Origin of the sequence: Lentzea terrae (assembly GCF_003265345.1) — a bacterium.
In the GTDB taxonomy this organism is placed as follows: domain Bacteria; phylum Actinomycetota; class Actinomycetes; order Mycobacteriales; family Pseudonocardiaceae; genus Lentzea; species Lentzea terrae.
Genome location: NZ_QFWW01000026.1, coordinates 168,573 through 223,706, shown reverse-complemented (window position 1 = coordinate 223,706; position 55,134 = coordinate 168,573). Strand labels below are relative to the sequence as shown.

Annotated in this window: 63 protein-coding genes and 1 tRNA gene (2 of these 64 running past the window's edge); 25 read left to right on the top strand and 39 right to left on the bottom strand. The window is 68.3% G+C overall.

Translation table 11 applies throughout. The features are described from left to right. Positions 1–1,631: the 5' portion of a methionine--tRNA ligase gene (metG, locus tag DI276_RS32665; protein ID WP_112271397.1), read on the bottom strand. It extends 163 nt beyond the left edge of the window; 1,631 of the gene's 1,794 nt are visible here — the first part of the coding sequence; its start codon is at positions 1,629–1,631; its stop codon lies off the left edge, out of view. Positions 1,632–1,685: 54 nt separating this feature from the next. Between metG and DI276_RS32660 the strand changes: the two genes are divergently transcribed. From DI276_RS32660 to DI276_RS32650, 3 genes are read left to right on the top strand one after another with little or no spacing between them, the layout of a single operon-like run. After that, positions 1,686–2,240, top strand: a complete 555-nt coding sequence (locus tag DI276_RS32660; protein ID WP_112270541.1) for a PadR family transcriptional regulator — start codon at positions 1,686–1,688, stop codon at positions 2,238–2,240. Positions 2,241–2,298: 58 nt separating this feature from the next. Then, positions 2,299–3,231 carry an ATP-binding cassette domain-containing protein gene (locus DI276_RS32655; protein ID WP_112270539.1) on the top strand — a complete coding sequence of 311 codons (933 nt, stop codon included), beginning with the start codon at positions 2,299–2,301 and terminating at the stop codon, positions 3,229–3,231. Next, entirely contained in the window at positions 3,221–3,934 is a 714-nt protein-coding gene (locus tag DI276_RS32650; RefSeq protein ID WP_112270537.1) for an ABC transporter permease, read from the top strand. Before DI276_RS32655 ends, DI276_RS32650 begins: the two co-directional genes overlap by 11 nt. On the opposite strand, the gene rsmI is transcribed toward DI276_RS32650, so the two are convergent. Then, positions 3,926–4,771 (bottom strand): 16S rRNA (cytidine(1402)-2'-O)-methyltransferase, encoded by an 846-nt coding sequence (rsmI, locus tag DI276_RS32645; protein WP_112270534.1) that lies wholly within the window; start codon positions 4,769–4,771, stop codon positions 3,926–3,928. The two genes, DI276_RS32650 and rsmI, sit on opposite strands and share 9 nt — an antisense overlap. A gap of 24 nt (positions 4,772–4,795) precedes the next feature. Between rsmI and DI276_RS32640 the strand changes: the two genes are divergently transcribed. Then, positions 4,796–6,334: a dolichyl-phosphate-mannose--protein mannosyltransferase gene (locus DI276_RS32640; RefSeq protein WP_232837070.1), complete on the top strand. Its 1,539-nt coding sequence runs from the start codon at positions 4,796–4,798 to the stop codon at positions 6,332–6,334. On the opposite strand, the gene DI276_RS32635 is transcribed toward DI276_RS32640, so the two are convergent. Both DI276_RS32635 and DI276_RS32630 read right to left on the bottom strand, forming a co-directional pair. Next, complete coding sequence (locus DI276_RS32635) at positions 6,321–6,980, bottom strand: hypothetical protein (protein WP_112270532.1); 660 nt, start codon at positions 6,978–6,980, stop codon at positions 6,321–6,323. The two genes, DI276_RS32640 and DI276_RS32635, sit on opposite strands and share 14 nt — an antisense overlap. Then, positions 6,970–7,491, bottom strand: coding sequence for an RNA polymerase sigma factor (locus DI276_RS32630; protein WP_198681045.1), 522 nt, complete (start codon positions 7,489–7,491; stop codon positions 6,970–6,972). The genes DI276_RS32635 and DI276_RS32630 overlap by 11 nt, the downstream gene beginning before the upstream one ends. 64 nt (positions 7,492–7,555) lie before the next feature. On the opposite strand from DI276_RS32630, the gene DI276_RS32625 reads away from it, so the two are divergent. Further along, positions 7,556–8,152 (top strand): hypothetical protein, encoded by a 597-nt coding sequence (locus DI276_RS32625; RefSeq protein ID WP_157985083.1) that lies wholly within the window; start codon positions 7,556–7,558, stop codon positions 8,150–8,152. A gap of 269 nt (positions 8,153–8,421) precedes the next feature. Next, positions 8,422–10,539 (top strand): acyltransferase family protein, encoded by a 2,118-nt coding sequence (locus DI276_RS32620; RefSeq protein ID WP_112270526.1) that lies wholly within the window; start codon positions 8,422–8,424, stop codon positions 10,537–10,539. Between the two features lie 16 nt (positions 10,540–10,555). On the opposite strand, the gene DI276_RS32615 is transcribed toward DI276_RS32620, so the two are convergent. Further along, the gene (locus tag DI276_RS32615) at positions 10,556–12,547 is read right to left on the bottom strand and encodes a serine/threonine-protein kinase (RefSeq protein WP_232837069.1); all 1,992 of its coding nucleotides are present in this window, start codon (positions 12,545–12,547) and stop codon (positions 10,556–10,558) included. Positions 12,548–12,792: 245 nt separating this feature from the next. On the opposite strand from DI276_RS32615, the gene DI276_RS32610 reads away from it, so the two are divergent. From DI276_RS32610 to DI276_RS32595, 4 genes are all read left to right on the top strand, one after another. Then, a complete protein-coding gene (locus DI276_RS32610) occupies positions 12,793–13,452 on the top strand; it encodes a Crp/Fnr family transcriptional regulator (RefSeq protein WP_198681044.1) in 660 nt (219 codons plus the stop codon). Positions 13,453–13,536: 84 nt separating this feature from the next. Further along, positions 13,537–14,268: a hypothetical protein gene (locus tag DI276_RS32605; RefSeq protein WP_112270522.1), complete on the top strand. Its 732-nt coding sequence runs from the start codon at positions 13,537–13,539 to the stop codon at positions 14,266–14,268. After that, positions 14,265–16,292 (top strand): hypothetical protein, encoded by a 2,028-nt coding sequence (locus DI276_RS32600; RefSeq protein WP_112270520.1) that lies wholly within the window; start codon positions 14,265–14,267, stop codon positions 16,290–16,292. Before DI276_RS32605 ends, DI276_RS32600 begins: the two co-directional genes overlap by 4 nt. A 79-nt stretch (positions 16,293–16,371) precedes the next feature. After that, positions 16,372–18,003: a restriction endonuclease gene (locus tag DI276_RS32595; protein WP_232837068.1), complete on the top strand. Its 1,632-nt coding sequence runs from the start codon at positions 16,372–16,374 to the stop codon at positions 18,001–18,003. Here the strand turns inward: DI276_RS32595 and DI276_RS32590 are convergent. The 12 genes from DI276_RS32590 to DI276_RS32535 all read right to left on the bottom strand — a co-directional run bounded on the left by DI276_RS32590 (position 17,991) and on the right by DI276_RS32535 (position 25,397). Then, positions 17,991–18,440, bottom strand: coding sequence for a hypothetical protein (locus DI276_RS32590; protein WP_112270518.1), 450 nt, complete (start codon positions 18,438–18,440; stop codon positions 17,991–17,993). The genes DI276_RS32595 and DI276_RS32590 overlap by 13 nt on opposite strands. A gap of 147 nt (positions 18,441–18,587) precedes the next feature. Next, positions 18,588–18,806, bottom strand: coding sequence for a hypothetical protein (locus tag DI276_RS32585; RefSeq protein WP_112270516.1), 219 nt, complete (start codon positions 18,804–18,806; stop codon positions 18,588–18,590). Positions 18,807–18,913: 107 nt separating this feature from the next. Next, on the bottom strand, positions 18,914–19,246 hold the full coding sequence (locus tag DI276_RS32580) for a DUF4383 domain-containing protein (RefSeq protein ID WP_112270514.1): 333 nt from the start codon (positions 19,244–19,246) through the stop codon (positions 18,914–18,916). Next, positions 19,243–19,590, bottom strand: coding sequence for a hypothetical protein (locus DI276_RS32575; RefSeq protein ID WP_112270512.1), 348 nt, complete (start codon positions 19,588–19,590; stop codon positions 19,243–19,245). The genes DI276_RS32580 and DI276_RS32575 overlap by 4 nt, the downstream gene beginning before the upstream one ends. Before the next feature lie 75 nt (positions 19,591–19,665). Then, on the bottom strand, positions 19,666–20,040 hold the full coding sequence (locus DI276_RS32570; protein WP_112270510.1) for a cupin domain-containing protein: 375 nt from the start codon (positions 20,038–20,040) through the stop codon (positions 19,666–19,668). Between the two features lie 84 nt (positions 20,041–20,124). Continuing rightward, positions 20,125–20,859: a hypothetical protein gene (locus tag DI276_RS32565; RefSeq protein WP_157985082.1), complete on the bottom strand. Its 735-nt coding sequence runs from the start codon at positions 20,857–20,859 to the stop codon at positions 20,125–20,127. Between the two features lie 142 nt (positions 20,860–21,001). Next, on the bottom strand, positions 21,002–21,478 hold the full coding sequence (locus DI276_RS32560; protein WP_157985081.1) for a hypothetical protein: 477 nt from the start codon (positions 21,476–21,478) through the stop codon (positions 21,002–21,004). Positions 21,479–21,624: 146 nt separating this feature from the next. Then, a tRNA-Ala gene (locus DI276_RS32555) sits at positions 21,625–21,697 on the bottom strand. A 59-nt stretch (positions 21,698–21,756) separates the two neighbouring features. Then, positions 21,757–22,467 carry a divisome protein SepX/GlpR gene (gene sepX, locus DI276_RS32550; protein ID WP_112270504.1) on the bottom strand — a complete coding sequence of 237 codons (711 nt, stop codon included), beginning with the start codon at positions 22,465–22,467 and terminating at the stop codon, positions 21,757–21,759. A gap of 155 nt (positions 22,468–22,622) precedes the next feature. Continuing rightward, positions 22,623–23,276, bottom strand: a complete 654-nt coding sequence (locus tag DI276_RS32545) for a GNAT family N-acetyltransferase (RefSeq protein ID WP_112270501.1) — start codon at positions 23,274–23,276, stop codon at positions 22,623–22,625. Beyond that, entirely contained in the window at positions 23,273–24,496 is a 1,224-nt protein-coding gene (glp, locus tag DI276_RS32540) for a molybdotransferase-like divisome protein Glp (protein ID WP_112270498.1), read from the bottom strand. Before glp ends, DI276_RS32545 begins: the two co-directional genes overlap by 4 nt. Before the next feature lie 16 nt (positions 24,497–24,512). Then, positions 24,513–25,397 carry a UTP--glucose-1-phosphate uridylyltransferase gene (locus DI276_RS32535; RefSeq protein WP_112270496.1) on the bottom strand — a complete coding sequence of 295 codons (885 nt, stop codon included), beginning with the start codon at positions 25,395–25,397 and terminating at the stop codon, positions 24,513–24,515. 39 nt (positions 25,398–25,436) lie between these two features. Between DI276_RS32535 and DI276_RS32530 the strand changes: the two genes are divergently transcribed. The 4 genes from DI276_RS32530 to mscL all read left to right on the top strand — a co-directional run bounded on the left by DI276_RS32530 (position 25,437) and on the right by mscL (position 27,467). Beyond that, positions 25,437–26,003, top strand: a complete 567-nt coding sequence (locus DI276_RS32530) for a 5-formyltetrahydrofolate cyclo-ligase (protein ID WP_112270494.1) — start codon at positions 25,437–25,439, stop codon at positions 26,001–26,003. A gap of 94 nt (positions 26,004–26,097) precedes the next feature. Beyond that, positions 26,098–26,394, top strand: a complete 297-nt coding sequence (locus DI276_RS32525; RefSeq protein WP_112270492.1) for an FmdB family zinc ribbon protein — start codon at positions 26,098–26,100, stop codon at positions 26,392–26,394. A gap of 72 nt (positions 26,395–26,466) precedes the next feature. Further along, positions 26,467–27,021, top strand: coding sequence for an SAF domain-containing protein (locus tag DI276_RS53115; RefSeq protein WP_157985080.1), 555 nt, complete (start codon positions 26,467–26,469; stop codon positions 27,019–27,021). Next, entirely contained in the window at positions 27,021–27,467 is a 447-nt protein-coding gene (gene mscL, locus DI276_RS32515; protein WP_112270488.1) for a large-conductance mechanosensitive channel protein MscL, read from the top strand. The genes DI276_RS53115 and mscL overlap by 1 nt, the downstream gene beginning before the upstream one ends. Positions 27,468–27,603: 136 nt before the next feature. On the opposite strand, the gene DI276_RS32510 is transcribed toward mscL, so the two are convergent. From DI276_RS32510 to DI276_RS32475, 8 genes are all read right to left on the bottom strand, one after another. Continuing rightward, positions 27,604–27,786 (bottom strand): hypothetical protein, encoded by a 183-nt coding sequence (locus tag DI276_RS32510; RefSeq protein WP_112271388.1) that lies wholly within the window; start codon positions 27,784–27,786, stop codon positions 27,604–27,606. Beyond that, positions 27,773–28,273 (bottom strand): MogA/MoaB family molybdenum cofactor biosynthesis protein, encoded by a 501-nt coding sequence (locus tag DI276_RS32505; RefSeq protein ID WP_045311897.1) that lies wholly within the window; start codon positions 28,271–28,273, stop codon positions 27,773–27,775. The genes DI276_RS32510 and DI276_RS32505 overlap by 14 nt, the downstream gene beginning before the upstream one ends. 5 nt (positions 28,274–28,278) lie before the next feature. Beyond that, positions 28,279–29,178: a sensor histidine kinase gene (locus tag DI276_RS32500; protein ID WP_112270486.1), complete on the bottom strand. Its 900-nt coding sequence runs from the start codon at positions 29,176–29,178 to the stop codon at positions 28,279–28,281. Further along, on the bottom strand, positions 29,163–29,849 hold the full coding sequence (locus DI276_RS32495; protein ID WP_112270484.1) for a response regulator transcription factor: 687 nt from the start codon (positions 29,847–29,849) through the stop codon (positions 29,163–29,165). The genes DI276_RS32500 and DI276_RS32495 overlap by 16 nt, the downstream gene beginning before the upstream one ends. A 171-nt stretch (positions 29,850–30,020) precedes the next feature. Beyond that, positions 30,021–31,526 carry a S1C family serine protease gene (locus tag DI276_RS32490; protein ID WP_112270482.1) on the bottom strand — a complete coding sequence of 502 codons (1,506 nt, stop codon included), beginning with the start codon at positions 31,524–31,526 and terminating at the stop codon, positions 30,021–30,023. A gap of 66 nt (positions 31,527–31,592) precedes the next feature. Further along, positions 31,593–32,675, bottom strand: a complete 1,083-nt coding sequence (gene galT, locus DI276_RS32485; RefSeq protein ID WP_112270480.1) for a galactose-1-phosphate uridylyltransferase — start codon at positions 32,673–32,675, stop codon at positions 31,593–31,595. After that, complete coding sequence (locus DI276_RS32480) at positions 32,672–33,469, bottom strand: DeoR/GlpR family DNA-binding transcription regulator (protein WP_112270477.1); 798 nt, start codon at positions 33,467–33,469, stop codon at positions 32,672–32,674. The genes galT and DI276_RS32480 overlap by 4 nt, the downstream gene beginning before the upstream one ends. Position 33,470: 1 nt before the next feature. After that, positions 33,471–35,453 carry a beta-galactosidase gene (locus DI276_RS32475; RefSeq protein WP_198681043.1) on the bottom strand — a complete coding sequence of 661 codons (1,983 nt, stop codon included), beginning with the start codon at positions 35,451–35,453 and terminating at the stop codon, positions 33,471–33,473. A gap of 240 nt (positions 35,454–35,693) precedes the next feature. Here DI276_RS32475 and DI276_RS32470 point away from each other — a divergent pair, with 240 nt between their 5' ends. From DI276_RS32470 to DI276_RS32460, 3 genes are read left to right on the top strand one after another with little or no spacing between them, the layout of a single operon-like run. Continuing rightward, complete coding sequence (locus tag DI276_RS32470) at positions 35,694–37,001, top strand: ABC transporter substrate-binding protein (protein WP_112270473.1); 1,308 nt, start codon at positions 35,694–35,696, stop codon at positions 36,999–37,001. Next, positions 36,998–37,954, top strand: coding sequence for a carbohydrate ABC transporter permease (locus DI276_RS32465; protein WP_232837067.1), 957 nt, complete (start codon positions 36,998–37,000; stop codon positions 37,952–37,954). The genes DI276_RS32470 and DI276_RS32465 overlap by 4 nt, the downstream gene beginning before the upstream one ends. Positions 37,955–37,959: 5 nt before the next feature. After that, positions 37,960–38,856 (top strand): carbohydrate ABC transporter permease, encoded by an 897-nt coding sequence (locus DI276_RS32460; RefSeq protein ID WP_112271385.1) that lies wholly within the window; start codon positions 37,960–37,962, stop codon positions 38,854–38,856. Between the two features lie 67 nt (positions 38,857–38,923). Here DI276_RS32460 and lepB read toward each other — a convergent pair whose 3' ends face one another. The 9 genes from lepB to DI276_RS32415 form a co-directional block, all read right to left on the bottom strand. Next, positions 38,924–39,754 carry a signal peptidase I gene (gene lepB / locus DI276_RS32455; protein ID WP_157985079.1) on the bottom strand — a complete coding sequence of 277 codons (831 nt, stop codon included), beginning with the start codon at positions 39,752–39,754 and terminating at the stop codon, positions 38,924–38,926. A 10-nt stretch (positions 39,755–39,764) separates the two neighbouring features. Beyond that, on the bottom strand, positions 39,765–41,153 hold the full coding sequence (locus tag DI276_RS32450; RefSeq protein WP_408610599.1) for a sensor histidine kinase: 1,389 nt from the start codon (positions 41,151–41,153) through the stop codon (positions 39,765–39,767). Beyond that, the gene (locus DI276_RS32445; RefSeq protein ID WP_112270469.1) at positions 41,150–41,845 is read right to left on the bottom strand and encodes a response regulator transcription factor; all 696 of its coding nucleotides are present in this window, start codon (positions 41,843–41,845) and stop codon (positions 41,150–41,152) included. The genes DI276_RS32450 and DI276_RS32445 overlap by 4 nt, the downstream gene beginning before the upstream one ends. A 69-nt stretch (positions 41,846–41,914) precedes the next feature. Beyond that, positions 41,915–42,526 carry a trimeric intracellular cation channel family protein gene (locus DI276_RS32440; protein WP_112270467.1) on the bottom strand — a complete coding sequence of 204 codons (612 nt, stop codon included), beginning with the start codon at positions 42,524–42,526 and terminating at the stop codon, positions 41,915–41,917. Between the two features lie 19 nt (positions 42,527–42,545). Further along, entirely contained in the window at positions 42,546–43,523 is a 978-nt protein-coding gene (locus tag DI276_RS32435) for a nucleotidyltransferase domain-containing protein (RefSeq protein WP_232837066.1), read from the bottom strand. A 37-nt stretch (positions 43,524–43,560) separates the two neighbouring features. After that, positions 43,561–44,346 carry a methyltransferase domain-containing protein gene (locus DI276_RS32430; RefSeq protein ID WP_112270465.1) on the bottom strand — a complete coding sequence of 262 codons (786 nt, stop codon included), beginning with the start codon at positions 44,344–44,346 and terminating at the stop codon, positions 43,561–43,563. Further along, entirely contained in the window at positions 44,346–45,506 is a 1,161-nt protein-coding gene (locus DI276_RS32425) for a GNAT family N-acetyltransferase (RefSeq protein WP_112270463.1), read from the bottom strand. Before DI276_RS32425 ends, DI276_RS32430 begins: the two co-directional genes overlap by 1 nt. A gap of 10 nt (positions 45,507–45,516) precedes the next feature. Continuing rightward, complete coding sequence (locus DI276_RS32420; RefSeq protein WP_112270461.1) at positions 45,517–46,332, bottom strand: 3-hydroxyacyl-CoA dehydrogenase family protein; 816 nt, start codon at positions 46,330–46,332, stop codon at positions 45,517–45,519. Further along, positions 46,329–46,652 (bottom strand): EthD family reductase, encoded by a 324-nt coding sequence (locus DI276_RS32415; RefSeq protein ID WP_112270459.1) that lies wholly within the window; start codon positions 46,650–46,652, stop codon positions 46,329–46,331. The genes DI276_RS32420 and DI276_RS32415 overlap by 4 nt, the downstream gene beginning before the upstream one ends. Positions 46,653–46,726: 74 nt before the next feature. Between DI276_RS32415 and DI276_RS32410 the strand changes: the two genes are divergently transcribed. After that, positions 46,727–47,374, top strand: a complete 648-nt coding sequence (locus tag DI276_RS32410; RefSeq protein WP_112270457.1) for a histidine phosphatase family protein — start codon at positions 46,727–46,729, stop codon at positions 47,372–47,374. Here the strand turns inward: DI276_RS32410 and rpmF are convergent. From rpmF to DI276_RS32395, 3 genes are read right to left on the bottom strand one after another with little or no spacing between them, the layout of a single operon-like run. After that, on the bottom strand, positions 47,371–47,532 hold the full coding sequence (rpmF, locus tag DI276_RS32405; protein WP_071812574.1) for a 50S ribosomal protein L32: 162 nt from the start codon (positions 47,530–47,532) through the stop codon (positions 47,371–47,373). The genes DI276_RS32410 and rpmF overlap by 4 nt on opposite strands. After that, positions 47,532–47,783: a type B 50S ribosomal protein L31 gene (locus DI276_RS32400; protein WP_086666239.1), complete on the bottom strand. Its 252-nt coding sequence runs from the start codon at positions 47,781–47,783 to the stop codon at positions 47,532–47,534. The genes rpmF and DI276_RS32400 overlap by 1 nt, the downstream gene beginning before the upstream one ends. Beyond that, a complete protein-coding gene (locus DI276_RS32395) occupies positions 47,780–48,664 on the bottom strand; it encodes a GTP-binding protein (protein ID WP_157985078.1) in 885 nt (294 codons plus the stop codon). The genes DI276_RS32400 and DI276_RS32395 overlap by 4 nt, the downstream gene beginning before the upstream one ends. A gap of 56 nt (positions 48,665–48,720) precedes the next feature. Here DI276_RS32395 and rpmB point away from each other — a divergent pair, with 56 nt between their 5' ends. From rpmB to rpsR, 4 genes are read left to right on the top strand one after another with little or no spacing between them, the layout of a single operon-like run. Beyond that, positions 48,721–48,957 carry a 50S ribosomal protein L28 gene (gene rpmB, locus DI276_RS32390; protein ID WP_112270453.1) on the top strand — a complete coding sequence of 79 codons (237 nt, stop codon included), beginning with the start codon at positions 48,721–48,723 and terminating at the stop codon, positions 48,955–48,957. After that, positions 48,957–49,124 carry a 50S ribosomal protein L33 gene (gene rpmG / locus DI276_RS32385; protein WP_086666242.1) on the top strand — a complete coding sequence of 56 codons (168 nt, stop codon included), beginning with the start codon at positions 48,957–48,959 and terminating at the stop codon, positions 49,122–49,124. Before rpmB ends, rpmG begins: the two co-directional genes overlap by 1 nt. Position 49,125: 1 nt before the next feature. Beyond that, positions 49,126–49,419, top strand: coding sequence for a 30S ribosomal protein S14 (rpsN, locus tag DI276_RS32380; RefSeq protein ID WP_112270451.1), 294 nt, complete (start codon positions 49,126–49,128; stop codon positions 49,417–49,419). Then, positions 49,419–49,649, top strand: a complete 231-nt coding sequence (gene rpsR / locus DI276_RS32375; protein ID WP_112270449.1) for a 30S ribosomal protein S18 — start codon at positions 49,419–49,421, stop codon at positions 49,647–49,649. Before rpsN ends, rpsR begins: the two co-directional genes overlap by 1 nt. Here the strand turns inward: rpsR and DI276_RS32370 are convergent. Next, complete coding sequence (locus DI276_RS32370; protein WP_157985077.1) at positions 49,597–49,953, bottom strand: hypothetical protein; 357 nt, start codon at positions 49,951–49,953, stop codon at positions 49,597–49,599. The two genes, rpsR and DI276_RS32370, sit on opposite strands and share 53 nt — an antisense overlap. Before the next feature lie 84 nt (positions 49,954–50,037). On the opposite strand from DI276_RS32370, the gene bluB reads away from it, so the two are divergent. Together bluB and DI276_RS32360 are read left to right on the top strand one after the other, a co-directional pair. After that, on the top strand, positions 50,038–50,670 hold the full coding sequence (bluB, locus tag DI276_RS32365; RefSeq protein ID WP_112270445.1) for a 5,6-dimethylbenzimidazole synthase: 633 nt from the start codon (positions 50,038–50,040) through the stop codon (positions 50,668–50,670). A gap of 44 nt (positions 50,671–50,714) precedes the next feature. Next, entirely contained in the window at positions 50,715–52,214 is a 1,500-nt protein-coding gene (locus DI276_RS32360) for a tetratricopeptide repeat-containing diguanylate cyclase (protein ID WP_112270443.1), read from the top strand. On the opposite strand, the gene DI276_RS32355 is transcribed toward DI276_RS32360, so the two are convergent. Continuing rightward, complete coding sequence (locus tag DI276_RS32355; protein ID WP_112270441.1) at positions 52,211–52,858, bottom strand: response regulator; 648 nt, start codon at positions 52,856–52,858, stop codon at positions 52,211–52,213. The genes DI276_RS32360 and DI276_RS32355 overlap by 4 nt on opposite strands. Positions 52,859–53,297: 439 nt before the next feature. On the opposite strand from DI276_RS32355, the gene DI276_RS32350 reads away from it, so the two are divergent. Continuing rightward, a protein-coding gene (locus DI276_RS32350; RefSeq protein WP_112270439.1) for a penicillin acylase family protein crosses the window boundary here: on the top strand, positions 53,298–55,134 show its 5' portion. 1,361 nt of this gene lie beyond the right edge of the window; 1,837 of the gene's 3,198 nt are visible here — the first part of the coding sequence; the start codon lies at positions 53,298–53,300; the stop codon falls past the right edge of the window.

Sequence of the window (55,134 nt, the reverse complement as noted above, 5' to 3'; positions counted from 1 at the left end):
GAGCGCTCGGGCACGTCCAGGTCCGTGACCTCGGTCATCGCCGGCTGAGCCGCCCACACGCCCGTGCCACCCAACGCCTCGTGCACCTTCTGCGCCGAGTGCGGCAGGAACGGCGTCATCAGCGTGTTCGCGTCCTGCACGACCTGCAGCGCGGTGTGCAGCACCGAGTCGCGACGGTCCGGGTCGTCCTTGAGCTTCCACGGCTCCTGGTCCGACAGGTACTTGTTCGCCGCCGAGATAACCCGCATGGCCTCGCCGGACGCCTGCTTGAACCGCGAGCGGCGCAGGTGCGCGCCGACCGTGTCGAACGCCGCACGCGACTGCCGGAGCAGCTCGTGGTCGGCATCCGTCAGAGCAGTCGCCTTCGGGATGGCGCCGACGTTCTTGTGCGCCATCGAGACCGAGCGGTTGACCAGGTTGCCCCACTCGTTCGCCAGCTCGAAGTTCGTCCGGCGGACGAACTCCTCCCAGGTGAAGTCGGTGTCCTGGTTCTCGGGACCCGCGACGGAGATGAAGTACCGCAGAGCGTCCGGCCCGAACTCCTTCAGGAAGTCGCCGACGTAGATCACGGTGCCGCGCGACGTGGAGAACTTCGAGCCGCTCATCGTCAGGTACTCGGACGACACGACCTCGGTCGGCAGGTTCAGCGTGCCGAACCGGCCGGGCTCGCCGCCCTTGTCGCCCGCGCCGTTCTGCCCGAGCAGCAGCGACGGCCAGATCAGCGAGTGGAAGACGATGTTGTCCTTGCCCATGAAGTAGTAGCCCTGGGCGTCACCCGTCCAGAACTCCTGCCAGGCATCGGCGTCACCGGACCGCCGCGCCCACTCCACGGAAGCGGAGAGATACCCGATCACCGCGTCGAACCACACGTAGAACCGCTTCATCGGCTGGTCGCTCCACCCGTCGAGCGGGATCGGCACCCCCCAGTCGAGGTCGCGGGTGATCGCGCGCGGCCGCAGGTCCTTGATCAGGTTCTGCGAGAACTTGAGCACGTTCGGCCGCCACTCGGACCTCGTGCCCATCCACGAGCCGAGCGAGGAGATGAACGCGGGCAGGTCGAGGAACAGGTGCTCGGTCTCGACGAACTTCGGCGTCTCCCCGTTGATCCGCGAGCGCGGGTTCTTCAGGTCGATCGGGTCGAGCTGGTTGCCGCAGTTGTCGCACTGGTCACCGCGCGCGCCGTCGTACCCGCAGATCGGGCAGGTGCCCTCGATGAAGCGGTCGGGCAGCGTCCGGCCGGTCGACGGGCTGATCGCGCCCATCTCGACCTTGGGGATGACGTAGCCGTTCTTCCACAGCGCGGAGAACAGGTCCTGCACCACCTGGTAGTGGTTGCCGGTGGTGGTGCGGGTGAAGAGGTCGTAGGAGAGGCCGAGGCCCTGGAGGTCTTCCGCGATCACACGGTTGTACTTGTCGGCGAGCTCACGTGCGGTGAGCCCTTCCTTCTCGGCCTGCACCTGGATCGGCGTGCCGTGCTCGTCCGTGCCGCTGACCATGAGCACCCGGTTCCCCGACATGCGCATGTAGCGGGAGAACACGTCGGAGGGGACACCGAAACCGGAGACATGACCGATGTGCCGGGGGCCGTTGGCGTAAGGCCAGGCCACCGCGGTCAGTACGGAGGCACTCATGCACATAGCCTACGGAGGCGGTGCCAGCCGCTTTTCACGGCATGGGAGGTCGGTTTGTCCGCGACCAGGATGCTGGTGCTCGGCGTGGTCAAACTCGTCGGCGAGGCACACGGCTACGTGGTGCGCCGCGAGCTGAAGTCGTGGTCGGCGGACAGCTGGGCGAACGTGCAGCCGGGCTCGATCTACCACGCGCTGAAGTCGCTGGCCAAGGACGGTCTGCTGGAGCCGGTCGGGACGCAGGAGTCCGACGAGGGCCCCGCCAGGACCACGTACAAGATCACTGCGGCCGGTGAGCACGAGCTGCAGGACCTGCTCGCCCACGCACTGGCCGACGCCTCCGCCGGCAACGACGAGGTCTCCGCCGGCGTGGCGATGCTCAACCTCGTCCCGCGCAAGCAGGCCGTCGTGCTGCTGAAGAACCGGCTGGCGGGCCTCGAAGGGCAGCTCGCGCCGACCCGGCACGGCATCACCTCGATGCCGGAGATGGGCAAGCCCGCGCACGTCAGCGAGCTCTTTCGACTGTGGCTCGTCCACCTCGAAGGCCAGGTGCGCTGGACTCAGGACCTGATCGACCGCCTAGAGGCCGGTGCGTACGAGCTGAGGGACTAGTCAAACTTGATTAGTTCTCGCTAGCCTCTAGTCAAAGTTGACTAGAGGGGATCCAGTCATGATCAAGGCACGCGGCCTCGCGCGCCGGTTCACGACGAAGTCCGGCCCGGTGGACGCGGTTCGCGGGGTCGACATCGACGTTGCCGAGGGGGAGCTCGTCGGGTTTCTCGGCCCGAACGGCGCCGGCAAGTCCACGACGTTGCGCATGCTCACGACGCTGCTGCAGCCGACCGCGGGCGAGGCGATCATCGCGGGACACGACCTGCTGACCGACCCGGCCGGCGTACGCCGCAACATCGGATACGTCGGGCAGAAAAACGGTGGCGGTGCCGACCAACGGGTCGGTGACGAGCTGGAGTTCCAGGCCCGCTTCTACGGCCAGTCGAAACACGAGGCCCGGAGGAAGGCCGGTGAGCTGCTCGAACGGTTCGACTTGCTGGGCATGGAGAAGCGCGCGGTCAGCACGCTGTCCGGCGGCCAGCAGCGCCGGCTCGACATCGCGATGGGGCTGCTGCACGACCCGCGGCTGCTGTTCCTCGACGAACCGTCGACCGCGCTCGACCCGCAGAGCCGCCGCAACCTGTGGGACCACATCAAGCAGCTCAGGGCCGACGGCGTCACGGTCTTCCTGACCACGCACTACCTGGACGAGGCCGACTTCCTGAGCGACCGGCTGCTGGTGATCGACCACGGCTCGATCGTCGGCGAGGGCTCGCCGGACGAGCTGAAGAACCGCGTCTCCGGCGACCTGGTCGTGCTCGGCACACCGCAGGCCACCACAGTCGCCACGAAATTCGAAAACGCGGTCGTGGACGGCGAGCAGGTCAGCTTCCGCATCCCGAACGGCGACCGCGCGCTGCCCCAGCTGCTCAAAGACCTCGACCACATCGACGTCGAGCTGCACTCGGTGCAGGTCCACCGGCCGACGCTGGACGACGTCTTCCTGACCATGACCGGCCGCTCACTCCGAGAGGACGCCAATGCTGCGTGACACCTGGCTCGTCTTCGCCCGCGTGATGCTGCCGGTGGTGCGCAACCCCGTCGCGGTGATCTTCGGGCTCGCTCAGCCGTTGCTCTACCTCGGCCTCTTCGGGCCGTTGCTCGGCGACACCGGCTGGCAGTGGTTCGTGCCGGGTCTGCTGGTGCAGATGGCGCTCTTCGGCACCGCCTACGCGGGCTTCTCGCTGCTGCCGGAGGTGCGCACGGGCGTGCTGGAACGGCTGCGGGTCACCCCGGTCAGCCGGGTCGCGCTGCTCGTCGGCAGGGTCGGCAAGGACGTGGTGCTGCTCGTCGTGCAGAGCCTGCTGATCGTGCTCGCCGCGATGCTGTTCGGGTTCCGGGCCGCTCCTGGCGAGATCCTGCTCGGGCTCGGGCTGGTGGCACTGCTGGGCGTCGCCATCGGGTCCGCGTCGTACGCGATCGCGTTGAAGGTGAAGCTGGAGTACGTCTTCGCGTCCGTGCTGTCGGCGACGATCGTGCCGGTGATGCTGCTGTCGGGCGTGCTGCTGCCGATGTCGAACGGCCCGCAGTGGCTCTACTGGTTGTCTCGGGTGAACCCGTTGGCGCACGTCGTCGACGCCGAGCGGTCGATCTTCGCGACCGGCTCGGTGCTCCTCGGCCTGATCTCGGTGTCCGTGCTGGTGCTGGCCGGCGTTTACTACGGCGTCCGCACGTTCAACCGCGAGTCAGCTTGATTTGATTGCGGCGTCGTACAGGGCTTTCTTGCTGATGCCGGCCGCCTCCGCCACCTCGGCGGCGGCCGACTTCAGCCGTTCCCCGTCCGCGACGCGTTGTTTGACCTCGGCGACCAAAGTCTCCAGATCAGGCTTCTCCTCGACAGGAGCAGGGCCGAGCACCACGGTGATCTCGCCGCGTGCGCCTTCCACGGCCCACTCGGCGAGCTCGGCCAACGACCCCCGCACGACCTCTTCGTACTTCTTGGTCAGCTCGCGGCACACGGCGGCGCTGCGGTCCGGTCCAAGCACCTCGACCGCGTCCGCGAGGGTCGCGGCGAGCCGATGGGGTGCCTCGAAGAAGACGACCGTGCGTTGTTCCGTGGCGAGCGGCGCGAACCAACGCTTCCGCTCACCGGACTTGCGCGGCGGGAAGCCGTCGAACGCGAACCGGTCGCTCGGCAGACCGGACACGGCGAGCGCGGTCGTCACGGCGGACGGTCCCGGCAGGCACGTGACCGTGAGGTCCTGCTCGACACACGCGGCCACCAGCCGATAACCGGGATCCGACACGGACGGCATTCCGGCGTCGGTCACGAGCAGCACGGTCTCGCCGTTGTGCAGCGACTCGAGCAGCCCCGGCAGGCGCGCGGTCTCCACCTGGTCGTAGAAGCTGATCACCCGTCCGGATGGCTTGACCTGCAACGCTGCCGCGAGACTGTGCAGCCGCCGGGTGTCCTCCGCGGCGATCACGTCGGCCGTCTCCAACGCCTCGATGAGGCGCGCGGACGCGTCGCGGATGTCCCCGAGAGGAGTGGCTGCCAGGACAAGACGGCCTGAACCGGATACAGGACTCACATCGTTCACCCTACGATCGGCGACGTGACAGTCCTCGTGCAGCCAGGAGAGGCGCCCGTCGTCGTCGAGGAGCCGCCCACGGATCGTGCGGCCGCACTCGACCCGCCTCCGTCCGGAGACCGCATGCGCGGGTGGCTCGTCACGATCGTCGTGACGCTGGTCGGCGCCTTCGTCCGGTTCTGGAACCTCGGGTATCCGACCGACAAGGGCACGCCGATCTTCGACGAGAAGCACTACGTGCCGCAGTCGGCTCAGGTGCTGCGCAACGGCGGCTATGAGGACAACCCCGGCTACGAGCTGATCGTCCACCCGCCGCTCGCCAAGCAGCTCATGGCGATCGGTCAGGACCTCTTCGGCTACGACGGCATCGGCTGGCGGTTCGCCTCCGCGCTCGCGGGTGCGATCACGATCCTGCTGATCGTCCGGATCGCCCGCCGCCTGACCCGCTCGGACCTGCTGGGCGCGCTGGCCGGCGTGCTGCTCATCGCGGACGGCGTCTCGCACGTCCAGTCGCGGATGGGCATGCTCGACATCTTCCTGGCGCTGTTCGTCGTCGGCGCGTTCGGCTGTCTGGTCGTGGACCGCGAACAGGTCCGTGCGCGGCTAGCCGTGGCCGTGCGCGAGGGGTTCGTCAACAACTCCGCGTTCGGTCCGTGGCTGGGCTTCCGCTGGTGGCGCTTCGGTGCGGGCGTGTGCCTCGGTCTGGCGTGCGGCGTCAAGTGGTCGGGCCTCTGGTACATCATCGCGTTCGGGCTGCTGACGGTCGTCTGGAGCGCGCTGGCGCGGCGGGCGGCCGGGGTCGAGGAGCCGTGGCTCGGCGCGCTCGCGAAGGACGTGCTGCCGTCGCTCGGCGGCCTGGTCGCGATCCCGGTGCTGGTCTACGTCGCGACGTGGTTCCCGTGGATGGCCAGCGAGACCGGCATCGACCGGCACGTGGTCGGCGGCAAGGTCCAGGACGTCGGGTACATCCCGGACGTCCTGCAGTCGCTGTGGTTCAACGCCAAGAACGTCTACAAGTTCCACGTCGAGCTGGTCACGTCGTCGACCAACCGGCACCCGTGGGAGTCGAAGCCGTGGACGTGGCCGATGGGCCTGCGTCCGATGCTCTACTACTACGAGAACTCCGTGACGGGTTGCGGTGCGGCGTCGTGCCTCGGCGCGATCATGCTGATCGGCACGCCCGCGATGTGGTGGCTCGCGTTCCCGGTGATCGGCTGGGCGATCTTCCGCTCCATCGGCCGGATGGACTGGCGCTACGCCGGCGTGCTCGTGGCCTACATGGCCGGGCTGCTGCCCTGGTTCCTGAACCTCGACCGGCAGATGTACTTCTTCTACGTCACGCCGATGGCGCCGTTCCTGGTGCTGCTGATCGTGCTGGCGCTGGGCGAGATCCTGGGGCGTCGCGCCGCAGGATCCGAACGACGCGGCACCGGACTGCTCGTCGTGGCGCTCTACGTCGGTCTCGTGGTGGCGAACTTCGTGTGGCTGTGGCCGATCCTGAACGGCAACCCGATCACACCGGAGATGTGGCAGCAGCAGTTGTGGCTGCCTAGCTGGCGCTGATCTCCAGCGCTCGTTCCCTGGTCAGGTCGCCTTCGAGTCGCATGGTGACCTGACCTCGTTGCCAGAGCAGGGTTTGCCCGGCACCGTGTGGTTGTTGATGCCGCCACTGGCCGGTGCGGTCGATGTAGAAGATCGGGTGCGGGAACGGGATCCAGACCTTGTCGCCGATCTGCTCGACGCCCTGGGCGTGGATGAGCTTGCCGAGCGCCGAGCTGATGGTGCCGTCGAACTGGTCGAGCCGCAGGTCGCCGTAGTGCAGCGTGACGAACCGTCCTTCGTGGACGGTGATCTTGTCCGGCCGGCCGAGCTGCTGCGGCAGGTGGATCTCGAACGGCATCTGCTTCCTGGCGTCGTCGAGCGAGACTTCCTGGCTGGGCAACGGAGGCGCGATCGTCGGTGGCGGCTCGCTGCGGAACTCGACACCGGCGAACTCCAGCAGCTGCTGCACACCCGCTCGCACGGCCGGAGACACGGCGAAGGCGATCGCGAACGCCGTCACGGCCGCGACCAGCGCGGCGAGCCAACGGTTTCTGCGGCGCGGGGCGTTGATCCGCGTCAGCACGCTCGCGGTGAGGTCCGGCGGTTCCGGCACGTGGAGCTGCCGGCCGAGATCGCGGAGGGCGGCCTCGATGGCGTCATCGCTCATGGGCCACCTCCTCCAGCATCGGGCGCAGCTTGGCGAGCGCGCGGGACAGTCGTGACTTCACGGTGCCCTTGGCCAGGTTCAACGTCTGCGCGGTCTCGGCCTCGGTCAGGTCGAGCAGGTACCGGCAGGTGACGACCTGACGGTCGTGGTCGGGCAGGCTCTGGACGGCCTGCAGGAGCTTGGTGCGGGTGTCGTCCACGAGCGTGCCCGGGTCGTCGTGGTCGACGGTCTCCGTGATGGTGGCCATCTTGAGCTCCATCAGGTTGCGGCGCCGTCTGCCGCGATGGAGGTTCTTGGTCTCGTTGGCGACGATCTTCAACAGCCACGGCTTGAAGTCGGCGTCTTTCCTGAAGGTGTCGAGCTTGCGGTACGCCTTCACGAACGCCTCCTGCACCACGTCACCGGCGTCCGCACCCGCCCCGAGCAGGTACGCCGTCCGGTGCGCGAGCGCGGTGTACCGGGCGACCAGCTCGCCGTAGGCCGCCTGGTCGCCTGCGATCGCCCGTGCCACCGCGTCGTCCGTGATGCCCTTCCTACACCGGGAACCGCGCCTTGGTTCCCGGTGTATTCGCGTCATGAGGATTCTCGCCTTGATATGTGCGTTCCTGCTGATCAGCGCACCTTCAGCGCATGCGGGCGGCTGGGCGGTCACGTACCTGGACCCGGTGCCGTCGGTCGAGCCGTCCGTCACCCACACCGTCGGGTACTGGGTGCTGCAGCACGGCACCCACCCGTTCACCGGCGACGGCGATCTCGGCAAGACGGGGCTGAGGTTCAAGTCCGGCGCGGACGAACGCATCTTCGTCGGCGTCCCGCTCGGACAGCCCGCGCACTACGCCGTGACGTTCACCCTGCCTGCCGGCAGCTATCAGGTCTTCGGCGTGCAGGGGATGTTCCAGGACCACCCGCTCGGGTCGTTGACCGTGCCGGGCACGTTCCTGATCAAGCCGCCGGACCCGCAGATGGTGCAGGGCACCGTCGAGGGCCCGTGGCCGTGGGAGGAGATCGCGCCGCCGCTCAAGAAGCCCGCGGTCGCGCCTGCTGCCGCGGTGGTGCCGGAAGAGCCTGCTGCGGAGCCGGCGCCGGTGTGGCTCGTCGGGCTCGTGGTGCTGGGCGCGGCCGGGCTGTTCGTGGTGCTGCGCAGGCGGTTGCGGCCGGCTGCGCGAAGGTGAGTGGTGAGGCGATCGGCGGAAACCGCCCCACCACCCTTCGCAGGGCATCGCCTCCGATGCCGAAGCTTTCCGGGTGAACCATCGCGTAGGTCGTTGAACGGTGAACCACCGTTACGGCCCTGACCGCACGTTCACCCGGATCGCCTAGGCGTCCCCCACCAGGCCCGATGAGCTAGCATGCCCGCGCACACACCCGATCGAGGGGCCCGCGAAGGGTTATTTACTCGGCGTCACCGCTCGGGGTCTGACCTGGGGAGTTCACCGCGAGCATGAGCACCAACGTCGAGTCACGCCCGGAGCACGACAGACCGAGCTCGGATGACGGCGGCAAGCCGAAGGCTCCTGGTTTCCGCACCGACATCCAGGCCCTGCGCGCGATCGCCGTGCTGGCCGTCGTGGTGAACCACTTCTGGCCGAACGCGCTGACCGGTGGCTACGTCGGTGTCGACGTCTTCTTCGTCATCTCCGGGTTCCTGATCACCTCGCACCTCGACCGCGAGATCGTCCGCACCGGCCGGGTGCGGCTCGGCCGGTTCTACGCGCGCCGCGTCCGGCGGCTGCTGCCCGCGGCGGTCCTCGTGCTCGCCGTGAGCATCGTCGGCGCCTACTTCCTGCTGCCGTACCCGCGCTGGGCGGCGAACGCGTGGGAGTCCTTCGCCGCCGCCTCGTACTGGGAGAACTGGCGGCTCGCGGCCAAGTCGGTGAACTACTCGGCCCAGAACGAGGCCGCGAGCCTGGTCCAGCACTACTGGTCGCTGTCGGTCGAGGAGCAGTTCTACCTGTTCTGGCCGCTGCTGCTGATGGGCCTGTTCAAGGTCGGCAGGCGGCGCTGGGTGCTGGTGGGCGTCGGCGTGCTCGGCGCGTTGTCGCTGGGCCTGAGCGTCTACTACACGATCGTCTCGCCGAGCGCGGCATACTTCATAACCCCGGTCCGCGTCTGGGAGTTCGCGATCGGTGCGGGCGTGGCGTTGGCGAGCACGCGGCTCGTGCTGCCGCGGGTGGCCGCCGAACTGGCCGCGCTCGCCGGTCTCGCGATGATCATCACGACGGCGTTCGTCTACGACCACCACACGCCGTTCCCCGGCTACCTCGCGCTGGTCCCCGTCGTCGGCACCGCCTTCGTGATCCTCGCGGGCCTGCGTCCCGGCCGGCAGTGGCACACCGCCGTCACGGCGTCCCGGCCCGTGCAGTTCGTGGGCGACATCAGCTACTCGCTGTACCTGTGGCACTGGCCGGTCCTGCTGCTCGCGCCGTTCGCGCTGAGCGGCCTGCTGGACAAGGGCGAGCTCAGCACGCCGTGGCTGCTGGGTCTGCTCGCGCTGTCGCTGGTGCTGGCCTGGCTGTCGAAGGTGCTGATCGAGGACCGCGGCATGTCGTGGGGCCCGTTGACGCGCAGCAGCAAGCTGACGTTTGCGGCCATGACCGCCGGTGTCGTCGTCATCGCGGTCCTCGCGGCCGGGCTGCAGTGGACCTACCAGCGGCATGTCGTGCAGGCCGAGCGGGACGTGGCCGCCGGGCTGAACTCGCCGTGCCTCGGCGCCGGCGCCCTGGTCGGCGCCAACGGCTGCACCGAGCCGTTCGCCCCGGCCAGCTCCACCGCGATGGGCCCGGCGAACGAGTACGGCCGGCACGACCCGATCTGCCGGGGGAACGCGGAGTACAACGCCGACGACACGGTCACGACGGCGACCTGCGACTTCAGCGGCGGGAAGCCCTCAGCGAAGAAGGTGTGGCTGCTCGGCGACTCGCACGCGCAGCAGTGGCAGGAGGCCGTCTACGAGGTGGCCCGCGAACGCAAGTGGGTGCTCAAGACCAGCTACCTGGGTGCCTGCCCGTTCGCGGACGTCCGGATGGTGGAGTTCCGCGGCCAGCCGGTGGCGTCGAAGGATGTCAACCGCTGCGCGAACTGGACGCGGAAGATGACCGACATGATCGCCGCCGACCGGCCGTCGATGGTGCTGACGTCGTTCTTCTCGCGCCGGGAGAAGGTCGACGACAGGAGCGGCCGCAGCCAGACCGACCAGTACCGCGACGGACTGGAACCGCGCTGGCGGAAGTGGACCGACGCGGGCGCCCGCGTCGTCGTGCTCGCCGACCCGCCCTACAACGGCGAGATCCGCTCGCCCGACTGCGTGGCGCTCAACCCTTCGAACCCGCTGGCCTGCACGTCCCCGCGGGCAGAGGCGCAACCGCCGGAGCCGGTGGTCGAGGTCGCCCGCAGCTCGAAGAACCCCGGGGTGTCCGTGGTCGACCTGACCGACTACTTCTGCGACGAGCAGAAGTGCTACGCCGTCGTGGGCAAGGTGCCGGTCTACTACGACCCGGACCACCTCAACGGCGTGTACAGCCGGTCTCTGGCACCGATGCTCGCGAAGGCGCTCGGCTGAGCGCCTTCGCGGTCGCCTACATCGGCATGTGCTTGGTGGGCGGCGGAGTCGGCTTGCTGATGACCCGCGTGACCGGGCCTTCCTTGCTCATCCCCGCCTGGTCGAGGTACTGCGCCAGCTGACCCCGCACCTGCCCGAGCGTCGGACGACGGCCAGGTTCCGGGTCCATCGCCGCGAGCAGCAACCGGGCGTGGACGCTGTTCTGCGGGAGCTTGGTGACGGGTTCGCCCTGGGCGGCGGCCATCAGCGAGGAGATCGGGTTCTCGCGGGAGCCGCGCGGAGGGTGGCCGGTCAGGGCGTAGGAGACCGTCGCGGCCAGCTGCCAGGAGTCCGACGCCGGGGACGCCGTCTCGCCGCGGGCCGTTTCCGGGGCGAGGAAGTCCGGCGTGCCGACCATCATGCCGGTGGCCGTGAGGGTGCTGTCGCCCTTGGAGCGGGCGATGCCGAAGTCGATCAGGTGCGCGGTGCCCTGGCCGTCGACGATCACGTTGGACGGCTTCACGTCGCGGTGCAGCACGCCGCGTTCGTGGGCCGCGGCCAGCGCGTCGGCCATGTTCAGCCAGAGGCGGGCGGCGAGCTTGTCGTCGATCAGGCCGTTCTTCAGCACCGTCTCGGACAGCGACGCGCCCTCGATGTACTCCATGACCAGGGCGAGGCCGTCCGGGTCCTGGACGATGTCGAACACCCGCACGCAGTTGGGGTGCCGGACCGCGGCCAGCGCACGGGCCTCGCGGAGCATGCGCGCCTCGGTCTCGTTGTCCGGGGCGTGCGCGAGCTTCACCGCCACGGTGCGGTCGAGCTGCTCGTCGACGGCCAGCCAGACCGTGCCGAAGCCGCCGGAGCCGAGCTGGCGGACGCGGCGGAACCGGCCGTTGCCGGGGTTCCAGACCTTGCCCGACTTCTGCACCGGCGCGGGTGCGTCGGCGTTCGCGGCACCAGGACCGAACGGCAGCGGGCCCGGCGTGTCGGCGAGGACGGCAGGCTGGGACGGCTGTGGCTGCGGGGGCTTGGGCTGCTGGAGCACCTCGGCGACGCGGGTCGGCGGGTACTGCCCTGGAGGAGGCGGCGGAGGCTGGTTGACCGGGCGCATCGGCCGGTTCATCGGCGCCGGCTGGTACTTCGGCACCTGAGCCGGCTGGTACGGCGGCGGGTTCTGCCCCGGTGGCGGCTGGTGCTGCGCGGCCGTGATCGGCTTGGTCGGCGCCTTCTTCTGCGGCTGGCCCGCAGGCAGCTGGTTGTTCTGAGGCTGCGGCGTGCGCGCCACCGGCTGCGGTGGCGGCGGGTTCTGCGAGTTCCGGTCCTGAGACCGGTCGCGGCCGGGGCGGTTCAGCATGGCGGTAGTCAACCCGAAAATCCGCACGACGATTGAGCCGATTACCGCAATCGGCAGAAAGCCCAGGAGCACATGGCCCACAAGTGTCACGGGCTGTGCCGACGTGGCTGCGAGCAGCACCAGGAACGGCGGCCAGAACACCCGGCGCGGCCAGCTCGGCCCGAGCCGGAACGCCGAACCGGCCTGCAACATCACGAACAGCAGGCAGAGCAGCGCGAGCACGACCGTGATCGCGGCCGCGATCAGGAACACGACCGACTTACCGGGCTGCTGGATCACGCTGAGGATCGACGGCGTGCTGTCGACCAGGTAGTCGCCCTGCCGCAGCTGACCGAAGCAGGTGGCGTCGTCGAGCGAGCTGGAGCCGGAGATCGTCCGCCGCTGCAGCCCCTGCACGGTGCCGCGCATGATCAACCAGGGCAGCACCAGGCAGCTGGCGACGCCGAGCACGGCGAAGATCGCACCCGTCACCGCGCCGTAGGAGTTGCCGACGATCCGGCGCACCGCGATGGACAGCAGCGCCCCTACCGTGGGAAACAATCCGAGCACCGCGCCGAGCGCTGTGGTGGTCCACACCCAGTCACCGGGGCAGACACTCGCGCCCACGAAGCCGTGCAGCCACGTGAGCAAGGACTCCGCGAGCCCCACGACCCACACCACCCCTTCCGCGATCACCCCCAGCCTAGGCGCCCTGTCAGCCTACGGTGCGTGATTGGTCTGCGGTTGACGCCACAGCAACCCTTTCCTTGATCACCGCGTTGTACCTCCGTCCCCGCGGGCTCTGCCAGGGTGTACGCCCATGAGCACCCCTGCCCCGTTGGCCACTACAACGCTCCCGTGCCCGGTCCTGTTGACCGCCACCACCGTTGATGTCGGTCCGCGGCCGGGAACCGTCACGCTCGTGGGCACGGTCCGCACGAATGGATGACTTGTCGGCCGACCGGGGGCGCGCCGCGTTGCGCTCGGGTAGAAAGCCGCGCCCGTTCCGCCGAGGCCAGCACCTGATCACCGCCGGCACGCCCAGCGAGGAGGTGCTGCTGCTCGAGTCCGGCCTGGTCAAGGTGGTGCTGCCGACCGCAGACAGCCGTGAGCCGATCACCGGCCTCTACGGCCCCGGCGACCTGCTCGGCGAGATCGGCGTGACCAGCGGCGCTCCCCGCAGCGCACACGTGATCGCGTTGGTCGCCGGTACCGCGCTGCACGTGGCGGGCCGCCACTTCCTGGCCCTGCGCGACGACGACCCGGACGTCCGGCGGCTGGTCGACGAGACGTGGCGCAAACGGCAGCGCAAAGCCGACGAGAACCACCTGCGCCAGATGCGCACCGGTGCCGCGCGGGTGGCGATGTGCCTGCTGTCCTGGGCCCGCGAGTTCGGCGTCGAGGTCGGCTCCGGCCTCGAGCTGCGCGGGGTGAGCCAGCAGGACCTGGCCCACACCGTCGCGATGTCGGTGAAGACCGTCGAACCTGTCCTGCACGCGCTGCGCGACCGGGGCATGCTGGAGACGGGCCGGCTCTGGTACCGCCTGCCCGCGCCGGACCGTCTTGGCCAATTCATTGCCATTTCCGATGGCATGAACTGACCACTTGTTCCCCCTGATTTCCGGGTAACCGCACCGGCGCGAACCAGCAGACTCGCAGTCTTCCGTGGAATAAGGAGGCAGCGAGTGAACCCCGTTCCGCAGCACCGCGCGTTGCTCGGCGTCGACGTCATCGGCTCGGCACAGCTACCCGGCTACCTGATGAACGCCGTCCCCGCCACGATCTCCGAGCTGGTCGGCGCCGCCCTCACGCAGAGCGGGATCAAGCCCGACGACGTGCTCTCCCTCGAGTCGCCGGGCGACGGCGCGCTGATGGTGCTGCCGAGCGGCAAACTGGGCGAGGTCCTCGACGCCGCCGTGCTCCTCGACCAGCTCACCACGGACCACAACCGTTGGCGCAAACCAGAAGTACGCCTGCGCGCCGCCGTCCACGTCGGCCCGGTCGGCGACGACGACGGCTTCTACCGCGCCCGCATCACCCACACCCGGCTGCTGGACGCGCCGGAGTTCAAGGACCTGCTGAAGCGCTGCCACGAGGAAGGCGCAGAGGACACCGCGAACACCGCGCTGATCGTCTCCTCCGAAGCCCTCGACACGGCGTTCAGCGGCGACCACACGCGGGTGGCACGGCGCAGCGACTTCGCCTCTCTTCCCGTGGCGCACAAGGAATACCGGCACGAGGCCTGGGTCCGCGTGCCGGGCTTCGACCCGCGCAGCCTGGCCGGGTTCACGGGTGCCGCCGACGCTCCGGAGCCCGCAGCGAGCGTTCAGAACTTGGTGCAGCACGGGGACATGAACGGCGTCCAGACGGGCTCGGTCAGCGGTGGCTTGAACTACTACGGGGGTCGACGGCGATGAGCGAGGCCAAGGAAGCCACACCGGCGCAGGCGACCGACGAGAAGCCGCAACCGTCGGCGGAAACATCGCCGCTGTCACCGAACGAAGCCCGATACCTGCCGCAGAAGAAGAACGTCACGAACGGCGAGATGCACGGCATCCAGGCCGGGGACGTGACCGGTGACATCAACTACTACGCCTCTGTCACCGAAGAAAAGGCCGACCTGATCGTTCGCTACGCGGCGCCACAGGACATCGAGGACGTGCGGACGGAGTTCGTGCTTCCGGGTGGCTTCGCGGCCGCGGTGAGCATCCTGCGCAGGGAGAGCGTGGTCGTGCTGTGCGGCGAGGGAACAGGCCGTACGTTCACCGCCCGCCGCATGCTCGTGGACGAACTCAAGATCACGAAGATCGCCGACATGAACCGGTCCCGCACGCTCGGCACCATTCGCGAGCCGGAACTGGAGCCGGACACCGCCCTGGTCCTCGATCTGCGCGGCACCCGCGACCGACCGTTCACCGATCTGGACTTCACCCAGTGCCTCCGCGTGGTGAAGGACGCGGGCTGCCGGCTCGTGATCCTGCTCGACCACCTCTTCCAGACCCCGGACAGCGCGTCGAAGCACGCCGTCGCGCTGACCGCACCCCCGGCGGTCGAGGTGGCTCTGGCCACGCTTCGTCGCCGCGGCCACGTGGACGGGCCCGTGCAGCTCACGATCAAGGAGGACCTCGCGGCAGCCCTGGAAGACGCGTCACCCGACAAGGCAGTGCGTGCCGCCGACCTCGCCGTGCAGGTCCACGAGGACGGGCTCGACGTCGCCGAGGCGATCACGTCGCTGAAGGAGGAGGTCACCGACGCTGTCGCGCGCTGGTTCGAGAAGCTGGACGTGCGCGGCCACGCGTACTCGTTCGCGGTGGCCGTGCTGGAGAACCAGCCGGTCGAGCACGTCTGGCAGCGCGCCCTGGCGCTGGATCAGCACATCAGGAAGGCGCGCCTGCCGAAGGACGGCAAACTGCGCCCGCGCTGCGTGTTGGTCCAGCCGTCGGACCAGACGCTGCGTGAGATCAAGGCGAAGGTCGAAAGGCGCGCCCACCCGAAGCACAAGGACCTCGAAGAGGAGACCATCCGGTTCGAGCGGCACGACTGGGCGCGCGGCGTGTTCATGCACATGTGGCGGCAGTACCCGGCCGCACAGGAGATCCTCCGGGACTGGATGTGCGAGGACGCCACGTTCGACAGCTTCCAAGAGGAGAGCGTCAAGGCCATCTGCGACGTCGTGCGGACAGTCCCGGCGCACGAGCCGTTGGCGATCATCGAGAACCTGGCCTCCCAGCGCCTGTACGGCCGGCGAGCCCTGGCCGCGCGGGCGATGGAAGTGCTGATGGACGACGACGTCGTGCGCCCGCTCGTCGAGAAGACCGTCGAGAGGTGGACGAAGTACGGCAACGCGTACGAGAAGTGGACGGTGGCGCGGATCTACTCGTCGGAGTTCGGCCGACGCGACCTCGCCGCGTCCCTGGTGAAGCTGACCGAGATCGGCAAGTCCGACAAGTACACACCGCAGAACGCCGTGGTGTTCGGCGTGTTGTCGATGCTGGCCACCAAGAAGATCCGCGGCATCGCCCTCGAGACCGTGGTGTCGTGGACCGGCGCCAGGTACCGCCGCACCGGCCTGCAGCCGATCACACTCGCGCTGGGCCTGTGGGTGATCGGGTTCTACGAGCACAGCCGCGACTACTTCATCGAGTTCGCCGAGGCGTTCCCGAAGCAGGTCAAGGACCTGTTCAAGCACGTGCTGGCCGATCCCGAGTTCGGTGAGCTGCTGCTGGAGCACCTGGGCGAGCTGGCCCTGCACGCCAGGTGGGACGCTCAGAAAGCAGCCGAGCTCGTCCGGCTGACCCGGCTGATCGCTCCCGACCTGACGTGGTGGCGGCGCCGGGACGCCGTCGAGGCGGTCTGCTTCCAGCACCCGATCAAGCGGTCGGAGATCCAGCGGATCTTCCGGATCGCGCGGAAGGTGCAGAAGAAGGCTCAGCCGTCGTAGATCTCGTGGCCCTCGACGAGTCGTTCGCGTTCGCAGAAACATACGAACGCGAACGACATTTCCACTATCGTCACGTTACGTGGCCAGACGGAAACGCGGCTTCTTCGCCGAACTGCAGCATCAGCAGAACGAACGGCAACGACTGCAAGCTCGTGCTCAGCGTGAGCACGAACGTCTGGTCAACCAGGCGATCCGGGAGCAGGAGCGGCAGCACAAGCAGAACGCTCGAGCTCACGCTGAGTTGCAGAAAGCGCAGAAGGCGCAACACGTCGAGCAGAAGATCGCCGAGGCTGCTGCACTGACCGCCTCGGTGCAGGGCAGGGTCGCGGCGTTCAAGTCCGTGCTGGCCAACGGGGTTCCTCGCATCGCTCAGATCGCGTTCGAAACGCTGCGCGTCGACCCGGCGTTCCCCGCTTTCCAGCCCGGCCAGCTCGCCCAGCCGATCCCACCACCCCAATGGGCACAGTTCGCCCCGCCCGAACCGACCAGCCTGATGGCCAAGATGTTCGGTGCTTCGAAGCAGCATCAGCACTTGGTGCAGCAACGCCAAGCCGACTACCAACAGGCCTGCGCTCGCCACGCGGACAGGGAGCAGGAGAGGCAGCGCGCGCTGGCCGATGCGCAGCGGAGCCACGACGAACGCAGCCGAGCTCATCAAGCCAGAGCCGAGCAGGCCAACGCCGAGGTCGACCGGTTGGAACAGGGCTTCGTCGCGAGACAGGCCGAGGCGGTCGAGGACTACTTCGAGCTGGTCATCGAGTCGTCACCGGTTCCGGAAGACGTGCCGGTCGACGTCGAGGTCGCTTACCAGACCGAGGCGCACAGGCTCTACGTCATCCGCGAACTTCCGACGGTGGACATCATCCCCGAGGTCCTGGAGTACAAGTACGTTCGCACGCGAGACGAAACTGACGCGAAAGCGCGCCCGGTCAAGGAGATCCGGCAGCTCTACGCGGACCTCGTCGCGCAGTTGGTGCTGCTCACAATGCGCGACGTGTTCGAAGTCCAGCCCAGCGACCTCGTGCACGAAGTCGCTGTCAACGGGCACGTGTCGACGCGGAACAAGGCAACCGGGCAGCCCGAACGTCCTTGCCTCGTGAGTGTGACGGCCACGCGCGAGCAGTTCGACCAGTTGGTGCTGACCGAGCTGAACGCGATCAACTGCCTGCGCCATCTCAACGCGCTCGTCTCCCCGCACCCCCACGACATGGAGGCAGTGCGGCCGATCTTCGATCCGGACCTGTCCAAGTACCGGTTCATCGACGAGATCGACATCGCGGCCGGACTCGACGGCAGGCCAGTGCTGGTCGACCTCACACCCACCGAGTTCGAGCATCTCGTGCGCCAACTGTTCGAGGCGACCGGCATGCAGTCCTGGGTGACGCAAGCGTCACGGGACGACGGCGTGGACGCGGTCGCCGTGAACCCTGACCCGCTCATCGGCGGGCTGTGCATCGTGCAGGCGAAGCGCTATCGCAAAACCGTTCCCATCAACGACGTACGTGCGCTCGCAGGCACGATGGACGACAAACGTGCAGGGCGTGGCGTGCTCGTCACGACCTCGTGGTTCGGCAAACAGGCGCACGACTTCGCCGCGCGACACGGCCGCATCCAGCTGATCGAAGGTCCCGAGCTCAAGCACCTGCTCGCCGAGCACCTGGGTCTCGACGTGATCATCGGCAGTCAGAAGGGCAAGGCTCAGCCGTCGTAGATCTCGTGGTCCGCCTGCGTCCGCGCGCCGCCCTCGCCCGCCGACCCGCTCGACGACTTCGCGGCCGGGTCCGGCGCCACCGGCAGGTCACCGAGGCCGGCGAGGTGGTCGACGGTCCACAGGTGCCGCGCGGCCGGGTTCGGCTCGCGGAAGGAGTCGCCGAAGCCGTACGTGGCGACGTGGGCGTTCTGGACGCCGTAGAGCTCCACGGTGAGCTGGGAGCCGAGCATGCCCTTCTCGCCGGGGGCGCAGACGAGTTCCAGGCGGACGCGGATCCACTGCGGGACGGTCGACGGGTCCGCTTCCAGCTCGGCCGAGACCGCCGTGCAGGAGGTGCCGTGCGCGCGGGCCACGAAGACAGCGCGGAAGACGACGAGCTCACCGGCCGTGCAGCCGGTGAGAACGCGTGCTTCTACTGCTGTGTCGGTCGAGGTCACTACAGGACGGGCGGCCGCGCACCTCGCGGTCGGGGATGCGGTCGAGGCCGCAGCTCCGCCGGAGGTGACGGCCACGAGTAATAACGCGGCGGCCACTGATCTCACGTGGAGAAAGTTATTGGCGGCCGCCGCGTTCCTCACCGAACTTCACCCCACAGATGGGTGAGTGCGGAACACGTTGTGCGCCAGGTGACCGCGGCGGATGTCGGTGTTCGCCGCGATGACGTCGCCGAGGGTCCGGGGTGGTCGATGCCGTAGCGGGCCTTGATGGTGCGGGGTGCCGTCGTACACCGCCCAGCCGTCGAGGTACGAGCTGACGATGTTCTTTTGCTCGTACGTGCCTTCGACAACATCGCTGCGCCGCATGGGAATCGAGCCAGGTCGTTGCGCACGGACTCCATCGGCGCGGGAGCGATCCGCAGGTACGCCTCGCCGGCGGTACCCAGTCCAGCTGGGCGCGCGCGGTATTCCCACTATGACAGCAGGCGGCCAGAGAACAGACCCGCCAGGAGCACGACCGATCCGAGCACGACGTGGAACACGTGATCGCCCGTCATCAGGTGCAACGGCCCGACGTGCAGCTCTCCTAAGGCCAACCCGACCGCACCGAGCGTCAGGTACGCACCGCCGAACACCACGGCGAACGCCCGCGCCTTTGTGGTGAACCCGAAACCGAGCGCCGCGAGCCCCGACACGAGATGAATGCTGTTGTGCGCGAAATCCGCGCTGTCCCCGGCCACGAACGTCACCACGCCCGCGACCGTGAACAGCACCCCCAGCACGCGGCACGTCCAGACCGCGATCATCGCCGCACCAAGGCGACGCCCGCCGCAACCGTCGCGACGACCACCGCGATCATCTGAACCCACAACCCGATCGAGCCGCCCACCCCGCCCGGCAGCCCCGTGTCGGTGAGCCGCGCGGCGTCACCGCTCGCGAACAGCCCCACCGTGAGGAACAGGCCCGCGATCACCGCCAGCGCGGGCGTCCACCGCCACCGTCCGAAGTAGACGAACGCCGCCGGTACCAACTGGATGAAGAAAACAGGTGGCACCGGTGGAAAGTTCACGCCTGCCACGATCTGAGCCACCACGCCGGCCGTCGCCACCAGCAACGCCGACACCGTCACCTTCGCCGCAACCTTGTCCATACGACGAAGCGTGCTCCGCTCACCCGGTCAGGTCGTCAACGTCGACCGGTATCCGAGCTACGCAGCTGAACGTACTCAGTGGTGATCGTGGTCGTGCTCCAACGCGAACGGCTGGTAGATGTAGAACATCGTGACTGGCTCATCGCCGGCAACGGTCTCGTGGTCAACACCCGGCGGCACGAACGCGTACGAACCCGCACCCGCGTCAACACCACCGATGCTCACCGTTCCGTTGATGACCCACGTGTGCTGCGTCGCCGACGGATGGTTGTGGCTGACGTCGCGCGCACCCGGTGCCATCTGGATCAGACCGACGATGGTGTCGCCGTTGGGAGACTTCCACAGCAGCTTGTTCTGCAGCCGTTCGTCGCCGTGCAGCGGGAACGACTTCATCTGCTCAAGGGCTTCAGCGGACAGGACCGTAACTTTGTCCTGCGGCGCGTCGCTCATGGGGCACAGCCTTTCGGGAGCCGAACGGGCTTACGGCCGTTATATAGCCGAACGAGCCGCCCACATTACGGTGGGCGGCCCGGTTCAGCTGCACTTGGCTTCGGCGTTGAACAGCACGAACGTGTCGAGCTTCCCGTCGGTGAAGCGGAAGCTCAGCACCACACCCCACTGGTCGGGCACCGGCACGTCGAGCGTCTTGTCGTCCTTCTGCGCCGCGCTCGGGAAAGCCGCCTTGACCTGGTCGACCGTGGCCCCCTTGCCGACGTCCTTGGCAGCCGTGACACCCGGCGGCGGCACCATCAACCGGATCCTGTCCCCGGCGAACAACACGCCACCGTTGGCCTCGCGCGCCGCGGCCCGCTTGGCGATCCGCTCCGTGGACTGCGCGATCAACTCGGTCGCCTTGGCGCTCAATTCGGCGGACTTGGCGAGCTTCTCCGCGTGTGCCGCATACGCCGCAGCACCCGCGTTCACCCCCGGTGCCACCCCAACCGCTGCCTCAGCCTCGTCCGCAGCCTTCTGCGCGGCCGCGAGCTTCTGCTCGATCTCGGCCTCCGCGGCCAACTCCGCGGCGTCCGGCTGCGGCGCGCCCTGGTACCGGTAGTCCTCGCAGCTACCGGACTTGCCCGCACCCGTGGCCGCGAGCTCACCGGTGGCGAGTGCGTCCTGTTTGGACATACCGGGCTTCAGCTTTCCGTAGCCCGTGACGTCGAAGTGCTTATCCTGCTTGGACGGCTGCCCTTCCCCGGTGGTGCAGCCGGCGGCGGCAAGTGCGGCCGCCACGACGAATACCGCTTTCAATCCCCCAGTGTTGTTCACGCGCACAAGGTATCGGGCGCAACGGCGACCGCCGAACGGGTTTTCACATCCTCCGATCCCGTTCCCGCCACCTGTGACCGGCACACGGGCGCTGTCGCCCGCCGTGAGCCGCGCGCCGCGCCAGCACAGGGCCACCGGCCGGTCACTGGTCCGGAGGACGTACCCAGGGTGCCAGGCGCTGCCCCTGCTCCAGATCACCACGCCAGTGTCGAAAGACCGTCCCCTGAACCACTTCGACGCTGCCGGCGGCGATCAAGCACGTCGCCGGTTCTGGTCCGCCGGCGTCGGCCTCGAAGACGACCAGAAGCTGCGGCGCCTCGCCGAGCTGTCGGGTCACCGCGACGAGCTCATCGGGCTTCGGCGCGCGGAAGACGGGATCCTGGAAGGCAGTCGGGCAGCAGACCAGAACTGGATCCCGGAAGACCAACTCCATGCCGTGGTGGTACGTCAGGTCGTACCCAGCACCCAAACGCAGTTCCCCGGGGTTGTACGAGACCACGTCCCAGTCCCACCACGACCCCTGCGGCAGTTCGATGGATGCGGTCACTTTCCGACCTCGCTGAAATGACATGAAGCACACGTCGCCGACCTCGCGTAAACCTACGCCGTCCAGCACCACCGTCGCCCCGCATTTACAGCTTCTCCGCGCCCACCAAGCGGTCGACGCCGGGTCGCATGTGGACCCGCTTCGCGGCAAATGCAGAAGAGGCGTGGACCGATACCGGTCCACGCCTCTTCCGAGAGCTAGTACATGTAGTTCTTAAGTGGAGCTGAGGGGAATCGAACCCCTGACCTTCTCGATGCGAACGAGACGCGCTACCAACTGTGCTACAGCCCCTTGCGGTGTTACGAGAGAACTATAGCAGGGCCAGAGGGGGGTGTTTTCACCACCCCCTCCTATGCCCCCACCGCACCTCGGTACCGCAGCGACTCGAGACCCTCCAACTCGACGAACACCGGGTCCTCGTCGTCGGAGTCGACCGGGATCGTGCCCGGACGCACGTGGTGCTCGTAGCGCGGCAACGGTGGCAGCGCCGGCTTGTCCTCGATGACCTCGACCTGGGTGGTCTCGGCTTCCTCGACAACCGGAGCAGCGGCAACGGGAGCCTCGGCCACCTGCGGCTGCGGGCCCGTCGCGCGGCGGCGGCGCACCTGCTGCAGGCGGGCGAGCCGGCGGGCGCGGATCTCCTCTTCGATCCGCACCTGGCGGCGCAGGTAGGTCAGGTAGCCCACGAGCAGGAGGTCCAGGCCTGCGTGGCCGTACCACAGCGGCGGGTAGAAAACGCCGGCGACGACGCCCGTGGCGACGGCGGCGACCAGCAGGAATGCCACGACTCTGCGGCGGAACGCGTACTTCGCCTGCGCCACCAGCGCCGCGGTTTCCGGGTCGTAGCCACCGCGGCCGCGCCGGAACGGGCGTTCGACGTACTCCTCCTCGTCGAAGTAGGCGTCGTCGATGTCGTGGATGTCGTCGTACTCGGCGTCGGGCATGGCGTCGTACTCCTCCCCCACGCTGCGCGCACTCTCCAGGCGCTTGCGGGCCATCATGGGGACGAGGACCACCAGCCACGCCACGACCAGCGCAACGATGATCAGCGAACTCGGCATTCCCCGTTCACCTCCCCCGGCCCACGCGTGGTGCTGTCACCACGCTAGTCACAACAGTCACACCAGTGTCGGAGGCTCGCCGAACCCGGTACGTACCAAAGTGTGGCGTATCACCCACTTTTGGGTGAAGCGATTAGAACAAACGGACGCAGGCGTCAGGGAAGACGGGCCTCTCCGCGTGCGACCAAACGGCGCACTAGGCCATCCGGGACCTCTTCGGCGGTGAGCGCGAAGCAGAGGTGGTCGCGCCACTGGCCGGCCACATCCAGATAACGCTTGAAGAGGCCTTCCTCGCGATATCCGGATTTGGCGAGCACGCGAAGTGAGGCCGCGTTCTCGGGACGGACTGTCGCTTCGAGCCGGTGCAGACCAGCGTCGCGGAAAGCGTGATCGGTGAGCAACGCCACGGCAGCCGTTGCGACGCCGCCGCCCGCCCGATCAGCGGCCACCCAGTAGCCGATCCAGGCGGACAGCAGCGAGCCGCGCACGATGTTGCCGACGGTGATCTGACCGGCGACCTCGCCGTCCACCAGGATCATGAACGGCAGCGTGGTGCCGCGTCTGGCCATGGCGCGCAGCGACGACCACTGGGCGGGCCAGGAGAGCGTCGCGTTGCGCTCGTCCCAGCCCTCTGGCGCGGTCGGTTCCCACTGCTCCAGGTAGTCGCGGTCGCGGATGCGCAGCCGCGACCACTTGCCGCCGTCGAAGAGGCGTGGCCCGCGCAGCACGACAGTGCCCGCGCGCACCTCGACGGGCCCCAGCCGGGCCGGCCAGCCGGGGTGCCTACCGAGATCGGCGAAGACGCTCATCCACGTTGCGCTAGGAAGCTGACCAGCACCTCTTCGCCGACCGATACCTCCGTGACGTCCTCGTCCACCATGATCAGGCAGTTGGCCTCCGCCAGTGACGCGAGCAGGTGCGCCCCGGACGTGCCGAGCGGCTGCACCAGGTACTCGCCGTTGTCCGCGTCGCGCAGCAGCTGACCGCGCAGGAAGCCGCGGCGGCCCTTCGTCGACGACAGCGGCGACAGCAGCCGGGCCGACACCGCGCGGCGGTACGGGTTCTTCTTGCCGAGCGCGGCCCTGATCAGCGGCCTGACCAGCACCTCGAACACCACCAGCGCGCTCATCGGGTTCGCCGGCAACAGGAACGTCGGCACGGCGTCCGGGCCGAGCCGGCCGAAGCCCTGCGCGGAGCCGGGGTGCATGGCGATCCGGGTGACGTCCACGTCGCCGAGGTCGGCCAGCGCGGCCTTGACCTCGTCACCGATCGCGCCGCCCACGCCACCGGCGATGACGACGATCTCGGAGAGCAGCAACCGGCCCTCGACGACCTCGCGCAGCCGGCGCGGGTCGGCGGACATGATGCCGACCCGGCTGACCTCGGCCCCCGCGTCCCGTGCGGCGGCGGCCAGCGCGTACGAGTTCACGTCGTAGACCTGGCCCTGACCGGGCGTGCGGTCGACGTCGACCAGCTCCTCGCCGAGCGAGATCACCGACACCCGCGGGCGCGGGTGGACGAGCACCTTGTTGCGTCCGACGGCGGCCAGCAGGCCCACCTGAGCAGCACCGATGGACGCGCCGCGACGCACGGCGACATCGCCCGTCTGCACGTCCTCGCCGGTGCGGCGGACGAACCCGGCGGACGGCACGCTGCGGTTGACCGTCACCTTCGCGTGGTGGCCGTCGGTGTAGCCGAGCGGCACGACCGCGTCGGCGAGCGTGGGCAGCGGCGCGCCGGTCGCGACCCGCACCGCCTGGCCGGGCTGCAGCCGGCGCGGCTGCCGGGAGCCGGCCGGGATCTCGCCCACGACCGGCAGCTGCACCGGGTTCGCGTTCGCCCCGGACACGTCGACGCTGCGCACCGCGTAGCCGTCCACCGCGGCCTGGTCGAAGCCGGGCAACGCGCGTTCCGCCACGACCTCTTCAGCGCAGAGCAGGCCCTGCGACTCCGAGATCGCCACCCGCACGGGAGCAGGCCGCACCGCGGCCGCGATCACCCGAGCGAGCTGCTCGTCCACTGACCTCATGTCTTGGTCCTCGCGCTCAGGAGTTGTCGAGGCGTTCCCGCAACCACTCGCGCAGATCGGGTCCGTACTCCGGGGTCTTGAGTGCGAAGTCAACCGCAGCGCGCAGGAAACCGGCGGGATTGCCGAGATCGTGTCGCCCACCGCGGTGCACCACGACGTGCACGGGGTGCCCCTCGTTGATCAACAGCGCGATGGCGTCGGTGAGCTGCAGCTCGCCGCCGGCACCAGGGGTGATGCGCTTGAGCGCGTCGAAGATCGCCCGGTCGAGGAGGTAGCGGCCGGCGGCGGCGAACGTCGACGGCGCGTCCTCCGGCTTGGGCTTCTCGACCATGCCGACGACCTGCTTCACGTCGTCGCTGCCGGTGTCGCGGACGTCGAACACGCCGTACGCGGAGATCTGCTCACGCGGGATGTCGAACGCCAGCAGGACGCTGCCGCCCTTCTCCTCGCGGACCTTCGCCATCTTCTGGAGGGCGTCGTTCGGCTCGACGATGTCGTCCGGCAGCAGCACCGCCACGGCCTCGTCGTCGCCGGTCAGGTTGCCCTCGGCGCACCCGACGGCGTGGCCGAGCCCCAGGGCCTCCTGCTGGATCGCGGTCTCGGCCTTGATCAGCTGGGGCGCGCGGCGGATCTTCTCGACCAGGTCGAACTTGCCGCGGTCGGTCAGCTTCTGCTCGAGCTCGGGGTTCGCGTCGAAGTAGGCCGCGACCGACGCCTTCTCCGGCGAGGTGACGATGACCAGCCTCTTCGCGCCGGCCTCTGCGGCTTCCCTGGCCACGTACTCGATCGCCGGCGTGTCGACCAGCGGGAGCAACTCCTTCGGCACGGCCTTGGTCGTGGGGAGGAAACGCGTGCCCAGTCCGGCCGCGGGCACGATAGCGGTGTAAAAGGCGCTGCTCATGGGCTGCGATGCTAACGACATATCGGGGGATACCCATACATGACGTCTGATCTTCGTGACCAGAAGGCCACTCTGCGTTCACGGTTGTTGGCCGCACGACGCGCGGTCTCGCCGGAGGACCGCGCCCGCGAGGCCGCCGCGTTGGCCGCGCACGTCGCCGCGTTGGACATCAGTCCCGATCAGACGGTGTGCGCGTACCTGCCGGTCGGGTCGGAGCCCGGCGACGCGTCGTGGCTCGACGGCCTGCGGTGCCGGGTGCTGCTCCCGATCGTGACGGGCGACTCACCGCTCGACTGGGCGGTCCACACCGGACCGGACGGGCTGGCTCCCGCCGCGTTCCGGCTGCTCGAGCCGACCGGACCCCGGCTCGGTCCCTCGGCCATCACTGGAGCCTCGCTGGTGCTGGTGCCCGCGCTGGCGGTGTCGGTGACCGGCGTGCGGCTCGGCAAGGGGCAGGGGCACTACGACCGCTCGTTGCCGCTGGTCAACGCGCCGCTGGTGGCCGTCGTGCGGGATTCAGAGGTGCTGGAGGAGGTGCCCGCGGAGGCTCACGACGTGCGGATGAACGGCGTGCTGACGCCCTCGGTGGGGCTGCGGTGGCTGTGACATTGACCTGGGGTGTTTGCGCTCGGGGAAGATCCTGTCGCAAAATCGTGTTGGCACTCACAACGGTCGAGTGCCAGATCTAGGAGCGAACCCAGTGCCTACGTACCAGTACGCCTGCACCGCGTGTGAGCACCGGTTCGAGGCGGTGCAGTCGTTCAGCGACGCCTCCCTCACCGAGTGCCCGGAGTGCTCGGGCAAGCTGCGCAAGCTCTTCGGCGCCGTCGGTGTCGTCTTCAAGGGCAGCGGTTTCTACCGCACGGACAGCCGCTCGGGCTCGTCCAAGAGCACGTCGACGACAACCGCGTCCACGACCACCTCGTCGGACAAGAAGTCGGACAAGAAGTCGGACTCGAAGCCCGCGAGCAGCGCCCCGGCGGCTGCGGCCAGCTGAAGATCGCGAGTTGTCCACAACTTGGGCGTGAGCCCGGTTTGCCATGCCCCTGACGGCTCTACCGTCAGGGGCATGACTCTTTCCAGCACCCGTTTCGACCGGGTCCGTGCTCTCCTTCGCCGCCGTCCTCCTGTTGCGTGGCGCCGATTTCTGGCTCTGGGCCTGGCTTTGCTAGCCGTGTCCCTGGCCTTCTGGCCTGATGTGGGGCATCGCACCGTCGTTGCCGCACGCGACCTGCCGGCCGGCATGCCGCTGTCGTCGTCCGACGTCCGGCTGGTGTCGTTGACCGCGCCGGTTTCCGGTTCGTTCTCCGGTGTCGACGCCGTGGTGGGGCGGACGCTGGGCGGTGCGGCGCGTGCGGGCGTTCCGCTGACGGACTTCGATCTCGCCGGCGCGTCAGGAGATCTGGCCTCGGTGGCCGTGCGGGTGGCTGACCAGGGCCTGGCCGACGTGGTGCGGATGGGCGACCGGGTCGACGTGGTGTCCGCGTCGGCAGAGCTGTTGGCCGAGAACGCATCCGTGCGTGAGACGCGAGGGCAAGTCGTTGTGCTCACGTTGCCGAGACTTAATGCAACTCGCGTGGCCGCGATGTCACTGGACCATGCTTTAGCCGTTACTCTCCGCTGATGCTGAAGGGTTTCAAGGACTTCCTGATGCGCGGAAACGTCGTCGACCTGGCTGTCGCCGTGGTCATCGGCACGGCGTTCACCGCGATCGTCACCGCGTTCACCACGAGCCTCATCAAGCCGCTCATCGCCTCGCTCGGCAACACCGAGACGAAGGGCCTCGGCTTCTACCTCCGACCAGGCAAGGAGGACACGTACCTCGACTTCAGCAACGTCATCAACGCGGCCATCAACTTCGCGATCGTCGCGGCGGTCGTGTACTTCGTGCTGGTGTTGCCGATCAAGAAGATCCAGGAGCGCCGCAAGCGGGGTGAGGAGGCCGGCCCGGCCGAGCCCACCGAGGTCGAGGTCCTGAAGGAGATCCGCGACCTGCTCACGGCTCAGCGGAACGGCCAGAACCACCAGACGGTCGTGCGGTCGACCGACGTGCGCAACCCGAAGGTCTGAGGGGCAAGGCGCGCGTCCTCACCAGTGAGCGCCGCGCGCCTTCTCCTGGCAGGTTCCTTCGACCCAGCGCACGAGGTAGCCGCTCGTGCCCGCAGCACCGCACGCCAGGTCGTGCTGAGCAACGCGACCCGGTGCCCTATCCGCCGTGGTGCGGTGGCCGGTTCTCGCGGTACCAGTCGTCGCGGTCGCCCTCGGGGGCTGCGCCGCGCTCGTCCGTCGTGGTCTCCGGCAGGACCTCGCCGAACACCTCAGCGAGCCGACGACGGCGCTTCAGAGCAGCGTCGTCGTCGGCCGGCTTCGGCGAATCATTCTTCGTCAAGACCACTCAGCTGCTCGATGACGTAGGGCACCAACGCCGACAGCGTCGCCATGCCGTCGCGAACAGCGGACCGCGAGCCCGCGAGGTTCACGACGAGCGTGCTGCCGGAGACGCCCACGAGACCGCGCGAGATGCCCGCGTCGACCGCGCCCGCGGCGAGACCGGAGGCGCGGAGTGCCTCGGCGATGCCGTGGATGGGACGGTCCAGCACGCCCTGCGTGGCGTCGGGGGTGACATCGCGCGGCGACACGCCTGTGCCGCCGACGGTGACCACGAGGTCGACGCCACCGATGACGGCCGTGTTGAGCGCGGCCCGGATGTCGACCACCTCACCCTCGACCGCGACGGTGCCGTCGACGATGAAGCCCGCTTCTTCGAGCAGTTCGGTGACGAGAGGGCCGGAGTTGTCGTCCTGCTCGCCGTGCGCCACCCGGTCGTCCACGATCACGACCAAAGCGCGGCCAAGGCGCTGCGCGCTGCGTTCCATACCGATCACCGTAGCGGGAGTCGGACTTCGAAGCGGCAGCCAGGACCGTGGTTGTGGACACCGATCCGTCCGGCGTGCGCGTCGACCAGGCCGCGCGCGATCGCGAGACCCAGTCCGGCGCCGGACGGATTGCGGCTCGGAATGGCGCGGAAGCCCACGTCGAACACGTGCGGCAGCACGTCGTCGGGGATGCCGCCGCACGCGTCGTCCACCCGCACCACGGCTTCGGCACCGTCCACATCGACCTGAACGGCGACCCTGCCGCCCTCAGGTGTGTGTCGAATGGCATTCGACACGAGATTGCGGACAACACGCATCAGTTCCGGATCTGAACCGCGGACCACCGGCCACTCACGAGCGTCCGCGCGCAACTCCACGCCCTTCAAAGCAGCCACCGGACGCGAAGCAGCCACCACATCACTCACCACGTCGGCCAGCCGCACGTCGTGCAACCTCAGCTTCAACGCACCGGCCGTGATCCGCGACAGCTCGAACAGGTCGTCCACCAGCTTCGACAGGTGGTCGGCCTCCTGCGCGATCTGCTTCGCGTAGACCGCGACCTCACCCGGCTCGGCGACGACCCCGTCCTCCAACGCCTCGGTCATCGCCCGGATCCCCGCCAACGGCGTGCGCAGGTCGTGACTGATCCACGCCACCAGCTGCCGCCGCGCCGCCTCTGCCTCACGCTCCCACATGGTGCGCCGCGCGATCGCCCGCCCCAGCATGATCGAGAACGGCACGGTGATCACGCCGACCAGCACACACGCTATGAGCGCCGCCCTGAGCATCGGCGTGAACATGAACTGGCCGACCGCGAGCACGCCCCCGATGGTCGCCACCACCGGCACGATGACCATGACGGTCATCACGGTGGTCAGCGATACGCGGCTCAGTCGATCGAACATCGGTCGTACCTGTATCCCACGCCCCACACGGTGCTGAGCCGCACGGGCTTGGCCGGGTCCTTCTCGATCTTCTCCCGCAACCGTCGCACGTGGACGGTCACGGTCGACTGGTCGCCGAACTGCCAGCCCCACACACGTTCCAGCAGCTCGGTCCGCCCGAACGCCTTCCCCGCGTTCGCGATGAAGAACGCCAGCAGGTCGAACTCCCGAGTCGTCAGCTGCAACGGCACCCCGTCCAACGTCGCCGTGTGCGCGGCCACGTCCAGCACCAGGTCCCCGTCGCGCACCACCCGTGGCTCATAGGCGCGGGAAGCCCGCCGCAACACCGAGGACACCCGCAACGCCAGCTCACGCGGGCTGAACGGCTTGGTGACGTAGTCGTCCGCGCCGATCTGCAGCCCGGCGATGCGGTCCTCCTCCTCGCCCAGCGCCGTCAGCATCACGACCGGGGTGTTACCGCGCTGCCGAATCCGCCGGCACACCTCGATCCCGTCGATGCCGGGCAACATCAGGTCCAGCACGACGATGCCCGGCTCGTGCGCGGCCATCAGCTTCAGCGCCGCCTCTCCGTCGCCGGCGAGCTCGACCTCGTACCCGGCGTGTTCGAGGTAGCGGCGCACCACATCTCGCACCGTCGTGTCGTCGTCGACGACCAGCACCCGCTCCACCACGACACCACGCTAAGCCACGAACCCGCACCCGGCCCGGAACCGTCACCAGCACGTAAGAAGGGGCCTCACCTGTGTGCGGGGCAGGTGCGCACAGGTGAGGCCCCTCCAAGGGGTAACCACGTCCGGTTTCTGGCGGGCGGCGGATGCCAGAAACCGGACGTACCCCCCGATCTATCCCACCTCGACGCCGTCGAGGGTGGCTTCCACCGTCCTGTTGTTGTCGGACAGCGTGATCGTGACCTTGTCGCCGGGCGCCTTGGACCGGACCGCGGCCACCAGCGTGTCCGACTGGTCGATGCGGCGGTCACCGAACTTGGTGATCACGTCACCGGCCTTGAGCCCGGCCTTCTCCGCGGCACCGCCCGGCGTGATCTCGGTGATCTTGGCGCCCTCCTCGGTCGACTCGACCTTGACGCCGAGCACGGTCTGCTTGGGCTTGCCGGTCTTCACGATCTCGTCGACCGTGCGGCGGGCCTGGTCCATCGGGATCGCGAAGCCGATGCCGACGGAACCGGCCTGGCCACCGGAGGAGTTCGGGCTGTAGATCGCGGAGTTGATGCCCACGACCTGGCCCTGCATGTTGACCAGCGGACCACCCGAGTTGCCGGGGTTGATCGCGGCGTCGGTCTGGATCGCGTTCAGCACGGTCGCCTGCGAGTTGCGGGCGTCACCGCCGGCCGAGACCGGGCGGTTCAGCGAGCTGACGATGCCGGACGTGACGGTGCCGGAGAGCTCGAACGGCGAGCCGATCGCGACGACGCCCTGGCCGATCTTCATGTCACCGGAGTTGCCGAGCTGAACGACGGGCAGGCCGGAGACGCCGTCGGCCTGGATGACCGCGATGTCCGAGCTCGGGTCGCGGCCGAGGATCTTGGCGGAGGCGTTCCTGCCGTCCTGGAAGACGACCTTGATGTTGCCGCCGGCCGCGGCGCCCTCGATGACGTGGTTGTTCGTCACGATCTGGCCGTTGCTGGAGATGATGAAGCCGGAGCCCTCGCCGGCGCCGGTCCGCGTCACGACCTGGATCTGCACGACGGACGGCAGCAGCTTGTTCGCCACCTCCTCGACCGAGCCCGCGGGGGCGTTGCTGGCCTGCGAGGCGGGGCGCGGCGAGTCGAGCGAGCTGACCGCGGACGAGTCGTTGGCGAACGTGTAGCCGAGATAGCCGCCCAGACCGCCGGAGAGGCCGCCAACGAGCAGCACGAGGGCGGCGACGCCCGCCACGACCTTGCCGCGGCCCTTGGGGCGCGGAGGGACGGGCGGCGGCTGGTAGCCGGGCGGGAGGTAGTACTGCCCGGTCGACGGCTGCCCAGAAGGTGCCTCGGCGCCGAACTGGGAGGTGGAGGCCCCCAGGCCGAGGGGGTGGCCTGGGGGAAGTTGGCCGGACCCGGAAGGAGGTAGCTGCTGGCCGGGTCCGGACCCGCCGAGCTGCGCCTGGCCCGCGTCAGGTGCGGGCACCTGCGGCTGGGCCGAAGAGAAGGAGGCGGGCACTTCGCCCAACCCGGCAGGAGCCCCGTAGGCCCCAGCCTGGCCGGATCCCCCCTGCAAAGGATCCGGCTGGCCGGGATCCGGCAGCCGCGGGCCCTGCTCCCGCGCGCCGGAGTCGTCGTGACCGGCGGTCGGCGGCACGGAGTGGGGCTGGTCCGGCTGCTGCGCTGGCTGGTTGCTCTCGGTCATGGGCATAGTCTCTCGACCCGTCCTGAGAGAACCCTTAGACCAGCCTTGGAGCTCTGTGAGGGTTGTTCAGCGGCCGCGGAGGCGCTCCGCGATCTGTTCCGGGGTGACGTCGTTGATCCACACGGCCTCGCCGGACTCGGAGCCCGCCAGGTACTTCAGCTTGTCGGCGGTCCGCAGCACCGAGAAGACCTGGAGGTGCAGCCACATCTCGTCGCGCCCGACGTGCACCGGCGCCTGGTGCCACGCCGCGATGTACGGCAACGGCCGGTTGTACAGGGCGTCGAGCCGGTGCAACACCTTCAGGTACAACGAAGCGAAGTCGTCACGCTCCACAGAGGACAGCCCGGCCAGGTCCGCCACCCGGCGACGTGGCGCCAGCACGACCTCGACGGGCCAGCGCGCGGCGGCCGGAACGAAGGCCACCCAGTGCGGGGACTCTTCCACCACACGCGTGCCCGCGCGTAGCTCGGCCTCCAGCACGTCACCGAACAACGGTCTGCCGTGCGCCGCGTAGTACTCCAGCGCGGCCTCCAGCATCCGTTCGGTACGAGGCGTCACGAACGGGTACGCGTAGATCTGGCCGTGCGGGTGCGAGAGCGTCACGCCGATCTCTTCGCCGCGGTTCTCGAACGGGAAGACCTGCTCCACGCCTGGCAACGATGACAAGAACTCGACGCGGTCCGCCCACGCGTCAACGACCGTGCGCACGCGCGACGGCGAAAGCTCACCGAACGACTTGTTGTGGTCGGACGTGAAGCACACGACCTCACAACGCCCACGGCCCGGCGCACGCGCGAACAGCGGTTCGCCATCCACAGTGGACGGAACGTCGAGCACGTTCTGCGCCAGCGACGGGAACCGGTTCTCGAAGACCACGACGTCGTAGTCGGCCTCGGGAATCTCGGTCGGCCGGCCGGGTGTCGACGGGCACAGCGGGCACAGGTCCGCCGGCGGTTTGTACGTCCGCGCCTGGCGATGGGCGGCGAGCGCCACCCACTCGCGGGTCAACGGGTCCAGCCGCACTTCGGACATCGGCTGCGTCGCGGGCAGATCCCGCGTGTCCACCGCGACTCGCGGTGGCGCCTCAGCGCTGTCGTCGAAGTAGATGATCTCCCGGCCGTCCGCCAGCTTCCCCGCGGTACGCCTCACGCCAACTCCTCGCCGCTTCCTGGTACATGCGCCAACACCAACTCGCCGACCTGCTCGGTGAGGATCGCGCGTGCGTCGTCCGGCAGACCTTCGTCGGTCACCAGCACGTGCGCCTCGTCGAGGTCGGCGATCGTGGAAATGCCCACGGTGCCCCACTTCGTGTGGTCTGCGACCACGACCACTCGCCCGGCGGCGTCGACGAGCGCGCGGTCCGTCTCACTCTCGTTGAGGTTCGGGGTGGTGAAGCCGGAGCGCTCGGCCATGCCGTGCACGCCCAGGAACACCACGTCCAAGTGCAGCGACCGCAACGCCTGCACGGCCACGGGACCCACCAACGCGTCGGACGGCGTGCGCACACCACCGGTCAGCACGACCGTGCGGTCGGTGCGCCCGCTCTGCTGCAGCACGTCCGCGACGCGGATCGAGTTCGTCACGACGGTCAGGTCCGGGATGTCGTCGAGGAACCGCGCCAGCGTCCACGTCGTCGTGCCGGCCGACAGCCCGATGGCCGTCCCCGGACGCACGAGTCCCGCGGCGAGCGCGGCGATCGCTTCCTTCTCCGGGAGCTGGCGGACCGACTTGGCCTCGAAACCGGGCTCGTCGGTCGACCGCCCCACGACGGACGTCGCACCGCCGTAAACCTTTTCCACCAGTCCGCGCGAGGCGAGCACGTCGAGGTCCCGGCGCACGGTCATGTCCGAGACGCCGAGCCGGACGACCAGGTCGCTCACGCGCACCGCGCCTGTCCGCTTGACCTCTTCCAGGATCACCGCTTGCCGTTGACGTGCCAGCACCTCACACCTCTTCCCTGAGGACTACGACGTCCCCGGCTCGCACGGTGAGGCGTCCGGAGACCTGCGTGCCGGACAACACGTCGACACCGGACGCCTCGATCTGCGCGTCGGTGTCGGTGTGGTTGACGGCGAAGAGCCACGATACGTCGCCCTTGCGTCGCACAAGCTCAACTCCGGGAGGCGACACCTCAACGCCCGCACTGGAAAGCGCGTTTTCCACCGTTCGGCGGAGACCGCCGCCGTCAAGATCGCACGCCACGTACCAGGCGACACCGTTGCCGAACGCGTTGCGTGTCACGGCGGGCACACCTGGCAACGGCCCGTCGGCATAGGAGGCAACGATGTCAGCGGTCCTGACGTGCAGGTGTTCCGTCCACAGCGAGGCGGTTGAGCCGTCGGTCAGCGAAACGGTTTCGTCTTGCCGCAGCGGGAAGAACTCCTCCGACCACACGCCGAGGACGTCCCGGAACGCGCCGGGGTAGCCGCCCAGTCGCACCCGCGTGTACTCGTCGGCAACACCGGACAAGTACGTGACCAGAACATGACCGCCGCCTGCCACGTAGTCCGCGATCACCGCGGCGTGCGCGTCCGAGACGGTGTAGAACGCCGGCACGACGACCAGCGAGTACGCCGAGAGGTTTGTGCCGGGCGCCACGAAGTCGACCGTGACCCCGGACTCCCACAAAGCCTTGTAGTAGCCGAAGACGTGCTGGTGGTAGTCGAAGTCCTGAGTCGGGTGCGCGTCCTGCCGCAGCGCCCAGCCGGACTGGAAGTCGTACAGGACCGCGACCCGAGCGTCCACAGTGGAGCCGACAACCTCGGTCAACTGCCCGAGCTCCGCACCGACCTGGCACACCTCGCGGTACACCTTCGTCTCGGCTCCGGCGTGCGGCACCATCGCCGAGTGGTAGCGCTCGCCGCCGCCGCGCGACTGCCGCCACTGGAAGAACAGGGCTCCGTCGGCGCCGCGAGCGATGTGCTGGAACGAGTGCCGCCGCATCTCCCCCGGCAGCTTCGCGATGTTGCGCGGTTGCCAGTTCACCGCGGACGTCGAGTGCTCCATCAGCAACCACGGCCGACCGCCGGCCAGTCCGCGCACGAGATCCGCGGACATCGCGAGCTCGACGTGCCGGTCCGGCGACTGGGCCGAGGTGTAGTGGTCGTTGGAGACGAAGTCGACCTCGCGGGCCCACTTCCAGTAGTCCAGCGCGCCGAACGTCCAGTTGGCCATGAAGTTCGTGGTGATCGGCACGTCCGGCGTGATCATCCGCAGCACGTCGCGCTCGGCCTTGTACTGCTCGAGCAGCGCGTCGTTGCTGAACCGGTCGAAGTCGAGCAGCTGACCGGGGTTCGAGTACGTCGGCGTGACGCGCGGCGGCAGGATCTGCGACCAGTCCGTGTAGCCCTGGCTCCAGAACGCCGTGGACCACGCGTCGTTGAGCTGGTCCAGCGTGTAGCGCGCGGCTAACCACTCGCGGAACGACGCCGCGCACGTGTCGCAGTAGCAGCGCGAGACGTGGCAGCCGTACTCGTTGCCGACGTGCCACGCGGCCAGCGCCGGGTGGTCCTTGTAGTGCGTGGCCATGGCTCCGGCCAGCGCCGTTGCGCGATCGCGGTAGATCGGCGACGACGGGCAGTAGGCCTGTCGAGAGCCGTGCGAGAGCCGCACGCCGTCCGCACGGACGGGCAGCATCTCGGGGTACTGGGCGGTGAGCCACGGCGGAGGCGCCGCGGTGGCAGTCGCGAGGTCGACCCGGATGCCGCCGTCGTGCAGCAGGTCGAGCACCCGGTCGAGCCAGTCGAACCGGTACTCACCCTTGCTGACCTCGATCTTCGCCCAGCTGAAGATCCCCACGCTGACCAGGTTCACGCCGGCCCTGCGCATGAGCTCGACGTCCTCGGCCCACACGTGTTCAGGCCACTGCTCAGGGTTGTAGTCAGCACCCCAGCCGAGCCCCGGCATGCCTGTTGGCCAAGTCGTCACGGCGGCAAGAGTGGACGACAAACCCCCACAACGTCAACACAAGCAAACAACACTTCGCGTTTGGCTCTGTTCGGCGGTTGACCGGCACAAGTACCGGGATCGTGTTAGAAACCAGCTGTGCACGGGTTTAACAGCTGAGTAACGGGACTTGACATGATGTGTGCCTGGGACCACATTGTGCGCAACTTTGTTGGAGTCCTGTTCGGTTCGCACGAGCGAGTGTCACCTGTAGGAGCGACGATGGTTCGGTACACGCCCGGTTCCTCTCCGTTACCGCAACTCGACCGGCGGACCCTGTTGCGGATCATGCTGGCCGGGGCGGGCGTCGCCGCGACCAGCGGTCTCGCCGCGTGCGGCGGTGGCTCGAGCTCCGGCGGTGACTCCAAGGTCGTCACCTTCGGCAACAACCTGTCCGACCAGGTGCCGAAGGACGCGATCACGGCGGCGGTCAAGGCGTTCGAGGCCAACTCCGGTGGCCTGTCCGTCACGATCAACACCAAGCAGCACGAGCAGTACCAGGAGCAGATCAACAACTACCTGCAGGGCAAGCCGGACGACGTGCTCGCCTGGTTCGCCGGGTACCGCATGCGGTTCTTCGCCGACCAGGGCCTCACCGGTGACCTCACCGACCTGTGGGGCAAGATCGGCGGCAACTACTCCGACGCGCTCAAGCAGGCGTCCACCGGCTCGGACAAGAAGCAGTACTTCGTGCCGTTCACGCAGTACGCGTGGGGCATGTTCTACCGCAAGAGCGTGTGGCAGGAGAAGGGTTACGAGGTCCCGAAGACCCTCGACCAGCTCGTCGCGCTCGCCACGAAGATGAAGGCCGACGGCCTGATCCCGATCGCGTCCGCCGGCAAGCAGGGCTGGCCCCTCATGGGCACGTTCGACCAGCTGAACTTCCGCATGAACGGCTACCAGTTCCACGTCGACCTGTTGGCCGGCAAGGAGAACTGGCAGGACAAGAAGCTCAAGGACGTCTTCGACACCTGGAAGCGGCTGCTGCCGTTCCACCAGGAGAACGCGCTCGGCCGCGAGTGGCAGGAGGCCGCGCAGACGTTGCAGCAGAAGAAGTCCGGCATGTACCTGCTGGGCGCGTTCGTGGGCCAGCAGTTCCCCGACGCGGACAAGGCCGACCTGGACTTCTTCCCGTTCCCGGAGATCAACCCCCAGCACGGCATCGACACGGTCGAGGCGCCGATCGACGGCTACATGATGGCGAAGAAGCCGGCCAACCCCGAGGGTGCGCTCAAGCTGCTCGAGTACCTGTCGAGCGCCGAGCCGCAGCTCGCCTACCTGAAGGCCGACCCGACCGCGGTCGCGACCAACCAGAAGGCGGACACCTCCGGCTACAGCCCGCTGCAGAAGAAGGTGGCGGACACCATCAAGAACGCGAAGCACATCACGCAGTTCCTCGACCGCGACACCGACCCCGGTTTCGCGAGCGAGGCGGCCACCAACGGCCTCATCTCGTTCATCAAGAACCCCGATGACATCGACACCGTGCTCAAGGGCATGGCCGACCAGGCGAAGAACATCTTCAAGTGACCGCACTGCAGGAGAAGCCGAAGGCGGTGGCCCCCAGCGGGCCGCCGCCTCGTCGGCGTGGAAAGCGTGCCACGGCCCTCGCCGGCACGGACAAACTGGTGCTGGGGCTCATGCTCGGCATCCCCACGATCGTGCACGTGCTGTTCGTGTGGATCCCGACGCTGGGTTCGATCGGGCTGTCGTTCAGCAGATGGAACGGCATCGGCGGGTTCGAGGACATCGAGTGGATCGGCGTCGACAACTACGTCGAGATCTTCACCGAGTACCCGCGGTTCTGGCCGGCGGTGCAGCACAACCTGATCTGGCTGGCGTTCCTGCTCATCGTGCCGACCTGCGCGGGCCTGCTGCTGGCCGTGCTGCTCGACCGCGAGCTCAAGTTCAGCCGGATCTACCAAAGCGCGCTGTACATGCCGATGGTGCTGTCGCTCGCGTTGATCGGCTTCATCTGGCAGCTGATCTACACCCCGGACGGCGGCCTGCTGAACTCGCTGCTCGGCTTGAGCGACAAACCGGTCGACTGGATCGGCGACTCCGACATCAACCTCTACGCGGTGCTCGTCGCGGCCGCGTGGCGGCACACCGGCTACATCATGCTGCTGTACTTGGCCGGCCTGAAGTCGGTGGACCCGGCGCTGAAGGAAGCGGCGGCACTGGACGGCGCGTCGTCTGTGCAGACGTTCTTCCGCGTCACCTTCCCGGTGATGAAGCCGGTGAACATCGTGGTGGCGGTCGTGACGGTGATCGAGGCGCTGCGCGCGTTCGACATCGTGTACGTCATCAACAAGGGACGCAACGGACTCGAGCTGTTGTCGGTGCTGGTGACCGACAACATCATCGGTGAGGCGTCGCGCATCGGCCGTGGCTCCGCGGTCGCCGTGATCCTGCTGACGATCTCGCTCGGCGTCATCATCCCGTACCTGTACCAGACGTTCAGCAAGGAGAACCGGTCGTGACGGCCATGCTGCAACGGCCCTCGGCGCCGGTTCCTGCCCAGAAGCGCCCGGTGACCCCGGCCCGGATCGCGTTGCACGTCTTCCTGATCCTGACGTGTCTCATGACTCTGGCTCCGCTGCTGTGGGCGGTCTACGCGTCGCTGCGCACGTACGACGACACGTCGGTCAACGGCTACTTCTCCGTCGCGAAGTCCCTCACGTTCGAGAACTTCGCGAAGGCGTGGGAGATCGGCGACCTGCCGCACTTCTACTGGAACACGTTCCTGATCACCATTCCGGCGCTGATCATCACGCTGCTGCTCAGCTCGATGGTCGCGTTCGGTGTGTCCCGGTTCAGCTTCAAGTTCAACCTGATCCTGCTCATGATCTTCACCGCGGGCAACCTGTTGCCGCAGCAGGTGGTCGTGACGCCGCTGTGGCGGCTGTACCGGATGATCGAGGTCCCCGAGTGGATCAGCGCGAGCGGTTCGCTGATCGACTCGCAGCTCGGCGTGATCCTGATCCACATCGCCTTCCAGTCCGGCTTCTGCACGTTCGTGCTGTCGAACTACATGAAGACGATCCCGTACGAGCTGACCGAGGCCGCACGGGTCGACGGCGCGTCGGTGTTCCGGCAGTACTGGCAGCTGACCCTGCCGCTGTGCCGGCCCGTGCTGGCCGCGTTGGCCACGTTGGAGTTCACCTGGATCTACAACGACTTCCTCTGGGCGTTGGTGCTGATCCAGGACGGCGACAAGATGCCGGTCACGTCGGCGTTGCAGAACCTCAAGGGCACGTTCTTCACCGACAACAACCTGATCGCGGCTGGGTCGCTGCTCGTCGCGCTGCCCACGCTGGTGGTGTTCTTCGTGCTGCAGCGGCAGTTCGTCGGCGGCCTGACGTTGGGGTCGACGAAGGGCTGACCGAGCCGCACGTGAAAGCGCCCCGAGCCGGTTGGCTCGGGGCGCTTTCACGTTGGTCAGGAAGGAACTACTTGCCGCTGGTCTGCGGGTTGTAGTCCGAAATGGTGCCCCACCGGCCGACCGGGATCACGATCACGCGGGCCTTGCCCACCACGTTCTCGATCGGGATGGCGCCGTCAGCAGGCGTCGGGTCGCCGTGCTTGCGCGAGTCCGACGAGTTGTTGCGGTTGTCGCCCATCACCCACAGCTTGCCCGCGGGGACGGTGACCTTCTCGAACGCATCCTGCTGGCGCGGGCCGCCGCCGAAGTTCAGGTACGGCTCGTCGAGCGGCTTGCCGTCGACCATCACCCGGCCCTGCTCGTCGCAGCACTCGACGGTCTGGCCGCCGACCGCGATGACGCGCTTGATGAAGTCCGTGCCGCTGGGCTCGGACAGGTTCACCATCGAGCCGAGGTCCTGCAGCGTGCCGACGAGGAAGTTCGGCGGCTGCTGGCCACCGGTCCAGTTCGGCGGGCCGTGGAAGACGATGACGTCGCCCGGCCGGGGGTCGTTGAACAGGTACGTGATCTTCTCGACCAGCACCTTGTCGTTCACGCAACCCGTGCAGCCGTGCAGGGTCGTCTCCATCGAGGCCGACGGGATGACGAACACGCGCGCGATGAACGTCTGGATGACGACGGTCAGCAGCAGCGCCACGCTGAAGATGACCAGCAGCTCTTTCCAGAACGGCTGCTTCTTCTTCGCCTTCTTCTTGGAGAACCTCGGCGCCGGGTCGTCGTCGTAGGAGTACGACGACGACCGCGAAGAGGACGTCGAGAACCGCGACGTCGGTTCGTCTCCGGCGGGAGGCGTCGTCTCCCAGGTCGACGAAGAATCGTCGTTCACGCGATGACTCACACGCCCCACCTTACGGACGTCCGGGTAGGCGCAACGTGAACAGGGCCCCACCTTCGGGGGCTCTGCCCGCCGTGGCCGTGCCGCCGTGCCGTTGCGCCACCTGCTTCACGATGGCGAGTCCCAGGCCGGAACCCGGCAGGGTCCGCGCCTCGGACGAGCGGTAGAACCGCTCGAAAACGTGAGGTAGATCGGCATCCGCGATGCCTGGGCCCGCGTCCGCCACCTCCACCACGGCACTGCCGTCGCCCACCTGACGCAGGCTCAGCCGCACCGCTGAGCCCGAGGGGCTGAACTTCACCGCGTTGTCGAGGAGGTTCAGCACCGCGCGCTCGAGAGCACTTGAATCACCCAGAAGTGTCCACGGTTGCAGCTGCACGTCGAACGTGACGTCGTTCGAGGCGCGTCGGCGCGCGCGGTCCAACGACCGTTCTACCACCTCGACGAGGTCTACGGGTTCGTGGATGACCTGGGGCGCGTCCTCGCGGGCGAGTTCGACCAGGTCACCGATCAGCGTGGTCAGCTCGTCGAGCTGGCCGCGCACGTCCGCCTGGATCTCCTGCTTGTCCTCGGAGGACAACGTGGGCGAGTCCGGGCGTTCCGACGCGAGCAGCAGCTCCAGGTTGGTGCGCATGGAGGTCAACGGCGTGCGCAGCTCGTGGCCCGCGTCGGCGACCAGACGGCGTTGCCGTTCCTGCGACTCCGCGACCGCGCCGAGCATGGCGTTGAAGCTGTGCGTCAACCGCGCCAGCTCGTCGTCGCCCGACACCGGGATCGGCGTCAGGTCACCGGTGTTCGCGACGCGTTCGGTGGCCTCGGTCAGCCGTTGCACCGGCCGGAGGCTCGTCCGGGCGACCGCCGTGCCCGCGATCGCCGCGAGCAGCACGCCCGCCCCGCCGATCAGCAGCAACACCACGCTGAGCTTCGCCAGGGTGGTCCGTTGCGGCACCATCGACTGGGCGATGATGATCGCCTGACCCGGCTGGTACTTGGCCGCGATGACCCGCGACTCGGTCTTGTGGTCGGTCCAGATGAACTCGTCGCGCTCGCCCTGCGCGACGTCCCAGGCCTCCTCGACCGTGGGCGGCGGGTCGGTCTCCTTCGGGTAGATGATCTTCCCGGACCCCGCCAGCAGCACGCCCATCCTGACGTCGCCGGCCGCGAGGAACGCCGCCGGGTAGTTCTCGACCTCGTCCGGCGAGGTGACCTTCTTGCCGTTCGCCACCGTGGCGGCACGCGAGCGCAGACCCTCGTCGAGCGCGTCGTACACGCTCTTCTTCACGATCATGTACGCACCGAGCGACACCAACGCGACGGCTCCGGCGACGCAGAACGCCGCGAGCCAGGTGACCCGAGCCCGCAGCGACGCCTTCTGCAGCCGTCCCTGGGGTTCACCGATCACGGAGGGGTCTCCCGGAGGACATAGCCCACCCCACGGACCGTGTGGATCAGCCTCGGCTCGCCATCCGCCTCCGTCTTGCGGCGCAGGTACCCGACGTAGACCTCGAGTGCGTTGCCCGAGGTCGGGAAGTCGTATCCCCACACGTCCTCCAGGATGCGGCTGCGCGTCAGCACCTGGCGCGGGTGCGCCAGCAGGAGCTCGAGCAGCGCGAACTCGGTGCGGGTGAGGCTGATGGAGCGGTCGCCGCGGCGGACGTCCCTGGTGGACGGGTCCAGCTCGAGGTCGGCGAACTTGAGGACGGCCGCGGACTGCTGGCTCGCGTCGTTGTCCTGGGCGGCACGGCGCAGCAGCGCGCGCAGTCGTGCCAGCAGTTCCTCCAGCGCGAACGGCTTGGGCAGGTAGTCGTCGGCCCCGGCGTCCAACCCGGACACGCGGTCGCTCACGGCGTCCCGCGCGGTCAGCACGAGGATCGGCAGGTCATCACCGGTGCTGCGAAGGCGCCGGCACACCTCCAGCCCGTCCAGCCGCGGCATCATCACGTCGAGCACCATGGCGTCCGGCCTGGCGGCAGTCACCGACTCCAGGGCCTGCATGCCGTCTCCGGCAGTCTCGACCTGGTAGCCGTTGAACTGGAGCGAACGGCGGAGTGACTCCCTGACCGCCCGATCGTCATCGACAACGAGGATGCGCATAGGGGCAGTGTTGCTGAGGGATCTGAGAGCCGCCTGAGAAGCGCCCTAACTGCGGGTGTGAGTTCAGTGTTAACCCTCCAGGCCCCGCGCGACCGGCGCATTCCACTTTCGCCACAGCGCAATCAGCCTGATGGTGATGATTATTGACGCACCAGTCAGCGCGACCAGGTCTTTCGGCAACCGTGCCCACTCGCCCAGCGCAACGGCCACCGCCCCGGCGAGTGCTGCCACGGCGTAGATCTCTCTCCTCAGGACCAGAGGAATCTCTCGGAGGAGGAGGTCACGAACCGCGCCGCCACCGATACCCGTCGTCATGCCGATGAGGCACGCGGCGTAGGGCGTGGCGCCGAGAGCCAACGCGGTGGTGGTGCCGGACGTGACGAACAGACCGAGCCCCACGGCGTCCAACAACAACACCGTGCGTCGGAGCTTGGCGACCTGCGGGTGGAACCAGAAGACGATCAGACCGGTGCCGCCGGCGACCAGGAGGTACGGCCAGTTCCGCAGGCTGGTCGGCGGGTGCACGCCCAGCAGCAGGTCGCGGATGATCCCGCCGCCCAACGCGGTGGTGAGCGCCAGGACGGTCACGCCGAACACGTCCAGCCGAGCGCGCACCGCGGCCACCGCACCGGACGCGGCGAACACGGCGATCCCGATCAGCTCCAGGACGATGAGCAGCACGAACCGGAAGGATACGGATCTACCGAGGGGTCGCCTCCCGGCGGTAACCGACCTCCAGCCGGCCGCCGGCGGACACCAGGATGTGCTCGACGACCTCGATGAACCAGTCGGCGCCCTCGCCCCGCGCCAACGCCCGGTAGGCGTCCACGAGCTCGTCGGCCTTGGCCTCCTTGAGCCGCCGGAGCAGCCACTTGCCGTGTCCCAGCCACCGGTTCTGCACGACCAGCGCCAGCTCGCCCGCGCAGGTCAGCAGCCGGGCCGCGACGAACAGCCGCTCGTCGTCGTCCCGCGCCCCGATCAGGTCTTCCAGCAGGTCGGTGGCCCCGTAGCGGCGGTCCTCCAGTTCCGTGGCGGTCGGGATCGGCGGGCCGACGTCCAGCAGAGCGCGTGCCTCGGCCCGCATGCGCTGGCCGGTGCCGTCGGCGTCGAGCATGAGAAAGCCGTCGGCGCACATGTGCAGCAACGGAGGGCGCCGGTCCTGGGTGTCCCTGGCCACGAAGTCCTGGAACGTCTCGATCGTGTGGCAGAACAGCTCGACCGGCCAGCCGCGGTGCTCCAGCGTCTCCCGGTAGGCGCACGGCAGGTCGTCGACGATCACGACGACGTCCAGGTCCGAGTTCGCCGTGTAGTTGCCGGCCGCGACGCTGCCGCCGAGGAAGGCCGCCGTCGCGAGCGGGAACCGTTCGTCGATCAGGTCACGGGCGACCTGGACGGGATCCTTGTCCCAGTCCAGCGGGTACCCGGTGACGTAGTAGTCCTGGTCCCGGTCGAGCGGCCCGAGCACCTGCTCGACGCGCGCCCAGATCTCCGGGCTCACCTCGTGCAGGTCGACCAGCCACGGGTTGTCCTCCGCGTCGAACAACGGCCGGATCTCCACGAACTGCGCGCGGGTGATCTCCCGCACGCTGACCGGTGGCCCGCTGTGCTTCTTCGCATAGCCCTTCAGGCGCCAACCCATGTTGTCGCCGTAGGCGTGCCTGACGTCGTCCCCCGTCACCCGTTCATTGTTACTTGGCGGACACATATGCACGAACTCAGACGCGCGCGACCGCCAGCAGATAGCCGAGCGACGGCTGGACCGCGACCGGCGACAACAGCTGGTCGAGATACTGCCGCGCCGCTTCTCCGTGCGCCGCAACAAGAGCGTCGTAGTGCTTGCGAGCACCGGCCTGCATGCGCGGCAGGGTCTTGCGCGCCTCCGCGCTGAGGTCCAGCAGCTCCACGACCTGCAAACCCGCTGCGGCCAGCAACTTCGGGTAACCGCCGAACGTCGGCAGCTCGTCGATGTCGTAGGTGGTCAGGACCGGCTGCAGCTCGTCCAGCACCCCCTGCGAAACCGGCTTGCGCTGCACGAAGTCGGACACCACGACCACACCCGACGGCCGCACCACGCGGGCCAGCTCGCGCAGGACGCCGACGCGGTCCCCCAGGTGCGGCAACGTCTCCACGGCCCAGGCCGCGTCGAACGTGTCGGCGGCGAACGGCAGCGCGTGCGGATCACCGTGCACGAACCGGACCTGGTCGTCGACGAACAGCGCTTCCGCACGGACGTTGGCGCGGTGGACGTGTTCGGCGCACGGGGACACCGACACGATGTCGGCGTGCGACGCCTCGGCCAAGCGGAAGGCCGATGTGCCGACCCTGCGGCCCAGGTCCAGCACGCGCCAGCCGTGCCGCGCGCCGAGCTTGTCGATGTGCAGCGCGGTCATGCGTTCGGCCGCGACGCGGTTCGGGGACTCGTCCTCTTCGGACGTCCAGAGCCCGAAGTGCAGGTTGTGGTCCCAGATCGTGCGCATGACCTCGTGGTAGACGTCGGTCATCAGAAGAAGTCCGCCAGCCGCGGGACGCCGGACGCGCCGACGAGCTGGTCCAGGACCACCGCGTCGGCCGGGTCGCCCTCCAGCAAACCGGCGCGCCGCAACGCATGCGTGTTCTGGAAGCCGGTGAACCACGGGCCCAGCGCCCGCGCGTGCAACCGGACCGCCCCGGTGCCGCCGGGTTCGACGCGCACCTCGCCGTCCTCGACGACGATGCGCTGGTTGCCCGCGTGCCACGGCGCGTGCTCGTCGATGATCTCCACGTCGACGGCGGCGTCTGCCAGGCGCGGCCAGCCACGTGCGGCCACCGCGGCGGGCAGGTCGACGACGCGCAGCATCCACGTGGAGGTCGACACCGAGTACCGCATCGGCGTCGCGCCGAGCAGCGCGAGCGTGGCGGGGTCGGTGATCTGCAGGTCGATGGCGTCGAGCGTGCCGGCCCACGACTTGAGCGAGGCCAGCAGGTTCAGCTGGGCCTCGACGTCCACACCGATGAGGTCGAGTACCTTGAGGCGGCCCATGTCGCCGCCGCCGGGCTCGCGCTGAGCCGTCAGATAGCCGCGCAGGCCGTTCGGGCCGGGCAGCACGCTCACCACGTCCATCTCGAGCACCTTCGCGACGTCGATCCGCGGCGGGCGGCGGTCGGCCATGCCGTCGATGGTCCGCGCCACCTCGAGGTAGCAGTCGCGCAGCGCGGTGAGATCGCTCTCATCAGCCGGGCGCGAAGGTATCCGCTCGGCTGGTTTCGGGGCGGCGAGCACCCTGTCCATCGGGACCTCGACCCACTCGAAGAGCCCGGCGCGCTCCCAGCCGCGGCTCCGGTACAGGGTCGGCACGGTCGCGTAGAGCACGGAGACGGGCTGGCCGTGCTCCCGCATCACCGGCAGTGCCGCGTCGAGCAACGCAGTCGCGACACCCCGGCCGCGCGTGGCCCCGTCGACAGCGACGCCGCCGATCCCGCCCATCGGGACCGCGGCACCACCGTAGAACTGCGCGTACTCACCGATGCCGAGCACTCCGGCGACCTTGCCGTCGATCTCCGCGACCAGCCCGTGCCTGCCCGGCGTGACCAGCCGTTCCGGTCGCTCGCTCGCGTTGAACGCGAGCTTGCGGAGCCGGAACACGGCGTCGAGGTCGTCCTCGGTGTACTCCCGAATGTGCACGGCCAACTATCTACCAGGAAAAGAAGCCCTGGCCCGTCTTCTTGCCCAGCTCATTCCGCGCGACCTTGTCCCGCAACAGCTGCGGCGGCTCGAACCGGGGCCCCAGTTGCGCCGCGAGGTGTTCGGCGATCGCCAGCCGGACGTCGAGTCCCACCAGGTCGGTGAGCTCCAGCGGGCCCATCGGCCAGCGGTAACCGAGCTTCATGCCGGTGTCGATGTCCGCAGGCGAGGCCACGCCCTCCTCCACCATGCGAATCGCTTCCATGCCAACGGCAACGCCGAGCCGTGAGGTCGCGAAGCCAGGAGAGTCCCGGACTTCGATGACGGTCTTCCCCATTTCTTCAGCCCAGGTTCGCGCTTTGGCCACGTTCGCGGGGTCGACGCCGTCGTGGTGCACCAGCTCGACGAGCTGCTGGACCGGGACCGGGTTGAAGAAGTGCATGCCCAGCACGCGTTCGCCAGGCAGCCCTGCGGCGATCTCGGCGATCGAGAGCGACGACGTGTTGGACGCCAGGATCGCGTTCGGACACTTCGCCGCGGCGTCGCCGAGCACCTTCTGCTTCAGCGGCACGTTCTCCGGCACGGCCTCGATGACCAGCGCCGCGTCCTCCGGCAGCTCACCGGTGCTCAGGTTCGCGAACACCGCTGCGGCATCGGCGAGCTTGCCCTTCTCCTGCGCCTTGTCGAGCGAGCGCTGGACAGCGAGCCTGCCCTGCTCCGCGCGTTCGGCGTCGGCCTCCGCGAGCGTGACCTCGTGGCCGTGGGCGAGCAGGACGTGCGCGATGCCCGCGCCCATCGTGCCGCCGCCGATGACGACGGCCTTCACTTCTCGACCACCACCTCGGCGCTGAACATCGCGACGAGCTCCATGCCACCGATCTCTGCGAGGTTCGCGCCCGACGAGGCCCACTCGGGCGTCTGCACGGCGGCCTTCATCGACTCGGCCGAGTCGAAGTACATCTCCGCGATCATGTATGGCTCGTTCTCGCCGAGGAACCCGGCCAGGACGACCCGCTGCACCTTGGCGACCTCGGCACGCACCAGCCCCGGCACGGATTTCACGATCGGCAGGTGCGTTTCGAAGTACCTCTCGTCGAAGCCCTCGGGGTCGGCGGGCTTCTTGTACAGCGCGATGTACTTGATCATGTGACGCCATCCTCCTCGACTCGCCCAGCACTGTAACGCCCGAGCAGGATGCCCGGCTGAGGCACGATGGATGCGTGCGGATCATCCTGCTGCGCCACGGCCAGAGCCTCGGCAACGTCGACGAGCTCGCCTACTGCCGCATCCCCGACCACGCCCTCCCCCTGACCGACCTGGGCGAACGCCAGGCCAGGGCGGCCGGTCCCACGATCAGGGGGCTGATCGGCGACGGGCCGGTCGCGGCCTACGTGTCGCCGTACAAGCGGACGCGCCGCACGTTCGAGCTGCTCGGCGTCGACGCCGAGCGCGTCGTCACCGAGCCGCGGGTGCGCGAGCAGGACTGGGGCAACCTCCAGGACCCGATGGAGCAGGAGATGCTCAAGCACCAGCGGCACGCGTTCGGGCACTTCTTCTTCCGGCTGCCCAACGGCGAGTCCGGCGCGGACGTGGACGACCGAGTGGCGGCGTTCCTGGACGGTCTTCAAGTCCGGTTGCACGAGGCCGAGACGCATCCCAAGACGGTGCTGATCGTGTCGCACGGTCTGACGATCAGGTTGCTGTGCCGCAGGTTGTTCGACTGGAGCATCGAACTGTTCGAGTCGCTGTCCAACGTGGACACGTGCGAGAACCGCGTGCTCGACCACGACGGCACGGGGTGGAAGCTGGACCGCCCGTTCGTCCAGTGGCGCGACTCACCGGACGGGACGGTCCAGCTTCCCGGTTAGAGCAGTCCTCGTTTGTACGCGGCCACGAGACGGCGTGGCACGAGAAGTTCCTTGCCATCGAGCGTGCGCACGCGCACGAGGTCCGGCGCGGTGGCCTTCCACTGGCTTCGCCGGTGCCGCGTGTTGGACCGGGACGTCTTGCGCTTGGGGACGGCCATCAGCGTTCACGCTTTCCGTAGCGGCGGTTGAACTTCTCGACCCGGCCCGCGGTGTCCACGAGTCGTTGCGTGCCCGTCCAGAACGGGTGCGAGTCGGCGGTGATGTCGACGACGAGCAGCGGGTAGCTGTTGCCGTCCTCCCACTCGATCGTCCTGCTCGAGGTGGCTGTCGAGCGGGTCAGGAACGTCTTGCCGGTGGACGCGTCCTGGAAGACCACCGGGTGGTAGTCGGGGTGGATACCGGGCTTCATATCGCCATCTTTCGGATCGAGTCCACGAAGGACAGTTCGTCGTCGGTCAGCAGCGCTGCGCTGAACGCGTTGGTGATGTCGTCGGGCTCGCCGAGGGTGATCGCCACGATCTGCGTCGTCTTGCCCCCGCGCGGCCCGCCCTCGCCCACGTGCAGCCCACCGCCCGCGGATTCCAGGTGCAGCGCCAGATCCGGCTCGTCCGCGACCCACAGCCGGCCGCGCGAACGCACCACCGTGCCGTCGAGCAACGAGTCGAGCGCGTCGTTCAGACGTGCCGGGTGGAACGGCCGGTCGGCCGTGAAAACCGCCGTCGAGACCCCGCACTCGGGCGTGAGCGGCACCATCCGAGGGCGACTACCGCGCTTGACCACGACCGTGTCCGGCGTGCAAACATGCGCCCCGGGAGCCAGCCGTTCCAGCACGGCCAGCGTCCGTTCGTCCGCATCTCCTTGCAGCACCAGCACATCCGCGGCCTCGGCCTGCGCGACCACGACCTGCGCGACCGTCCGCTGGTCGCTGACCATCGAGGCGTCGCCCAACGCGTCGTCCAGCCAGGATGCCGCGTCGAGCACGGTGATCACGCACTCCACGTCCACGCCGAGGTTGCGGCGCACGGCGTCCGGTTCGAGCAGCGGGTCCAGGTGCAGCACGACCGTGTGGCCCGCAAAGCCCTTGAGCAGCTCGCGCAGATCCTCGCGCACGGTGCACGACACGCAGTTGTGCAGCAGGTCGACGTCGGTCGCGATGCCGTCGACCCAGCGCCGCACGCACGTCTCCGCAGCTACGTGCCGCACGAGCACTGAGCCGGGCCGGTCGCGCCACACCCGCACGGCGACGTCGTGGTCCACCAGCCCCGCCACCATAACGACAACGGTTTCCATGTAGGTTACGGTAGTTGAAAACGAATGTCGTTTCAAACCCGACCAGGAGGTGGAACATGGGCAAGCGCTGCCAGCTGACCGGACGTGAGCCGGGCTTCGGCAACCAGGTCTCGCACTCACAGCGCAAGACGCGCCGCCGGTGGAACCCGAACGTCCAGCGCAAGCGGTACTGGGTGCCGTCGCTGAACCGGTTCGTGACGCTGACGCTGTCCACCAAGGGCATCAAGACCGTCGACAAGCTGGGCATCGAGGCCGTCGTCGCCCGGCTGAAGCAGCAAGGGGTGAAGGTCTGATGGCCAAGAGCACCGACGTCCGGCCGATCATCAAGATGAGGTCGACCGCAGGCACCGGCTACACGTACGTGACCAGGAAGAACCGCCGCAACGACCCGGACCGACTGGTGTTGCGCAAGTACGACCCGGTGGCGCGCAAGCACGTCGACTTCAAAGAGGAGCGCTGACGTGGCGAAGAAGTCGAAGATCGCCGCCGACCAGCGCCGCCGTGAAGTGGTTGCGCGTTATGCGGAACGTCGTGCGGAGCTCAAGGAAATGCTGCGGCACCCGGAAACGCGCGAGGAAGCGTTGCGGGGCCTGCAGAAGCTGCCGCGGGACGCGTCGCCGACCCGGCTGCGGAACCGGGACGTGGTGGACGGACGGCCGCGCGCCTACAACCGGGCGTTCGGCCTGTCCCGCATCCGGCTGCGGGAGATGGCCCACCGGGGCGAGCTTCCCGGCGTCTCGAAGGCGAGCTGGTGATGCGCGACAAGAAGCCGCCGAAGCGCAGGCAGAACCTGCTCAAGACCGCAGGCGTGACCGTCGTCGACTGGAAGGACGTCACGCTGCTGCGCAAGTTCATCTCGGACCGGGGCAAGATCCGGTCCCGCCGCGTGACCGGCCTGACGCCGCAGCAGCAGCGTCAGGTCGCCACGGCCATCAAGAACGCACGGGAGATGGCCCTGCTGCCGTACCCGTCACAAGGGCGATGACGCGGATCGCCGTGCTGGCCAGGAAGGCCAGCACGGCGAGCTGCACCAGCAACGCGAGCACCCAGGTCGTGTGTTCGTCGACCGTCAGATCGCCACGAACACCCACCAAGAAGGTCGCGTAGAGGCCCCAGCACTGCAGTGCGGCGAGCCCGGCGCCGACGATCGTCGTGCGCAGCGACACGACCACGACGACGGCGGCGAGCAGGACGAGGGCCAGCAGCGGCCAGGCGCCGGTGAACGTGGTCACGCCGACTCCCGCGCCGAATCCGAGCGCGGAGCCGTAACCACCTCTCATTCTTCGCATCCGATCGGTCTATCGTCTCGGATGAGATCAGCGCCACCTCTCCAGCGTGAAGTTGGTGCTTTCGAGTGAGGCACCATCGCACGAATGAGCCTGTACGAAGTTGTGCATCGACGCCGGGACACCCGCGCGGAGTTCACCGGTGCGGAAATCCCTTCCGACGTGCTGCGGCGGGTGTTGACCGCAGCTCACGCCGCTCCGAGCGTCGGGCTTTCCCAGCCGTGGGACTTCGTGCTCGTGCGCGATGAATCGATTCGGCGCGCGTTCCGCGACCACGTCCAGGCCGAACGCACCGTCTTCGCAGCTCAGCTCGATCATGAACGGGCAGAGGTCTTCTCCCGTATCAAAGTCGAGGGCGTCATGGAGTCCTCGCTCGGCATCGTCGTCACCTACGACCCCGACCGGGGCTCGCCGGCGGTGCTGGGCAGGCACGCGATCGCGGACGCGGGCTTGTACTCCGTGTGTCTGGCCATCCAGAATCTTTGGCTCGCGGCCACGGAGGAAGGCCTCGGTGTCGGGTGGGTCAGCTTCTACCGAGAAGATGTGCTGCGCCGTCTGCTGGACATCCCCACGAGGGTCCGTCCGGTGGCGTGGCTGTGCGTCGGTCCGGTTCGATCCCTGCCCGACACGCCCGATCTGGAACGTCACGGTTGGCGCAACCGACTACCCCTTGATGACGTCCTGCACCACGATCGGTACGGGGCGCGACCGTCCCGGTAGCCTGTGCAGGCCGCTCGGCGAGTCGGAACGGAGTCGATGAACGAGTGGAGCAGCGTGATCCGCTGGTAGCGGGCCAAATACCGCGGCTGGACCGGGAGGTCCGCGCGTTGCTCAACGCTGGCCGCCTGCCGGAGGCGAACAGTCTTTTCGACGAGGTGGTCACCAAGGTGTCCCCCGGCGCCGACCGCTGGGTCCGGTCGGCCGTGCTGGTGAACCGGGCCGTCATGGCGTGGCGCCTCGGCCGCATTCCGCTCGCCCTCGAACTGGCCGCGGAGGGCTGGACGGACCTCGACGCCGAACGTGCGGACAGCCCTGCCGTCGCGCAGACGATGGGCTCGCTCGGTTACCTCATGGAGGGCATCGGCAACCGGCGCGCGGCGCTCGACATGCTGCGGCTGTCTGTGCAGGTGGCGCGCCGTGCGGGCAACACCGACACGTTGGCGCACTGCCTGCAGCGGCTCGGTGGTTCGCTGAACTTCCGCGCCTGCTCAGGGCCTCCCGCGGCCGCCCCGGCGATCTTCGAGGAAGCGCTGGCGTACCTCGACGAAGGCCTCGGGCTCGTCAAGGAGGAGGTCATGCGCCGGGCGCTGATGGGCGCCTACGCGCGGTCCTTGGCCGGCGTCGGTCAGCTGGAGAAGGCAGAGGAGACCGGCGCCGAAACTCTGCGACTGTCGTTGGACGCGGATGACCTCTGGGGCATCTCGGTCGGCAACTGGGTGCTGGCCGTCGTACGACGCGAGCAGGGTGATCTCGACGAGGCGCGCACACTCGCGTCCCGTGCGGTGTGCAACGCCGAACGCATCAACGACACGTCGCTGCTGCTGCGGTTCTCCACGGAGCTGGCGGACATCTGCCACGCGTTGGGCGACTCGGTGGGCGAGGCCGAGGCGTTGCGTAGGTCGATGACGGCTTCTAAGACCGCTACCGAGACGTTGCAGGAAGGCCTGGGCCAGGCGCTGGAGCAGCGCCGCGTTGCCGTGCAGGCACAACGGCTCGCGGTGGCGGCGCAGGAAGCGGCGGCGCGGGATCCGTTGACGGGCCTGGCGAACCGGCTCGGGCTGGAACGCGCCGCGCAGACGTTGCTCGAGTCGACGGCGGCGCGCGGCCGGGTGCCGTGGCTGGTGCTGGTCGACGTCGACTGGTTCAAGGGTGTGAACGACGACGCCGGCCACGCTGCGGGCGATGCGGCGTTGCGCGAGATCGCGGCGTTGCTGCGGCGCGAGTGCCGGGCCGACGACCTGGTGGCGCGCTGGGCCGGCGACGAGTTCGTGGTGCTGCTCGGGGACACCGGGCCGAACCTGGACGTGGGCCCGAACGTGGCCGAGCGGATCCGCGCGGCCGTCGACGGCCACGACTGGACGATGGTGCTGGGCGCGGTCCGCCGCCCGACGGTGAGCATCGGTGTCGCGGCCGGCCCGGCCAAGCTGGACCAGCTGTTCGCGGCCGCGGACATGGCGCTCTACCGCGCCAAGCGCCACGGCCGGAACAGGGTCGAGGTCGAACCTTCGGTTGACGAGATCCCGGAGATCGTGTCCGGAAACTAGGCGATCAGGCCGCCTCGGTAGGCAACGAGAGCGGCCTGCACGCGGTTGACCGCGCCGATCTTGCCGAGCACGGACGAGACGTAGCCCTTCACCGTCGCCTCCGACAGGTGCAGGGTGCCGCCGATCTCCGCGTTGGACATGCCCTGGCCGATCAGCACGAGCACCTCGCGCTCGCGTTCGGACAGGCTCGCGAGGAGCCTGCGTGCCGGCTCGGCCATCCGCTCGCCGTCCGCAACGGCTGCGAGGACTCGTGCCGCCACACCGGGGTCGAGCACCGCGCCACCGCGTGCGAGGTCGCGCACGGCCTTGACCAGCTGTTCCGGTTCGGTGTCCTTCAGCAGGAAGCCCGACGCACCGAGTCTCAGGGCTTCCGAAACGTATTCGTCGACGTCGAACGTGGTCAGGATGCAGACCCTCGGCGAATCGGGCAGCGTGCGCAGCCGCCGCAGCGCTGCAAGCCCGTCCGAGGTGCGCATCCGGATGTCGAGCAGGACCACGTGTGGACGGTGCTGGCGCGCCAGGTCGGCCACCAGGTGTCCGTCATCGCATTCCGCAACAACCTCTATGTCCCCGACGCTGCTCAGGATCATGCGAAGGCCGGAACGGACGAGGTCCTCGTCGTCGGCCAGCAGAACCTTGATCACGACGCCTCCCGCATTGGCGTTCCGTGCTCCCACATGTGCGTGATCTTCGCGTACGCACGCCGAAGGTCACGTTAATTCTCAGTTATCTCATCATGTGGTAACGGTTTTTCGAGATGACCGGAGACGTTCACAGTTACCGGAATTGCGCGTTGACTTCGCTGCGTAGGCATGCCACCAGGACTGGGGGCACATCTTCGGAACCCTGAGTAACCAAACTTGAAAATCCCACTTAGTGGAATCTTGTACCAGAACACAGATACGGCCGGACGATTCCGATTTCCCTTTTCGTTTCTGCCCATATGAGAAGTTGATGGCCTCCTGAACCGATACAGAGATCACGGGAGCGACACGGGAAACGCGAAGCTCTTTCGCAATAGCCTTACCGGAAAGTAACCTCCGTCACAACAACCCCTGCCTGCACGGAGAGGAGCTTCGCGCCATGCGGAGAGCCAATCCGGTGACGTCCCTGTTGGCCACCGCCGCCGTCACCGCCTCCCTCTTGATCGTTCCGTCCGCGGCCCAGGCCGACGCCCGTGCGTCCGCCTTCGCCACCGACGACTACTGCCTCGGCCAGTGCGGCGACGTCCTGCCACCCGGCAACAACGGCAACGCGACCCTGGCCGAGATCCTCGGCCACAAGGCGTTCGGCACCAGGCCTGCGCACTCGGCCGACCAGCTCGGCAAGTACGACGGCCTGGTCGCCGGCTACAGCGGCCTGACGAACGCGCAGCTGACGAACTTCTTCAACGACGCGTCGTTCGGCGTGCCGGCCGACCAGGTCGAGAGCACGCTGAAGCCGCGTGCCGACGTGACCATCGTGCGGGACAAGAAGATCGGCATGCCGCACATCACCGGCACCACCCGGTCCGGCACGATGTTCGGCGCCGGCTTCGCGGCCGCCCAGGACCGGTTGTGGCTGATGGACCTGTTCCGCCACCTCGGCCGCGGTCAGCTCTCGGGCTTCGCCGGCGGTTCGCCCGCGAACCGGGCGTTGGAGCAGAGCTTCTACAACCAGATCCCGTACACCGAGGCCGACCTGCAGAAGCAGATCGACACCGCGGCGGCCAAGAACGGCGAGCGCGGGCGGCAGGCGGTCGCCGACGTCAACGACTACATCGCCGGCATCAACGCTTATCTGACGCAGGCGGTTGCGGCGCGGAACTTCCCAGGCGAGTACGTGTTGACCGGGCACGCCGACTCGGTCACGAACTGGAACGACATCCAGCCGTTCAAGGCGACGGACATGGTCGCGATCGCCTCGGTCGTCGGTGGCCTGTTCGGTGCGGGCGGTGGCGGTGAGGTGCAGTCGGCACTGGTGAAGCTGGCTGCGCAGAACAAGTACGGTGCTGCCGTCGGCGAGCAGGTGTGGCAGGCGTTCCGAGCGCAGAACGACCCCGAGGCCGTCCTTACCCTCCACAACGGACAGTCGTTCCCGTACTCGGCCTCTCCCGCTTCGCCTGCCGGCGTGGCTCTTCCGGACGCCGGCAGCATCACGCCGGAGCGGATGAAGTACGACGAGGTGGGCGGTACGGGTGCTGCCGTTGCTGTGGCTGCTTCCGAGGACGCGGCTAAGGCGCGCGGGCTTTTTGCTGATGGCGTCCTGCCTGCCGACCTGCTGAACAAGAAGCACGGCATGTCCAACGCGCTGTCGGTGTCCGGTGCTCACACCGACACCGGCAACCCGATCGCCGTGTGGGGCCCGCAGACCGGTTACTTCGCGCCGCAGCTGCTGATGCTGCAGGAGCTCAACGGCCCGGGCGTCCGTTCGCGCGGCGTCGCGTTCGCCGGTGTGTCGATGTACGTGCAGCTCGGCCGCGGCGTCGACTACTCGTGGAGCGCGACCTCGTCCGGGCAGGACATCGTCGACACCTACGCCGTTGAGCTGTGCAACCCGGACGGTTCTGCTCCTACGAAGGCTTCTTCGTCGTACCTGTTCCACGGCGCTTGCGTGCCGATGGAACGGTTGGAGCGCAAGAATGCCTGGAAGCCGACGGTTGCCGATGGCACGCCGGCGGGCTCCTACACGTTGGTGATGTGGCGGACCAAGTACGGCCTGGTGCAGAGCCGTGCGACCGTCGGCGGCAAGGTCGTGGCGTACACGACGTTGCGCTCGACGTACATGCACGAGGTCGACTCGATCATCGGCTTCCAGGAGCTGAATGATCCTTCCGCGATCCGTTCGGCCACGGACTTCCAACGCGCGGCCAACAACATCGGCTACGCGTTCAACTGGTTCTACGTGGACTCGAAGGACGCGGCGTACTTCAACTCGGGCC

What these genes read in the sequence shown, in the direction of transcription:
- DI276_RS32655 (WP_112270539.1), top strand. Translation starts at nt 2,299, where the DNA reads ATGATCAAGGCACGCGGCCTCGCGCGCCGGTTCACGACGAAGTCCGGC.
- DI276_RS32650 (WP_112270537.1), top strand. Translation starts at nt 3,221, where the DNA reads ATGCTGCGTGACACCTGGCTCGTCTTCGCCCGCGTGATGCTGCCGGTG.
- DI276_RS32635 (WP_112270532.1), bottom strand. Translation starts at nt 6,980, where the DNA reads ATGAGCGATGACGCCATCGAGGCCGCCCTCCGCGATCTCGGCCGGCAG.
- DI276_RS32625 (WP_157985083.1), top strand. Translation starts at nt 7,556, where the DNA reads ATGAGGATTCTCGCCTTGATATGTGCGTTCCTGCTGATCAGCGCACCT.
- DI276_RS32620 (WP_112270526.1), top strand. Translation starts at nt 8,422, where the DNA reads ATGAGCACCAACGTCGAGTCACGCCCGGAGCACGACAGACCGAGCTCG.
- DI276_RS32610 (WP_198681044.1), top strand. Translation starts at nt 12,793, where the DNA reads ATGGATGACTTGTCGGCCGACCGGGGGCGCGCCGCGTTGCGCTCGGGT.
- DI276_RS32600 (WP_112270520.1), top strand. Translation starts at nt 14,265, where the DNA reads ATGAGCGAGGCCAAGGAAGCCACACCGGCGCAGGCGACCGACGAGAAG.
- DI276_RS32585 (WP_112270516.1), bottom strand. Translation starts at nt 18,806, where the DNA reads ATGCGGCGCAGCGATGTTGTCGAAGGCACGTACGAGCAAAAGAACATC.
- DI276_RS32580 (WP_112270514.1), bottom strand. Translation starts at nt 19,246, where the DNA reads ATGATCGCGGTCTGGACGTGCCGCGTGCTGGGGGTGCTGTTCACGGTC.
- DI276_RS32575 (WP_112270512.1), bottom strand. Translation starts at nt 19,590, where the DNA reads ATGGACAAGGTTGCGGCGAAGGTGACGGTGTCGGCGTTGCTGGTGGCG.
- DI276_RS32570 (WP_112270510.1), bottom strand. Translation starts at nt 20,040, where the DNA reads ATGAGCGACGCGCCGCAGGACAAAGTTACGGTCCTGTCCGCTGAAGCC.
- sepX (WP_112270504.1), bottom strand. Translation starts at nt 22,467, where the DNA reads ATGCCGAGTTCGCTGATCATCGTTGCGCTGGTCGTGGCGTGGCTGGTG.
- DI276_RS32545 (WP_112270501.1), bottom strand. Translation starts at nt 23,276, where the DNA reads ATGAGCGTCTTCGCCGATCTCGGTAGGCACCCCGGCTGGCCGGCCCGG.
- glp (WP_112270498.1), bottom strand. Translation starts at nt 24,496, where the DNA reads ATGAGGTCAGTGGACGAGCAGCTCGCTCGGGTGATCGCGGCCGCGGTG.
- DI276_RS32535 (WP_112270496.1), bottom strand. Translation starts at nt 25,397, where the DNA reads ATGAGCAGCGCCTTTTACACCGCTATCGTGCCCGCGGCCGGACTGGGC.
- DI276_RS32530 (WP_112270494.1), top strand. Translation starts at nt 25,437, where the DNA reads ATGACGTCTGATCTTCGTGACCAGAAGGCCACTCTGCGTTCACGGTTG.
- DI276_RS53115 (WP_157985080.1), top strand. Translation starts at nt 26,467, where the DNA reads ATGACTCTTTCCAGCACCCGTTTCGACCGGGTCCGTGCTCTCCTTCGC.
- mscL (WP_112270488.1), top strand. Translation starts at nt 27,021, where the DNA reads ATGCTGAAGGGTTTCAAGGACTTCCTGATGCGCGGAAACGTCGTCGAC.
- DI276_RS32505 (WP_045311897.1), bottom strand. Translation starts at nt 28,273, where the DNA reads ATGGAACGCAGCGCGCAGCGCCTTGGCCGCGCTTTGGTCGTGATCGTG.
- DI276_RS32500 (WP_112270486.1), bottom strand. Translation starts at nt 29,178, where the DNA reads ATGTTCGATCGACTGAGCCGCGTATCGCTGACCACCGTGATGACCGTC.
- DI276_RS32490 (WP_112270482.1), bottom strand. Translation starts at nt 31,526, where the DNA reads ATGACCGAGAGCAACCAGCCAGCGCAGCAGCCGGACCAGCCCCACTCC.
- DI276_RS32470 (WP_112270473.1), top strand. Translation starts at nt 35,694, where the DNA reads ATGGTTCGGTACACGCCCGGTTCCTCTCCGTTACCGCAACTCGACCGG.
- DI276_RS32460 (WP_112271385.1), top strand. Translation starts at nt 37,960, where the DNA reads ATGCTGCAACGGCCCTCGGCGCCGGTTCCTGCCCAGAAGCGCCCGGTG.
- DI276_RS32445 (WP_112270469.1), bottom strand. Translation starts at nt 41,845, where the DNA reads ATGCGCATCCTCGTTGTCGATGACGATCGGGCGGTCAGGGAGTCACTC.
- DI276_RS32430 (WP_112270465.1), bottom strand. Translation starts at nt 44,346, where the DNA reads ATGACCGACGTCTACCACGAGGTCATGCGCACGATCTGGGACCACAAC.
- DI276_RS32415 (WP_112270459.1), bottom strand. Translation starts at nt 46,652, where the DNA reads ATGATCAAGTACATCGCGCTGTACAAGAAGCCCGCCGACCCCGAGGGC.
- rpmF (WP_071812574.1), bottom strand. Translation starts at nt 47,532, where the DNA reads ATGGCCGTCCCCAAGCGCAAGACGTCCCGGTCCAACACGCGGCACCGG.
- DI276_RS32400 (WP_086666239.1), bottom strand. Translation starts at nt 47,783, where the DNA reads ATGAAGCCCGGTATCCACCCCGACTACCACCCGGTGGTCTTCCAGGAC.
- DI276_RS32395 (WP_157985078.1), bottom strand. Translation starts at nt 48,664, where the DNA reads ATGGAAACCGTTGTCGTTATGGTGGCGGGGCTGGTGGACCACGACGTC.
- rpmB (WP_112270453.1), top strand. Translation starts at nt 48,721, where the DNA reads ATGGGCAAGCGCTGCCAGCTGACCGGACGTGAGCCGGGCTTCGGCAAC.
- rpmG (WP_086666242.1), top strand. Translation starts at nt 48,957, where the DNA reads ATGGCCAAGAGCACCGACGTCCGGCCGATCATCAAGATGAGGTCGACC.
- rpsR (WP_112270449.1), top strand. Translation starts at nt 49,419, where the DNA reads ATGCGCGACAAGAAGCCGCCGAAGCGCAGGCAGAACCTGCTCAAGACC.
- DI276_RS32370 (WP_157985077.1), bottom strand. Translation starts at nt 49,953, where the DNA reads ATGCGAAGAATGAGAGGTGGTTACGGCTCCGCGCTCGGATTCGGCGCG.
- bluB (WP_112270445.1), top strand. Translation starts at nt 50,038, where the DNA reads ATGAGCCTGTACGAAGTTGTGCATCGACGCCGGGACACCCGCGCGGAG.